General features: G+C 44.4%; 53 protein-coding genes (2 of these 53 cut by a window edge). 25 read left to right on the forward strand and 28 right to left on the reverse strand.

Annotated features, from left to right (window positions below; genetic code table 11):
• Window positions 1-646 carry the 5' portion of an alpha/beta fold hydrolase gene (locus tag MUY27_RS06490; protein ID WP_245129179.1) on the reverse strand. It extends 644 nt beyond the left edge of the window, so only the first 646 of its 1,290 coding nucleotides appear in the window; the start codon lies at window positions 644-646; its stop codon lies beyond the left edge, outside the window.
• Window positions 647-841: 195 nt separating this feature from the next.
• Between MUY27_RS06490 and MUY27_RS06495 the strand changes: the two genes are divergently transcribed.
• The gene (locus tag MUY27_RS06495; protein WP_245129180.1) at window positions 842-3,298 is read left to right on the forward strand and encodes a TonB-dependent receptor; all 2,457 of its coding nucleotides are present in this window, start codon (window positions 842-844) and stop codon (window positions 3,296-3,298) included.
• Here the strand turns inward: MUY27_RS06495 and MUY27_RS06500 are convergent, their stop codons facing one another.
• Together MUY27_RS06500 and MUY27_RS06505 are read right to left on the reverse strand one after the other, a co-directional pair.
• On the reverse strand, window positions 3,299-3,685 hold the full coding sequence (locus MUY27_RS06500) for a DUF1634 domain-containing protein (protein WP_245129181.1): 387 nt from the start codon (window positions 3,683-3,685) through the stop codon (window positions 3,299-3,301).
• A 4-nt stretch (window positions 3,686-3,689) separates the two neighbouring features.
• Window positions 3,690-4,529 carry a sulfite exporter TauE/SafE family protein gene (locus MUY27_RS06505; RefSeq protein ID WP_245129182.1) on the reverse strand — a complete coding sequence of 280 codons (840 nt, stop codon included), beginning with the start codon at window positions 4,527-4,529 and terminating at the stop codon, window positions 3,690-3,692.
• A gap of 125 nt (window positions 4,530-4,654) precedes the next feature.
• Here MUY27_RS06505 and MUY27_RS06510 point away from each other — a divergent pair, with 125 nt between their 5' ends.
• From MUY27_RS06510 to MUY27_RS06525, 4 genes are all read left to right on the forward strand, one after another.
• Entirely contained in the window at window positions 4,655-6,019 is a 1,365-nt protein-coding gene (locus MUY27_RS06510) for a M16 family metallopeptidase (protein WP_245129183.1), read from the forward strand.
• A 31-nt stretch (window positions 6,020-6,050) separates the two neighbouring features.
• The gene (locus tag MUY27_RS06515) at window positions 6,051-7,364 is read left to right on the forward strand and encodes a M16 family metallopeptidase (protein WP_245129184.1); all 1,314 of its coding nucleotides are present in this window, start codon (window positions 6,051-6,053) and stop codon (window positions 7,362-7,364) included.
• Window positions 7,365-7,541: 177 nt separating this feature from the next.
• A complete protein-coding gene (locus MUY27_RS06520; RefSeq protein WP_245129185.1) occupies window positions 7,542-8,600 on the forward strand; it encodes a class I fructose-bisphosphate aldolase in 1,059 nt (352 codons plus the stop codon).
• Window positions 8,600-9,535 (forward strand): 1-phosphofructokinase family hexose kinase, encoded by a 936-nt coding sequence (locus MUY27_RS06525; RefSeq protein WP_245129186.1) that lies wholly within the window; start codon window positions 8,600-8,602, stop codon window positions 9,533-9,535. Before MUY27_RS06520 ends, MUY27_RS06525 begins: the two co-directional genes overlap by 1 nt.
• Before the next feature lie 513 nt (window positions 9,536-10,048).
• On the opposite strand, the gene MUY27_RS06530 is transcribed toward MUY27_RS06525, so the two are convergent.
• The gene (locus MUY27_RS06530) at window positions 10,049-11,668 is read right to left on the reverse strand and encodes a M28 family metallopeptidase (RefSeq protein WP_245129187.1); all 1,620 of its coding nucleotides are present in this window, start codon (window positions 11,666-11,668) and stop codon (window positions 10,049-10,051) included.
• Between the two features lie 93 nt (window positions 11,669-11,761).
• Between MUY27_RS06530 and MUY27_RS06535 the strand changes: the two genes are divergently transcribed.
• Together MUY27_RS06535 and dapA are read left to right on the forward strand one after the other, a co-directional pair.
• Window positions 11,762-13,585 (forward strand): UbiD family decarboxylase, encoded by a 1,824-nt coding sequence (locus MUY27_RS06535; protein WP_245129188.1) that lies wholly within the window; start codon window positions 11,762-11,764, stop codon window positions 13,583-13,585.
• A gap of 81 nt (window positions 13,586-13,666) precedes the next feature.
• Entirely contained in the window at window positions 13,667-14,551 is an 885-nt protein-coding gene (gene dapA / locus MUY27_RS06540; RefSeq protein WP_245129189.1) for a 4-hydroxy-tetrahydrodipicolinate synthase, read from the forward strand.
• Between the two features lie 229 nt (window positions 14,552-14,780).
• On the opposite strand, the gene MUY27_RS06545 is transcribed toward dapA, so the two are convergent.
• A complete protein-coding gene (locus MUY27_RS06545) occupies window positions 14,781-14,966 on the reverse strand; it encodes a CsbD family protein (RefSeq protein WP_245129190.1) in 186 nt (61 codons plus the stop codon).
• A gap of 96 nt (window positions 14,967-15,062) precedes the next feature.
• On the opposite strand from MUY27_RS06545, the gene MUY27_RS06550 reads away from it, so the two are divergent.
• Window positions 15,063-15,320, forward strand: a complete 258-nt coding sequence (locus tag MUY27_RS06550) for a DUF433 domain-containing protein (RefSeq protein ID WP_245129191.1) — start codon at window positions 15,063-15,065, stop codon at window positions 15,318-15,320.
• Window positions 15,286-15,624: a DUF5615 family PIN-like protein gene (locus MUY27_RS06555; RefSeq protein ID WP_245129192.1), complete on the forward strand. Its 339-nt coding sequence runs from the start codon at window positions 15,286-15,288 to the stop codon at window positions 15,622-15,624. Before MUY27_RS06550 ends, MUY27_RS06555 begins: the two co-directional genes overlap by 35 nt.
• 147 nt (window positions 15,625-15,771) lie before the next feature.
• On the opposite strand, the gene acs is transcribed toward MUY27_RS06555, so the two are convergent.
• Complete coding sequence (gene acs, locus MUY27_RS06560) at window positions 15,772-17,685, reverse strand: acetate--CoA ligase (protein ID WP_245129193.1); 1,914 nt, start codon at window positions 17,683-17,685, stop codon at window positions 15,772-15,774.
• A gap of 252 nt (window positions 17,686-17,937) precedes the next feature.
• Between acs and rpmB the strand changes: the two genes are divergently transcribed.
• The 7 genes from rpmB (at window position 17,938) to MUY27_RS06595 (ending at window position 24,153) form a co-directional block, all read left to right on the forward strand.
• On the forward strand, window positions 17,938-18,171 hold the full coding sequence (gene rpmB / locus MUY27_RS06565) for a 50S ribosomal protein L28 (protein WP_245129194.1): 234 nt from the start codon (window positions 17,938-17,940) through the stop codon (window positions 18,169-18,171).
• Between the two features lie 86 nt (window positions 18,172-18,257).
• A complete protein-coding gene (rpmG, locus tag MUY27_RS06570) occupies window positions 18,258-18,440 on the forward strand; it encodes a 50S ribosomal protein L33 (RefSeq protein ID WP_074490316.1) in 183 nt (60 codons plus the stop codon).
• A gap of 85 nt (window positions 18,441-18,525) precedes the next feature.
• The gene (locus MUY27_RS06575; protein ID WP_245129195.1) at window positions 18,526-18,687 is read left to right on the forward strand and encodes a DUF4295 domain-containing protein; all 162 of its coding nucleotides are present in this window, start codon (window positions 18,526-18,528) and stop codon (window positions 18,685-18,687) included.
• 193 nt (window positions 18,688-18,880) lie between these two features.
• A complete protein-coding gene (gene ftsY, locus MUY27_RS06580) occupies window positions 18,881-19,846 on the forward strand; it encodes a signal recognition particle-docking protein FtsY (RefSeq protein ID WP_245129196.1) in 966 nt (321 codons plus the stop codon).
• Window positions 19,847-19,941: 95 nt separating this feature from the next.
• Window positions 19,942-21,276: a 30S ribosomal protein S12 methylthiotransferase RimO gene (rimO, locus tag MUY27_RS06585; protein ID WP_245129197.1), complete on the forward strand. Its 1,335-nt coding sequence runs from the start codon at window positions 19,942-19,944 to the stop codon at window positions 21,274-21,276.
• A gap of 114 nt (window positions 21,277-21,390) precedes the next feature.
• The gene (gene bshC / locus MUY27_RS06590; protein WP_245129198.1) at window positions 21,391-22,989 is read left to right on the forward strand and encodes a bacillithiol biosynthesis cysteine-adding enzyme BshC; all 1,599 of its coding nucleotides are present in this window, start codon (window positions 21,391-21,393) and stop codon (window positions 22,987-22,989) included.
• 81 nt (window positions 22,990-23,070) lie between these two features.
• Window positions 23,071-24,153, forward strand: a complete 1,083-nt coding sequence (locus tag MUY27_RS06595) for an Ldh family oxidoreductase (RefSeq protein WP_245129199.1) — start codon at window positions 23,071-23,073, stop codon at window positions 24,151-24,153.
• A gap of 532 nt (window positions 24,154-24,685) precedes the next feature.
• Here MUY27_RS06595 and MUY27_RS06600 read toward each other — a convergent pair.
• Both MUY27_RS06600 and MUY27_RS06605 read right to left on the reverse strand, forming a co-directional pair.
• Window positions 24,686-26,341, reverse strand: coding sequence for a M1 family metallopeptidase (locus tag MUY27_RS06600; protein WP_245129200.1), 1,656 nt, complete (start codon window positions 26,339-26,341; stop codon window positions 24,686-24,688).
• A gap of 84 nt (window positions 26,342-26,425) precedes the next feature.
• A complete protein-coding gene (locus tag MUY27_RS06605; protein ID WP_245129201.1) occupies window positions 26,426-28,291 on the reverse strand; it encodes a CocE/NonD family hydrolase in 1,866 nt (621 codons plus the stop codon).
• 158 nt (window positions 28,292-28,449) lie between these two features.
• On the opposite strand from MUY27_RS06605, the gene lpdA reads away from it, so the two are divergent.
• The 4 genes from lpdA to MUY27_RS06625 all read left to right on the forward strand — a co-directional run bounded on the left by lpdA (window position 28,450) and on the right by MUY27_RS06625 (window position 32,720).
• Complete coding sequence (gene lpdA / locus MUY27_RS06610; protein ID WP_245129202.1) at window positions 28,450-29,853, forward strand: dihydrolipoyl dehydrogenase; 1,404 nt, start codon at window positions 28,450-28,452, stop codon at window positions 29,851-29,853.
• A 209-nt stretch (window positions 29,854-30,062) separates the two neighbouring features.
• Window positions 30,063-30,503 carry a sterol desaturase family protein gene (locus tag MUY27_RS06615; RefSeq protein WP_245129203.1) on the forward strand — a complete coding sequence of 147 codons (441 nt, stop codon included), beginning with the start codon at window positions 30,063-30,065 and terminating at the stop codon, window positions 30,501-30,503.
• 374 nt (window positions 30,504-30,877) lie between these two features.
• Window positions 30,878-31,894 carry a UDP-N-acetylmuramate dehydrogenase gene (gene murB / locus MUY27_RS06620; RefSeq protein WP_245129318.1) on the forward strand — a complete coding sequence of 339 codons (1,017 nt, stop codon included), beginning with the start codon at window positions 30,878-30,880 and terminating at the stop codon, window positions 31,892-31,894.
• A 286-nt stretch (window positions 31,895-32,180) separates the two neighbouring features.
• Entirely contained in the window at window positions 32,181-32,720 is a 540-nt protein-coding gene (locus tag MUY27_RS06625) for an RNA polymerase sigma factor (RefSeq protein ID WP_245129204.1), read from the forward strand.
• A gap of 72 nt (window positions 32,721-32,792) precedes the next feature.
• On the opposite strand, the gene MUY27_RS06630 is transcribed toward MUY27_RS06625, so the two are convergent.
• Complete coding sequence (locus tag MUY27_RS06630) at window positions 32,793-34,280, reverse strand: phytoene desaturase family protein (protein ID WP_245129205.1); 1,488 nt, start codon at window positions 34,278-34,280, stop codon at window positions 32,793-32,795.
• 155 nt (window positions 34,281-34,435) lie between these two features.
• Here MUY27_RS06630 and MUY27_RS06635 point away from each other — a divergent pair, with 155 nt between their 5' ends.
• The 3 genes from MUY27_RS06635 to MUY27_RS06645 are packed head-to-tail and all read left to right on the forward strand — an operon-like array spanning window position 34,436 to window position 35,860.
• Window positions 34,436-34,948, forward strand: coding sequence for a hypothetical protein (locus MUY27_RS06635; RefSeq protein WP_245129206.1), 513 nt, complete (start codon window positions 34,436-34,438; stop codon window positions 34,946-34,948).
• Entirely contained in the window at window positions 34,945-35,631 is a 687-nt protein-coding gene (locus tag MUY27_RS06640) for a lycopene cyclase domain-containing protein (RefSeq protein ID WP_245129207.1), read from the forward strand. The genes MUY27_RS06635 and MUY27_RS06640 overlap by 4 nt, the downstream gene beginning before the upstream one ends.
• Window positions 35,624-35,860: a cytochrome b5 domain-containing protein gene (locus MUY27_RS06645; RefSeq protein WP_245129208.1), complete on the forward strand. Its 237-nt coding sequence runs from the start codon at window positions 35,624-35,626 to the stop codon at window positions 35,858-35,860. The genes MUY27_RS06640 and MUY27_RS06645 overlap by 8 nt, the downstream gene beginning before the upstream one ends.
• Window positions 35,861-35,935: 75 nt before the next feature.
• Here MUY27_RS06645 and MUY27_RS06650 read toward each other — a convergent pair whose 3' ends face one another.
• Window positions 35,936-36,115 carry a histone H1 gene (locus MUY27_RS06650; RefSeq protein ID WP_245129209.1) on the reverse strand — a complete coding sequence of 60 codons (180 nt, stop codon included), beginning with the start codon at window positions 36,113-36,115 and terminating at the stop codon, window positions 35,936-35,938.
• A gap of 325 nt (window positions 36,116-36,440) precedes the next feature.
• Window positions 36,441-37,685: an aminotransferase class I/II-fold pyridoxal phosphate-dependent enzyme gene (locus MUY27_RS06655; RefSeq protein WP_245129210.1), complete on the reverse strand. Its 1,245-nt coding sequence runs from the start codon at window positions 37,683-37,685 to the stop codon at window positions 36,441-36,443.
• A 273-nt stretch (window positions 37,686-37,958) separates the two neighbouring features.
• Here MUY27_RS06655 and MUY27_RS06660 point away from each other — a divergent pair, with 273 nt between their 5' ends.
• Window positions 37,959-38,138, forward strand: coding sequence for a hypothetical protein (locus MUY27_RS06660; RefSeq protein ID WP_245129211.1), 180 nt, complete (start codon window positions 37,959-37,961; stop codon window positions 38,136-38,138).
• Between the two features lie 470 nt (window positions 38,139-38,608).
• Here the strand turns inward: MUY27_RS06660 and MUY27_RS06665 are convergent, their stop codons facing one another.
• The 5 genes from MUY27_RS06665 to MUY27_RS06685 all read right to left on the reverse strand — a co-directional run bounded on the left by MUY27_RS06665 (window position 38,609) and on the right by MUY27_RS06685 (window position 41,208).
• Window positions 38,609-38,767 carry a hypothetical protein gene (locus MUY27_RS06665; RefSeq protein WP_245129212.1) on the reverse strand — a complete coding sequence of 53 codons (159 nt, stop codon included), beginning with the start codon at window positions 38,765-38,767 and terminating at the stop codon, window positions 38,609-38,611.
• Window positions 38,748-39,686, reverse strand: a complete 939-nt coding sequence (locus MUY27_RS06670) for an IS1595 family transposase (protein ID WP_245129213.1) — start codon at window positions 39,684-39,686, stop codon at window positions 38,748-38,750. The genes MUY27_RS06665 and MUY27_RS06670 overlap by 20 nt, the downstream gene beginning before the upstream one ends.
• A 43-nt stretch (window positions 39,687-39,729) precedes the next feature.
• On the reverse strand, window positions 39,730-39,912 hold the full coding sequence (locus MUY27_RS06675) for a hypothetical protein (RefSeq protein WP_245129214.1): 183 nt from the start codon (window positions 39,910-39,912) through the stop codon (window positions 39,730-39,732).
• A gap of 600 nt (window positions 39,913-40,512) precedes the next feature.
• Entirely contained in the window at window positions 40,513-40,692 is a 180-nt protein-coding gene (locus MUY27_RS06680) for a hypothetical protein (RefSeq protein ID WP_245129215.1), read from the reverse strand.
• Between the two features lie 108 nt (window positions 40,693-40,800).
• Window positions 40,801-41,208 carry a hypothetical protein gene (locus MUY27_RS06685; protein WP_245129216.1) on the reverse strand — a complete coding sequence of 136 codons (408 nt, stop codon included), beginning with the start codon at window positions 41,206-41,208 and terminating at the stop codon, window positions 40,801-40,803.
• Window positions 41,209-41,444: 236 nt separating this feature from the next.
• Here MUY27_RS06685 and MUY27_RS06690 point away from each other — a divergent pair, with 236 nt between their 5' ends.
• A complete protein-coding gene (locus MUY27_RS06690) occupies window positions 41,445-42,056 on the forward strand; it encodes a hypothetical protein (protein WP_245129217.1) in 612 nt (203 codons plus the stop codon).
• 217 nt (window positions 42,057-42,273) lie between these two features.
• Here the strand turns inward: MUY27_RS06690 and ftsZ are convergent, their stop codons facing one another.
• The 12 genes from ftsZ to rsmH form a co-directional block, all read right to left on the reverse strand.
• Window positions 42,274-43,887 (reverse strand): cell division protein FtsZ, encoded by a 1,614-nt coding sequence (gene ftsZ / locus MUY27_RS06695; protein WP_245129218.1) that lies wholly within the window; start codon window positions 43,885-43,887, stop codon window positions 42,274-42,276.
• A gap of 730 nt (window positions 43,888-44,617) precedes the next feature.
• On the reverse strand, window positions 44,618-45,967 hold the full coding sequence (ftsA, locus tag MUY27_RS06700; RefSeq protein WP_245129219.1) for a cell division protein FtsA: 1,350 nt from the start codon (window positions 45,965-45,967) through the stop codon (window positions 44,618-44,620).
• A gap of 2 nt (window positions 45,968-45,969) precedes the next feature.
• Window positions 45,970-46,839, reverse strand: a complete 870-nt coding sequence (locus tag MUY27_RS06705; protein ID WP_245129220.1) for a cell division protein FtsQ/DivIB — start codon at window positions 46,837-46,839, stop codon at window positions 45,970-45,972.
• On the reverse strand, window positions 46,832-48,187 hold the full coding sequence (murC, locus tag MUY27_RS06710; protein ID WP_245129221.1) for a UDP-N-acetylmuramate--L-alanine ligase: 1,356 nt from the start codon (window positions 48,185-48,187) through the stop codon (window positions 46,832-46,834). The genes MUY27_RS06705 and murC overlap by 8 nt, the downstream gene beginning before the upstream one ends.
• Window positions 48,184-49,341 carry an undecaprenyldiphospho-muramoylpentapeptide beta-N-acetylglucosaminyltransferase gene (gene murG, locus MUY27_RS06715; RefSeq protein WP_245129222.1) on the reverse strand — a complete coding sequence of 386 codons (1,158 nt, stop codon included), beginning with the start codon at window positions 49,339-49,341 and terminating at the stop codon, window positions 48,184-48,186. The genes murC and murG overlap by 4 nt, the downstream gene beginning before the upstream one ends.
• A 41-nt stretch (window positions 49,342-49,382) precedes the next feature.
• The gene (locus MUY27_RS06720; RefSeq protein WP_245129223.1) at window positions 49,383-50,585 is read right to left on the reverse strand and encodes an FtsW/RodA/SpoVE family cell cycle protein; all 1,203 of its coding nucleotides are present in this window, start codon (window positions 50,583-50,585) and stop codon (window positions 49,383-49,385) included.
• A 101-nt stretch (window positions 50,586-50,686) separates the two neighbouring features.
• A complete protein-coding gene (gene murD, locus MUY27_RS06725; RefSeq protein WP_245129224.1) occupies window positions 50,687-52,090 on the reverse strand; it encodes a UDP-N-acetylmuramoyl-L-alanine--D-glutamate ligase in 1,404 nt (467 codons plus the stop codon).
• A gap of 48 nt (window positions 52,091-52,138) precedes the next feature.
• On the reverse strand, window positions 52,139-53,380 hold the full coding sequence (gene mraY, locus MUY27_RS06730; protein ID WP_245129225.1) for a phospho-N-acetylmuramoyl-pentapeptide-transferase: 1,242 nt from the start codon (window positions 53,378-53,380) through the stop codon (window positions 52,139-52,141).
• 151 nt (window positions 53,381-53,531) lie between these two features.
• Window positions 53,532-54,986, reverse strand: a complete 1,455-nt coding sequence (locus MUY27_RS06735; RefSeq protein WP_245129226.1) for a UDP-N-acetylmuramoyl-L-alanyl-D-glutamate--2,6-diaminopimelate ligase — start codon at window positions 54,984-54,986, stop codon at window positions 53,532-53,534.
• The gene (locus MUY27_RS06740; RefSeq protein WP_245129227.1) at window positions 54,983-57,076 is read right to left on the reverse strand and encodes a penicillin-binding protein; all 2,094 of its coding nucleotides are present in this window, start codon (window positions 57,074-57,076) and stop codon (window positions 54,983-54,985) included. Before MUY27_RS06740 ends, MUY27_RS06735 begins: the two co-directional genes overlap by 4 nt.
• Entirely contained in the window at window positions 57,073-57,477 is a 405-nt protein-coding gene (locus MUY27_RS06745; RefSeq protein WP_245129228.1) for an FtsL-like putative cell division protein, read from the reverse strand. Before MUY27_RS06745 ends, MUY27_RS06740 begins: the two co-directional genes overlap by 4 nt.
• A protein-coding gene (gene rsmH / locus MUY27_RS06750; protein ID WP_245129229.1) for a 16S rRNA (cytosine(1402)-N(4))-methyltransferase RsmH crosses the window boundary here: on the reverse strand, window positions 57,474-57,671 show its 3' end. The gene runs 708 nt beyond the window's last position; 198 of the gene's 906 nt are visible here — the last part of the coding sequence; the start codon falls outside the window, past its right edge; it ends in the stop codon at window positions 57,474-57,476. Before rsmH ends, MUY27_RS06745 begins: the two co-directional genes overlap by 4 nt.

The following is a 57,671-nucleotide window of genomic DNA, read 5'->3' on the forward strand; positions in this document are numbered from 1 at the left end:
TTTCGCCCACCAAACGCTTGTCATATCTTAAACTGGCAATACCGCTTTTGCTGAGCGCGGCGGCCAGCATTTTATAACTATTGGCATTTAAACCCATCTTGGGGCTATTACCGTTACGGTCTGTCGGCCCGGAGCCGGGGATAATCAAAACAACAGGCACCTTACCAGTGGCATTAGCAGGCATGGTCAGGGTACCAGAAATGGTAGCGCCCATTCCTTTATAGGTAAATGCAGATTCGCCTGGTTCCAACTGGCCGGGTTGCGCAACTACCGCCTGCGCAGGATCTTTGTAATTGTCAAAAAGCAACCCGGCAAACTGGTTGGCCTGGTTAATATTCACTTTCATGGCCAATACAGATTTATTGAACGTGGCCTTATAGGTAGCAATGCCTTTATCCATTGCGATAAATGAAACCTGGTCTAACTTGCCTAACTGCGTTTGCAACTGGCTGATCATCTGCCGGTTTTTATCTGCTGGTAGTAAAGCCTTTACTTCCGGCGCCATCAAGCTAAAAATACTATCAGCCTGATTTTTATTATAATAATGCTGAAAACGCGCGACAGCTTTCTTGTATGCAGCCGGTTCTGACTGGGCAAAAGCCGCAGTTAAACTCAATAAAAGGATAATTAAAAATGGTGCTCTCATTACCTACGGTGATTATCGGTGCTAAAAATACTAATAGCATTCAAGTATTATAAAATCTTGATAATTTTGTTAACTATTAACAAAAAACAATCACAATATTTAAATATATTGCAACCGTAATAATATTATTACGTACTAAGCCTATCACCGGCGCTATAACTAATTGACAAATAGAAAGGCCCCTGCTGCTGTTTAATGAAAAAACTGTCTACCTGCATTTTTTTATTTTTTCTAACAGGATATGCACTTTACTCGCATGCGCAATCAGGCCAGTCTACGTTGTCAGGTAAAATTGTGGACGAAACCGGTATTGCGGCAGAAGCGGTAACGGTTGCCTTACTAACCGTAAAAGACTCGGCCCTGGTAAAGGCCGCCAGCACAACCAAAAGCGGTTTGTTTTCTTTTTCCGGCCTCGGTGCAGGGCGTTACTTGCTGTTAATCAGCCGCATCAGTAATCGAAAAACTTATTTTGGACCATACACCGTCCTGTCTTCAACCAAAACATCCATCCCTGACATCAGGTTAGAACCCGATATTACGTCGCTGGCTACGGTAACCATCACCGGTGTAAAAAAACTGGTGGAAGTACGGCGCGATAAAATAATCCTCAACGTCGAACGAAACCCCTATGCACAGGGCGCTTCATTTACCGATCTGCTGCGGACAGCCCCGGGAGTGAAAGTAAGTGGTGACGGACAAATAGCGATGCATGCGGGGCAACAACCTTCCGTCATGATCAACGGGAAGTTATTGCAGCTTTCCGGTGCAGACCTTACCGAATACCTGCGATCGCTGCCTTCATCCGGCATTGAGCAAATTGAACTGATCCCGAATCCGCCTGCCAAGTATGATGCTGCCGGTAACGGAGGACTGATCAATATCATCTTAAAAAAAGGCAAAAACACCGGGCTGAATAATATCCTGACCACATCTGCCGGTTATGGAAACTTTGGCAAAGCGGGTATTAATTTAAATACAAATTATCGTACGGGTAAGATCAACATTTTTGGGAATGCGGGCTACCGCTATGATAAAACAGACCATACGATTAATACCGATCGTAATGTGCATGGCACTGCACTCTCTAACTTTAGCACAAGGTATTACAATACGCAACGTACACCGCGGTTCGATTACCGGATTGGCACTGATTATTCAATAGATTCTGACCATACAGTTGGTTTCCTGGTATATGGCAATACCGGCACCAGCCGTTTTAACAAAAGGACCACTACCCTGATGCAGGTTAACGGGCAGCCGGATTCTATGCTGTACACCACTTCTTACCCCGAAAGAAGTGTCAGCAATGTAAACTATAACCTCAACTACAGCGGCAAAATCGGGCATACAAAACAAACCCTCAGTGCCGATGCAGATTATTCGGTGTACCGCAGAACTACCGATGAAATTTTATACAGCAAAGCAACAAGGCTTCGCCCAATTAATCAGCCCACTTTGGCGATCATCCAACCGGCTTTTTCCAATGACACGTTGCGTAACTATGCCCCTACACGGTATGATAATAAGTCTTTTAAAATAGATTATGTCAACCCTGTTTCCGCATCCGCAAGGCTTGAGGCCGGGGTAAAAGTAAGCGACGTAAAATCAGATAACCAACAGGAATTCGACGTGGTAAGAAAAGGGATTTATAAACCCTACGCCCCTTTCACTTCAACGTTTATGTATGCAGAAAAAATAGCAGCTGCATACGTAAATTATGCTAAAACATCAGGAAGGTTTAACTATACCGCAGGCTTAAGGGCAGAACGCCGGGCAACGGAAGCAGAATCATCCTCGATGGGATTAGATGTAGACAGGAAATACATCAGCTACTACCCAAGCTTACTGGTTAATTACAATTTAAAAAATCAGTCGTCGCTGACTTTAGATTTTTCGCGCCGGATTGACCCGCCTGCTTATGAAAACCTTAATCCGATCGTTTACTTCCAGGACAATTACAATTTCCGCTCGGGCAATGCCTTCTTAAAACCCGCGTATAAAAATGAACTGGCTTTAAAGTACAGCAATAGTAAGGACTGGCTGATTACGCTTAATGCCTCCCGGATCACTGATTTCTGGAGCTTTACTTACTTTATCCAGGACGATAAAACAAAGACGTTCAAAACCACCAAGGTTAATTTCAAAGCAGAAGATGTATTAGGTTTAACTTATAGTATCCCTTTTAAGTTAACCAGTTGGTGGCGTGCTTCTGTTTATGGCGAAGCTACTCTGATGCGTTTTACAGATACAACCGGGTACAGCAAAAATGCACACGACCTGAACGTGCTGCTTCAGCAGAATTTTAACATCGCTAAAAACCTGACGGCCAGCATTGACGGCTATTACGATATTCCCACTTACTTCGGAATACTGAACTATAAAAAGGTTTATTATTCGAACGCGTCTGTAATCAAACAATTTGCCTCACGAAAAATAACGCTCACTTTTGCCGTGACTGATATTTTTAATACCCGACGCGACAGAACCTACAGCAATTATAAAAACCTTGATTTTAACCTGTATGATAAACCCGAAACCAGGGTGTTCAGGCTCAGTGTTTCCTACCGCTTTGGTAAGTCGGGCGTAAAAGCTTCGCGCCGCCGCAATGTGGGTAATGATGAAGAACAGAAACGAATGAGTGGTTCGAACTGATCAGCCACCGCGCCCGGTTAGCATACCGATGATGATCACCAACAGTACAAACAGGGTGATCGCCGTGTACAGGTAATCTTTCTCTAAAATAAACCCGATAGCAGAAAAAATGACCCGTACCACTGGTGTGGCTATCAGCAGGATAATACCGGCCTGGATAATGGCCCTTCCACGTAAGTTCAGGATGCCGTTGATGATCCCTCCAATGCTTTGAACGAATGCCGGTACACCCTGGAACTGGCGATAGCTGACGGTAGAACTGCCATGCCGGTACAGATAAATTACGCCGCCGATAAAAACCACGGCCATGGATACAATTACCCCTCCGCGAAGTACCCAGCCAATGACATCCTGTATGTTTTTATCTTTAAAATTACTGCCCGCCATTACTTTAAATTTTACCCGTAATACCGTTATAGATCATCTGCACGGCCAGTATCGTCACGATGACGGCGAACACCCACCGCAGCCAGCCGGAAGATTTGGCATGTACCAATATCTTTGAACCGGTTAAAGCCCCCAGCAGCACACCCAATACAACAGGCATAGACAAACCTGGATCGATATAACCGCGCTGCAGGTAAACTACGGCACTGGCAGCTGCGGTAACCCCGATCATGAAGTTGCTGGTAGTCGTAGAAACTTTAAAGGGTATGCGCATAATACTGTCCATCGCCACCACCTTTAACGATCCTGAGCCGATTCCCAATAAGCCGGAAATAATACCGGCAAACAGCATCATAAAAAAGCCGCCGCCAACTTTACGCACACCGTACTTTACTACCTGCCCGTCTGGCGTGGGGTAACTTCCGTTCAGTTTTAACTTTTCTGCCCAAACGCTTTCTGTCTGCGAGATATTCTCCACTTTCTTCTTTAGCGACATGAGCGCCGAAAAGATCAGGATGACACCAAAAAGCACGGCTATGATGGGCGTATGGATATATAAAGACAAGGTAGCGCCGACAAGCGCACCAACCGTTGTGGCAATCTCCAGGAACATGCCGATGCGGATATTCGTGATCCCTTCGCGAACGTACGCCGCTGCCGAACCGGACGAAGTAGCGATAACCGAGATGAGCGATGCACCGATGGCGTAATGGATATCTACATGCAGCAGCACTGTCAGCAAAGGGATAATAACCACGCCGCCGCCTAAGCCGGTTAAAGAACCTAAAAGACCGGCAAAGTAAGAACCTGCAAGAATAATAATAGTTAAGAGATATACAGACATTGCGGGGCTTGTGCTGTTTCGTTTGCTAAAGTAGTAATACTTTTCAAAGCCAGGCGGTTTGGCGTAACAGCATTTTTAATTAATTTTTAAAAGATAATAACTACTTTAATCGTTTTAATGTCGCTATGAGAATTAAACTGCTTATTCTTTTTTGTCTGTTCGCCCTGGGTGCTGTCGCGCAAAGCAAGCTCCCGTCGAACATGTTTTTTAAAACGCTTCCAAACGGGCTTGATGTACTGGTGATTGAAGATAACAGCGTGCCGCTGGCTACTGTAATGATTACTTGTAAGAATGGCTCTTTTACAGAACCACCGCAGTTTAACGGGCTGAGCCACCTTTACGAACACATGTTTTTTAAGGCAAACAAAGATTACCCTACCCAGGAAGACCTGATGAATCGCATCAGCGAGTTGGGGATCGAGTTTAATGGCTCTACCACATTCGAAAATGTGAACTACTACTTCACCCTGCCCAGCGCAAACCTGAAACCCGGCCTCGAACTGATGAACTCTGCCATCCGCTACCCTTTATTTACCCCGGAGGAAATGGCAAAAGAAAATATTGTAGTAGACGATGAATTTCAGCGGCACGAATCCAGCCCGGCATTTGCGCTGCTGCAAACCATGGACCATCACATGTGGGGCGATTTGTATAGCCGTAAGAACCCTACAGGCGACCACCAGGTGATCCGCTCGGCAACGCCTGCCATGATGGATTCTATCAAAAACAAGTACTACTATCCTAACAACTCATTACTGACGATAGCCGGAGACGTAGCCCATGACGCCGTATTTGCCCAGGTAGAGCAGCTTTTTGGCAGCTGGAAGCATTCTTCTTTCGACCCTTTTCAGAAATGGCCGATACCCGAATTTAAGCCGCTAACCAAAAACGATTATTTCGTGGTGAAATCGAACCTTACCAATGTTCCTATTATCCAGATGAACTGGTTCGGACCGGACACCCGGAATGACATCCCGGCAACTTACGCCGCAGACGTTTTCTCTTACATTCTGGATCAAAACTCGTCTAAACTCAGTAAAGCGCTCATCCAATCCGGCCTGGCCTTGCAGGTAGACTTTGGTTACCTTACCTTACGCTATACCGGCCCCATTACCCTAACAGTGATCCCTAACCCCAATAAAGTACAGGAGTGCCTGGCCGAAATTAAACGGCAAATTGCCATGTGGGACAGCCCCGATTACGTAACTGACGAACAACTGGAAACCGCTAAGCGGAAACTGGAAATTAAGCAGATCCGCGAAGCAGAGGTCACTTCAGATTTTACGCAGGTGCTTTCGTTCTGGTGGGCATCGGCTTCTATTGATTACTTCAACACGTATAACGATAACCTGAAGAAAATGACCAAAGCAGATCTGCAGAACTACGTGCGCAAATACATTAAAGACAAACCTCATTGCGCGGGCTTGCTGATCAACCCGTATATGGAGCAGCAGATCATGCCCGAAAAATTCTTTACCGCCAGCAACTAAATCTTAACATACAGCAGGTATTCCTTCCATCATGAAAAGAACATTCATCCTTATATTCTCTTTAATTTTATCAGCATCCGCAACTTTTGCCCAACCCAGCACCCGTACCACCACTTCTTTTATGGTGAACGGCCTGAAGGTAATTTTCAAACCCACGGTTAAAGAAGTGATCAGCGTGCGCATGTATTACCGCGGCGGTGTTTACAATTACCCAAAATCGCAGGCGGGCATAGAAAACTTTGCGCTGAAAGCCGCTACAGAGTGCGGCACCAAAAAATATTCTGCAAATGCTTTTCGCGATATGACCGACGAGTTTGGCATTTCCATCGGCGGTTCATCATCACTTGATTATGGCAACATTGCCATGGAGTGTATTTCTAAATACTTCGACCAGGGATGGAGCTTATTCGCCGAAGCGATTATGCACCCAGCTTTCGAACCTAATGAAGTTGAATTACTGAAAAGCAAGGTGATTACAAGGGCAAATACCCAGCAATCAGACCCGGACCAGCATATTGAAGACATGGTGACTGCCAACGCTTTTGCCGGCAGCCCTTATGCAACAGACCCTGAAGGAACGGAACAAAGTATTCTGCCGCTAAAAGCCCAAGCGTTAAAATTATACTACACCAAACTGCTGAATAAAAACCGCATGTTCCTGGTAGTGGCCGGTAAAATTAGCCGACAGCAATTGGAGCAGAAGATCCGCAGCGCCTTTGCCGCACTGCCGGCAAAACCGTATTCGCCGCCGGTGCAAAGCATCCCGGTTTGGACAGACAATAACCTGAATACAGAAAGCCGTGCTTTGGCTACCAACTACATCAGCGCAGCTTTTAACGCACCGGCACCTACCAGCCCCGACTATCTCCCCTTCCGGATGGGTATCTCGGCACTGAGTGGTTCTATCTTCGCAGAATTACGTACACGCAGAAATTTATCGTATGATCCCGGCGCTTACCTGGTAAGTAATAAAATCTCTTACGGGATACTTCATGTAAGCACGAATGATCCGCAAGAGGCTGTTTCGGCAATGGTAACAGTAGTGAACCGGATACGTGCAGCAGGCATTTCAGACGAGGGCCTGGAATATCTGAAGAATAGCTTCATCACCTCTAACTACAGCAAGCAACAGGGTTCGGGTGCCATCTCCTCTAACCTGGGAGCAGCTGAAATTAACGGTGGCTGGCAGTATGCAGAAAATTTACCGCAGATGCTGAGTAAAGTTACCGTGGCACAAATTAACCGCAGCCTCAACAAATATATCTCTGGCCTGCGGTGGAGCTATCTGGGCGATACCAACCTGGCTAAACAGGCGGTTGATGCTTTCTCGATGACGGTGCACTAATAAGATTTGCAGTGCTGAAACGCTGATAAAGATCACAAACAACGGGAGACCAGATCACTTATTTACCTGCGACGTGCTGATATCTTTGACCAGAACCGCCTGATGGTTTTGCAATGCCTTTTTGCAACAATAGCATAAAGGCGCTGTTATCCTTCAGACGGACAAAAAAGTATCACCATGGCTTACCAAAAAATTCTTGATCTGTTGGGCGACAGTGCGCCTTACTTGTTGCAGCATCAAAGCAAAACCTTTTCGAAAGACTTACTGCATGCGCCTTCGCCAGACTTCCTGGATAAAGTATTTGTAGAAAGCAACCGCAACCCGCAGGTATTGCGAAGCCTTGCCGCTATCAGAAATCATGGCAGGCTTTCCGGAACGGGTTATCTGTCTATCCTGCCTGTCGATCAGGGCATAGAGCATACGGCCGGTGCTTCATTCGCCAAAAATCCACTTTATTTCGACCCTGAAAATATTGTCAGGCTGGCTATAGAAGGCGGATCAAACGCCGTGGCTACTACCTTTGGCAACCTGGGGATGGTAGCCAGGAAGTACGCACATAAAATTCCGTTCATCGTAAAGATCAACCATAATGAATTGCTGACTTACCCTACCAAGTACAACCAGATCATGTTTGGCTCAGTAAAAGAGGCCTGGAACCTTGGCGCAGCGGCAATTGGGGCAACCATCTATTTTGGTTCCGAAGAATCCGGCCGACAGCTCATAGAAGTAGCCGAAGCCTTTGAAGAGGCGCATCAGTTGGGTATGGCTACCATCCTCTGGTGCTACACGCGTAATAACGCCTTCAAAAAAGACGGTGTGAACTACGAAACCGCGGCGGATATTACCGGGCAGGCCAATCATTTAGGGGTCACCATCCAGGCGGATATTATTAAACAAAAAATGCCCGAATCTAATGGTGGGTTTACCACGCTTAACTTCTCTAAAAGCGATCCTTTAATGTACAGTCAGTTGTCTTCCGATCACCCGATAGACCTTTGCCGTTACCAGGTGGCTAATTGTTACATGGGTCGCGCCGGGCTGATTAATTCGGGCGGCGAATCAAAAGGCACGGGCGACCTGGCGAATTCTGTCAGAAATGCGGTGATCAATAAACGGGCAGGCGGCTCTGGTTTAATACTTGGTCGCCGGGCATTTCAGCGTCCCTTTGCCGAAGGTGTTGAGTTCTTGCAAACCATCCAGGATGTTTATTTAGCTAAAGAAATTGATCTGGCCTGATGAAACAGATAGTTACCTTAACGCTGGCCCCTACTATTGATAAAAGCAGCAGCGTAGAAGAAATAATCCCGGAACATAAACTACAGTGTTCGGAACCGAAGTTTGAGCCGGGCGGCGGGGGAATTAATGTATCCAGAGGTTTGAAACGCCTGGGGCTGGACTCCGTTGCGATATACCCCTCCGGTGGTTTAACAGGGCAGCGGCTACATCAATTACTACAGCAGGAAGGCCTGGAGCAACACCCCATTGCTACGCGAAACCTCACCCGGGAAAATTTCATTGTGGTAAGCCGCAAAACCAACGAGCAGTTTAGATTTGGGATGCCCTGCCCCGAGTTGTTGGAGAGTGAGGAAGAAGAAATCCTGACCACCATTCGCCATATGCAGCCAAAACCAGAGTACATAGTGGTAAGCGGAAGGATGCCGCCTGGAATTAAGGATGATTTCATCGCAGAGATTGCCAGAATAGCCAAAGAAGACCGGGCAAAACTGATTGTAGATACCTCTGGCGAAGCATTAAGGTATGCTGTAGAAGAAGGGGTGTACTTATTAAAGCCAAACCAGAATGAATTGAGTAAGCTGACCGGCAAAAACATCAGCACGATTGAAGATGTAAAGAAAGCAGCCGAAGCTATTATTAATAAAGGCAAATGCGAGGTGATTGTCGTCTCGTTAGGTGGGGATGGCGCCCTGCTGGCCACCAGGGGTTTTACAGAGCACATTAAAGCCCCACCCGTAGAAAAACGCAGTACCGTAGGTGCCGGCGACAGTATGGTGGCCGGTATGGTTTATGGCTGCGAAAAAAAGATGGACGTAAGGCACATGGTACGCATGGGCATCGCTTGTGGCAGTGCCGCTACCATGAACCCCGGTACAGAACTGTTCAAAAAAGAAAATGCAGAAAGGCTTTATCTACAAATGATTGCAGAACTGTAAATATGTCTTACGGTTTTATCATTAAGTTAATTTGCTATGAACCTCGTTCTATTTTTAGAAGATTCTTCACGAAACTTGTTTGGGAAGAATCTGTAAAATTGGCAATGATGGTGTCACGCTGAGGAATGTCACCCTGAGCTTGTCGAAGGGCACTCGAAGCATGCACATTGGGTGGAGGTTGTTGGTGACAACACCAACAACGTGCTAAGATGTTGTGATAGTTAATGTAGACTATTTTCTAAAAAATTCAATATTTAACAATAGATTTTTGTCATTCTGAACGCAGTGAAGAATCTGCACATAGTTCTCTTTTACAGATTCTTCTCGCGAGTTGGCAGATCAGAATGATATGGTTGGGCATGACAAAAAAAGGTCATCGCTGCATAACTAAGCGATCCTGAACATGCCACTCTGAGCTTGTCGAAGGGTTGTTTCAGGATCGCTTATTATGTTTTTATAGCGCGGAATCACGGTTAAAAATCAGTCTTGATTCTTGTTTCTTGGTTCTATCCGCTATTTCCTCAGCTTTTTAAACTCAGACCCTTGTTTCCATTGCGGCCATTCGCTGCCGTAAGCTAAGCGCTTACCCACATTCAGTATCAACTGAAGGTCTTGCAACGTGCCACTTACATCCCAATCTTCGCTGTACTGATCGCTTGGTTTGTGATAGGTGTTGGCCGTAAAGTTGTCATGCATTTGTTTGCCGACTACTTTGCCTTTAGCTACCAGGTCGACACCTGTTTCAATGTACAACGCCGGGATACCCACTTTGGCAAAATTGAAATGGTCAGACCGGAAGTACATCCCTTTTGCCGGGTCAGATTCCGGCTCGATATACCTGCCCTGCTTTTTAGCTTCGGTCAATAAATAATCCTCCAATTGCGATTGCCCGTAACCTACTACAGAAATATCTTTTGTTTTACCGAACGGGTACAACATATCAATATTAATATCGGCGACAGTTTTAGCCGTCGCAAAAACAGGGTGTTCTGCATAATAGGCCGAACCCCACAAGCCTTGCTCTTCCGCAGTTACCAGTAGAAACACAATGCTTCTTGCGGGTTTAGTTTTCATACTTTTAAAACCCTTTGCCAGTTCCAATACGGCGGCTGCACCACTTCCATCATCTAATGCGCCGTTATAAATCGAATCGCCTTTAGCATCAGCTTTACCGATACCAAAATGATCCCAATGGGCAGAATAGATAATGGCTTCATCCGGCTTTTTGCTGCCGGTTATTTTGGCAATCACGTTGTGTGATTGGTTATACTTTACCGTCGTGCTCAGCCCTGTCGATAATTTTAACGGCAATGTCTCTGCCTTGAATCCAGGCTGCAAAGCTTTGTTCAACAATGTTTTGTAATCCGTACCGGAAGCTGCCAGTAACTTTTCTGCTGTAGGCAATGTCAGCCAGCCTTCTATGGCGCACTTGAACGTTTCGTGCCCACGCTGGTCCAGGTATAATTTACTTGCCTTCCAGCTATTTTGTACCACCCCAAAGCCATAAGCAGCAGGGCCGGTATCGTGGATGATCAAGCAACCTTTAGCACCATGCCGGGCTGCTTCATCGTATTTATAAGTCCACCGGCCGTAGTAGGTCATGGTGTGGCCTTTAAACTGTTTAGCATCATAATAACCCGGATCATTCACCAACACTACCACAATCTTACCCTTCACATCCAGCCCGGCATAATCGTCGTGCTTAAACTCCGGGGCAGATATCCCAAATCCCGCGAAGACTAACTCATCATTTTGAATGTCAATCCGTGGCTCAGTCCTGCGTGTCCATAATACATAATCCTTAAACCCTTCAAGTTCTATGGTTGAATTAGGGCTGATTACTTTCATGGATGCATCGGGCGTGGTAGAAATTGCAACCATGGGTACCGGCTGCAAATAGCTACCTTTATTCCCTGGCTCCAACCCCAACGCTTTAAACTGCTTTTCCAGGTAGCTAATGGCTCTGGTTTCGCCTTGGGTAAAAGGCAATCGTCCCTGCATTTCATCGGCAGAAATTTCCTTTGCATATTTCCGGTAGCTTTCTTCGGTCATCCCACTAATCTGGGCGAAAACTGAAAGACCGGACACGATGGATAACCCCGTTGCTAATAATTTGGCTCGATTAAAATTCATGCTGCTTAAATTATTTCTAAAGCGGCAAAATACAAATCTTCTTACCTAAAACTGATACTATTTACTCTTCCGAGTTATTACTTTTGGTGCCACATGGGTTACAAAAGCTTACAAGACTGCATCACCGATCTCGAAAAAAACGGCCACCTCATTCGGATCAAAGAAGAGGTAGACCCCTATTTGGAAATGGCGGCTATCCATCTGCGCGTTTTTGAACAGCAGGGGCCTGCTATTTTATTCGAAAAAGTAAAAGGCAGCAAGTTCCCGGCAGTTTCTAACCTGTTTGGTACGCTTCATCGTTCCGAGTTTATTTTCCGCGATACGCTGGAAAAGATCAAGACGCTGGTTGAACTAAAGAATGATCCTGTAAAAGCTATTAAAAAACCTTTTCAATACGCCAACGTCGGGCTGACGGCAATTTCAGCGCTGCCTAAAAAGATCAGCAGCAGTAACATTCGCCATTTTGAAAAAACCACCATCGACGCTTTACCACAAATTGTGAACTGGCCGATGGACGGCGGACCATTTGTGACCATGCCGCAGGTTTATACGGAAGACATCGACAAGCCCGGCATTATGAATGCTAACCTGGGCATGTACCGCATTCAGTTGAATGGTAACGATTATATCACTAACCAGGAAATTGGGCTGCATTATCAGTTGCACCGCGGTATTGGTGTTCACCAAACTAAAGCTAACGCGAAAGGCCAGCCACTAAAGGTGAGTATTTTTGTGGGAGGGCCGCCTTCGCACCCGGTTGCTGCGGTAATGCCGCTGCCCGAAGGTCTGTCAGAAATGACTTTTGCCGGGGCGTTGGGTAAACGCAGGTTCCGCTACTTCTATGATGCTGAAGGTTTTTGCATTTCTGCCGATGCCGATTTTGTAATTACCGGCACAGTTGCCCCTCACGAAAATAAGCCCGAAGGCCCTTTTGGCGACCATTTAGGTTATTACAGCCTGAAACATCCCTTCCCGCTAATGAAGGTGCATAACGTTTATCATAAAAAGAACGCCATATGGTCTTTCACGGTAGTAGGTCGGCCACCGCAGGAAGATACCAGCTTTGGCGCCCTGATCCACGAGATTACCGGTTCTGCCCTGCCCAATGAAATTCCCGGGCTGCATGCCGTTAACGCAGTCGATGCAGCGGGTGTCCACCCATTGCTATTTGCGATAGGTAGTGAGCGCTACACACCATACTTAAGAGAACGCAAACCGCAGGAGATCCTGACGATTGCCAATCATATCCTCGGGAAAAACCAGTTGAGCCTGGCGAAGTATCTTTTTATTGCGGCAAAAGAAGATGATCCGAAACTGGATATTAACAATATCGAAGATTTTCTGAAACATATCCTGGAGCGGATTGACCTGACCCGCGACTTGCACTTCTACACCAAAACCACCATTGACACACTCGATTACAGTGGCAGCGGGCTGAACTCGGGCAGTAAGGTCGCCGTAACGGTAGCCGGGCCGGTGATTAGGGAATTATGGCGCGAACTTCCATCGTCGTTCACTCTTCCGGATAACTTTTCTAACTATAAAATAGCCATGCCGGGTGTTTTGGCAATCACTGCTCCGAAGTACCGCGATGAACTAACAACGAACCAGGAAATCAGCCAATTGAACGAACACTTGAAGAATGCCGATCTAAAAGGGCTTCCGTTAATAGTGCTTTGCGACGATGCTGATTTTACCGCCGCTAATATCAATAACCTGGTATGGATCACCTTTACACGGAGTAACCCCTCGCACGACATCTGGGGCATTAACAGTTTTACCGAGCATAAGCACTGGGGCTGCCACGGGCCGGTGATCATCGATGCCCGCATTAAGCCGCACCATGCCCCACCGTTGATAAAAGACCCTGAAGTAGAAAGGCGGGTGGATGCTTTAATGGCGAACTTGAAATTTTAAGTGATTAACTTCTTTATACCACTAATTTAGGCACGGGCATATTGCTAAAATCATTAAATTAGCACCCCTTATATTATTGTGATGAATAAATTTTATGGCACAGGGGTAGCAATGGTCACCCCTTTTGGCGCCGGCGGCGAGGTAGATTACCCAGCCCTGGAGAAACTGATCAACCACCTGTTGGATGGTGGTGTGGAGTATTTAGTATCGTTAGGTACAACCGGCGAAAGTGCCACATTAAATAAGGACGAAAAGAAGAAGGTTTGGGAATTTACGGCAAAGGTAACCAATGGCCGCGCACCACTAATTGCAGGCATTGGCGGTAATGACACGCGCGAGGTTGTAGAAGCTGTAAAAAGCTTCGACGTTGCCGGTTACGATGCCATTCTCTCGGCCAGCCCGTATTACAACAAACCTAATCAGCGCGGTATTTACGAACATTACAAGGCCATCGCAGAAACATCGGCATTGCCTGTAATTTTATATAACGTACCTGGCCGTACAGGCAGCAACGTCAGCGCTGAAACAACCTGCAAACTGGCAACTGATTTTAAAAACATCATTGGTATTAAAGAGGCATCAGGCAACTTTGACCAGTTTAACCAGATCATGCGCGATAAACCCGAAGGCTTTCTGTTCATTTCCGGAGACGACCCGGTTACCCTGCCCATGATGGCTTTAGGTGCTGTTGGCGTGATCTCTGTTGTGGGCAATGCTTTCCCTCGCCAATTCTCGGACATGGTACGGTTGTGCCTGCAAGGCAAATTTGCAGAAGCACAAAAAGGTCACCTCGACCTGATAGAGGTTACCCGGCTGTTCTTTGCAGATGGCAGCCCGGCAGGTGTAAAAGCGGCTTTAAAAGAATTGGGGGTTTGCGGCGATGCCGTTCGGTTACCATTGGTAAATGTGAATGATGCGATTGCGGAGAAAATCATCGCGGAAACGAAGCGAATCACTTCGCTTTAGAAGCAGGAATCAAGAGACAAGAATCAAGATTTTTTGATAGCGTTGAAAATAAATATGTCACCTCAAACATTAGTGAGAGATCTTCTATAACAGACTTAGCAACCACAAAAGATTTCTCCCGCACGTTGCGGTTCGAGATGACAAGTGGTATTTATAATCACAAAGCCTGCAATTGCGGGCTTTGTGATTTCATATTATAGACAATAGTCTCATTTTTGAAGAATTGTCATTACAGACTTTTAATCCAGGTCACCAGCTCATCGCGGGTTTTACCTGTCTTCTGCTGAAGTTTACCTAAAAACTCATCGTCTTTACCTTCTTCGTGTGTTAGATCATCGTCGGTAAGGTCGCCGTAGGCTTGTTTGATTTTGCCTTTCAGTTCGTTCCAGCCACCTTTTATTTCTAATTTATCCATGGTAGTTTCAATTTATATACTTGTAACAATTAGTGCCGTGTATGGTTTTAACTGTGAGATTAAATAGATACAGTTAAGATTTAATTATATTTGATTATGGATTACGCCGCATATATTGAAATAAAGCCGGAAAAAAGATTTGGCAAGCCTTGTGTTATCGGAACCCGTATTTCTGTATATGACGTATTAAGCTGGCTGTCAGAAGGAATGACCGTTGCTGAAATTATTGACGATTTCCCCGAATTAAATGAAATGCAGATAAAAGCCTGCCTTGCTTATGCAGCAGATAGGGAACACAAGTTAAATACTGACAGCCTAAATGAAGCTTCTGCTCGACCAAAACATTTCCTATAAAGTTGCAAGGCTTTTAGAAGATACTTTCCCTGAAACAAAGCATCTAAAAACCCTTGGTTTGGTTGACGCTCCTGATGCGGAAATTTGGCAATATCCAAAAGCGAAAGGATACACAATAGTTACTTTCGATAGTGATTTTATCGATCTTTCTGTCCTCAGATCATCATTACCCAAGGTAGTTTGGCTTAGATTCGGCAATTCAACAAATCTTAAAATTGCCAATAAATTAATTAGCAATAGAGGAGCGATTATAGAATTTATCAAAGACAGCAATAATGAAATATTCTTTCTTGAAATTGATTAAATCGATAAAGTTGTAAAATATTAGCTATCTCTTAATTCCCTTTAAGGTCTGGATACCAAATTTTTAGACCGCTTTTTATTCTAAATACCAAAAAGAACGGCCACCTTGTTTAACTAGGCAGCCGTCAAAAATAATCTCATTTATAGCTTATAACGCTCCCGCCTTGATTTCGTCAACCACTGCCGGATCCAGTAAGGTACTGGTATCGCCTAGGTTGGAGGTTTCACCCTCGGCTATTTTGCGCAGGATACGGCGCATAATTTTGCCTGAACGGGTTTTAGGCAGTCCGCTCACGAATTGGATCTTGTCCGGTTTTGCAATCGGGCCGATGATACGCGATACCGTCATGATGATATCTTTACGTGTCAGGTTATCATCGTTATCGTGCTTGTTAGGGCAAACCACAAAAGCGTATACACCCTGTCCTTTAATATCATGCGGATAACCTACCACTGCCGATTCAACCACGCTGCTGTGCATGTTAATGGCGTTCTCTACTTCTGCGGTACCGATACGGTGGCCGGATACGTTCAGCACGTCATCCACGCGGCCGGTAATGCGGTAATAACCGTCCTCATCGCGTAAGCAGCCATCGCCGGTGAAGTACATATTCTCGTATGTCGCAAAATAAGTTTGACGGCAGCGTTCATGGTCGCCGTAGGTAGTACGCAGCATGCCGGGCCAAGGAAATTTAATGCAAAGGTTCCCGCTTACGCCATTACCTTCAATTTCCTTTCCGTTTTCATCTACCAATACAGGTTGTACGCCTGGCAGTGGCAAGGTGGCAAAACTTGGCTTCAGCGGAGTAACGTTGGCGACAGGCGAGATCATGAAACCGCCCGTTTCTGTTTGCCACCAGGTATCCACAATCGGGCATTTATTATGGCCGATGTTATCATCAAACCAGTGCCATGCTTCCTCATTAATCGGCTCACCTACAGAACCCAGCTTCGTTAGTGAACTCAGGTCTTTATTCTTCACCACATCCAAACCAAAGCCCATCAGTGAGCGGATAGCAGTTGGTGCAGTATACAGGATGTTTACCTTATACTTTTCTACAATATCCCACAATCTGCCGGCATCAGGCCAGGTAGGTATGCCCTCGAACAATACGCTGGTAGCACCTTGCGTAAGCGGGCCATAAACAATGTAAGAGTGACCGGTAATCCAGCCAATATCAGCGGTACAGAAATAAACCTCATTCGGGTCATACTGGAAGGCCGTTGCAAAGGTATAGCCTGTGTAAACCATGTAACCACCGCAGGTATGCACCACACCTTTTGGCTTACCGGTTGAACCGGATGTGTACAGGATGAACAGCATATCTTCTGCGTCCATTTCCTCTACCGGACAATCCGGGTTACCCATGGTTTCCACTTTCTTAATTTCGTCTTCCCACCACACATCGCGGCCCTTGATCATGGAAACCGGGGTATGGCTGCGTGTCAATACAATTACCTTTTTAACGGTAGGGCATTGTACCAGCGCATCATCAATTACGTTTTTCAGGGGCAGGTCCTTCGGTCCGCGGAAACCACCATCGGCAGTAATTACCAGGTTACAGGTGGCATCGTTAATGCGATCTGCGATAGATTGCGCCGAAAAACCACCAAATACTACGGAGTGTATCGCACCGATACGCGCACAGGCTAAAACAGCGATAGCCAGTTCCGGCAGCATGGGCATATAAATACAAACACGGTCACCTTTCTTAATACCGTTGTTCTTTAATACGTTACCGAACTGGCAAACTTTATCGTGCAGTTGTTTATAGGTAAGAATGCGGTGATCTTCAGACGGATCATTCGGCTCCCAGATAATCGCAGGTTTATCACCGATGGTATCCAGGTGTCTGTCCAGGCAATTTTCAGTGATATTCAACCTGGCGCCTTCGAACCATTTAATACTGGGCTCCTTGAAGTTCCAGTTCAACACGCTGTCCCATTTCTTGCGCCATTTAAAGGTTTCGGCAATGCCGCCCCAGAAGGCTTCGGGTTGTTCAACGCTTTGCTGATATACTTTTTTATACTCGTCGAAACTCGAGATTTTGAAGTTGCTCATAGTGGTAATAATGGTGGGCGTAAATTAGTAATTTTACCGAAAAGGTTGTAGGGTTAATATAAAGCAGTTTTTAAACCGTTTTGCACGACAGACTAAAGGCCGCGGCTGAAAGTTTTGCACGCTATTAAACTGTTGAAAGACAATGTGGAAATCTTTTTGAATATTTTTACAGACACTCTTGAATAATTAAATGAAAACATCGATATTTGCAAACTCTTTTTAAGAGGAAGTACAGCATTAATACGAATTGTCATGTCAAGAATTTGTGATTTAACAGGAAAAAGCCCAATGAACGGCCATAACGTTTCTAACTCAAACGTTAAGACCAAGCGCAAGTTTTATCCTAACTTAAAAATCAAGAAGTTTTATATACCGGAAGAAGATAAATGGATCACTTTAAAAGTATCTACTTCAGCTGTTAAAACCATTAGCAAAAACGGTATCAGCGCGGTTATCAGTAAATACGTTAAAAAAGGATACATATAGTAGTTACTTGGTTAATTAGTTGATTGAGTGAATTGTTATTCATTTAATAACCTAATAACTAAATAACTCCATAACTAAATAAAGAAATGGCAAAGAAAGGTAACAGAGTTCAGGTAATTTTAGAATGCACAGAGCATAAAGAGAGCGGTATGCCAGGCATGTCTCGTTATATTACCACCAAGAACAAGAAAAATACAACTGAGCGTTTAGAGTTGAAAAAATTCAACCCTGTATTACGTAAAGTAACCGTTCACAAAGAGATTAAGTAATTTGAGTTGTAAGTTGCGAGTTGTAAGTTGCGAGTATTCTCAAGACAGTCAACCTTCAACATACAACCTTTAACAAAATAAAGAGATGGCAAAGAAAGTAGTTGCAACCCTGAAAACCGGCAAAGGTAAAGAGTACTCTAAAGTAATTACCATGGTGAAATCACCAAAAACCGGTGCTTACTCATTCAAAGAACAAATCGTACATAACGATCACGTTAAAGATGCGATTGCTGAAGCTAAAGCGTAATTTAGTTTTCTGCTAAAAATATAAAAGCCGTCTTGCAATATGCCAGAGGGCTTTTTTTATTGTGCCTTACCCCATCCCCTATAATAATAACCAGATAGTCAAAATGACTGTACTGCTACAGAGGATTAAGTAAAGGTGCTTATTTTTGTATCATCCGCACTTTTGCATATTTTCAAATCTGCACAGCTGAAACATGGGTTTATTCGATTTTTTTAAGAAAAAGGAAAGCACGCCTCAGGAACAACAGGCGCTGGATACCGGGTTGGAAAAAACCAAAGACAACTTCTTTTCCAAAATATCTAAAGCCATAGCCGGTAAGTCGACCGTTGATGACGATGTACTGGACGAACTGGAAGAGATCCTGGTTACTTCTGATGTAGGCGTAAGCACCACCTTAAAGATCATCGAGCGTATACAGGCCCGTGTTGCAAAGGATAAATATGTCAGCACTTCTGAGCTTAACTCGCTCCTGCGCGATGAAATTCAGCAGTTGCTGGCCGAAAATAACAGCAACGATTTCCACAACTTCGAGTACGGCAACCACAAACCTTACGTAATTATGGTAGTTGGCGTTAATGGGGTTGGTAAAACAACTACCATTGGCAAACTGGCCCACCAGTTGAAAATGGCCGGGAATAAGGTGGTTTTAGGCGCTGCAGATACCTTCCGTGCGGCAGCGGTAGACCAGATCCTGCTTTGGGGCGAACGGGTGGGCGTGCGTGTAGTGGCACAAGCCATGGGGTCAGACCCGGCTTCTGTCGCATTTGACACCCTGCAATCTGCCGTTGCCAATGGCGAAGATGTGGCTATTATTGACACTGCCGGTCGTTTGCATAACAAGGTGGGCTTAATGAACGAGCTGACCAAAATTAAGAATGTGATGCAAAAGGTGATCCCCGGCGCGCCGCATGAGATCCTGCTGGTTCTGGATGCTTCTACCGGGCAGAACGCCATAGAACAATGCAAGCAATTTACAGAAGCTACTGCCGTTAATGCTTTAGCGCTGACCAAGTTAGACGGTACCGCAAAAGGCGGCGTCGTGATCGGCATATCAGACCAGTTTAAGATACCGGTTAAATACATCGGTGTCGGCGAAGGCATGAACGATTTGCAGTTATTCGACCGCAAAGGATTTGTGGATAGTTTATTTAAAAAGTAATTGAGTTACCCCTTCCAACCCTCCCCGGGAGGGAGGGCTCTAAATACAAATGGATAAAGTCTCCCCTTGGGGGAGATTTAGAGGGGTTAATTAGCATGAAGACTAAGTCAATAGGTAGAAATGTAATAATTGAGAAACCACGTGTTAACGTAGTGACATTGGGTTGCTCTAAGAATATATACGACTCGGAAGTATTGATGGGCCAGTTGAAGGGTAACCATTTCGATGTGGTGCATGAGGCAGATAAAGTGGGCAAGAACGACATCGTGGTGATCAATACCTGCGGTTTTATCGATAACGCCAAACAAGAGTCTATCGATACCATCCTTCAATTCAGCGAGTTGAAACAACAGGGCAAAGTAGGTAAGGTAATTGTCACCGGATGTTTATCTGAACGTTACAAACCAGAACTGGAGGCTGAAATTCCTGACGTTGATGCCTACTTCGGCACCAACGACCTGACCGGTGTTTTAGAATCAATCGGCGCTAACTATAAGTACGAGTTGTTGGGCGAGCGTATGCTAACCACTCCTTCTCATTTTGCCTACTTCAAAATTGCCGAAGGTTGTAACCGCCCTTGCTCTTTTTGTGCCATTCCGCTGATGCGCGGCAAGCACTTGTCTACCCCGATGGAGCAGCTGGTGCAAAATGCTACTTCACTGGCTAAACAAGGGACTAAAGAGCTAATCCTGATTGCACAGGACTTGACCTATTATGGATTAGACTTGTACGGCAAACGTAATCTGGATGAATTACTGCGCCGCCTTTCTGACGTGCAGGGTATAGAATGGATCCGTTTGCAATATGCCTACCCTTCCGGCTTCCCGATGGAAATCCTGGACGTGATGAACGAACGCGAAAACATCTGTAAGTACCTGGATATGCCGTTGCAGCATATCACTGATAACATGCTGAAATCGATGCGCCGCGGTATCACCAAGCAAAAGACCATTGACCTGGTGAACAGCATCCGCGACCGTGTGCCGGAAATTGCATTGCGTACTACGCTGATCACCGGTTACCCTGGCGAAACCGAACAGGATTTTGAAGAAATGGCCGCTTGGGTGGAAGAAACGCGTTTTGACCGTTTAGGTTGCTTCACTTATTCGCACGAAGAAAAAACGCATGCCCATACCTTGGAAGACGATGTTCCGGACGAGGTAAAACAGGAACGTGCCGATGCCATCATGGAAATTCAACAGGGTATTTCTTACGAAAAAAACCAGGAGAAGATCGGCAAGACTTACAAAGTATTGATCGACAAGATGGAAGGCGGATACTTTGCGGGCCGTACCGAATATGACTCACCTGAAGTTGATAACGAAGTTTTAATAAATGCAAGCACGCAATATGCTACGCCCGGTAGTTTTGTTAACGTAAAGATCGATAGCGCGGAAGACTTCGACTTGTATGGACAGATTGTAAAATAAGCGGTTTTTGCCAGCGGCAGTCTGATTTATAAGATATAAACTCTAATTTCGAACCTTGTAGGTTACTACAATGTTCAATTCGAAATTGCACATTCAAAATTCGAAATTCAGAATATGGATGCTACCTGTATCAGCTACCAGGAAACCGGTTATTTTTCCAAAACGGTCATTGATTATTTAAATGACCAGCCAGACCTTCGTTCATTTTATAGCTTTCGCCCGGACCTTGATGGTTTTGCGAAACTGTTTAACGAAGAAAAAGTGACCGCAGACCGGGCTACCCTGGTAAGCATTCTTCAGGAGCAGTACGCCCGTATCAGCGCTGCCGATGCAGGCATTGCTATCCCCAATGAAAACATAGCTGCACTCGCAGATTCGAATACCTTCACGGTTACTACCGGCCACCAGTTGAATATCTTTGCCGGTCCGCTTTATTTTATCTATAAAATCGTGACAGCAATTAAGCTGGCCGCGCAATTAAAGGAAGCTTTCCCGGATAAGAACTTCGTCCCCGTTTACTGGATGGCGAGTGAAGACCATGATTTTGCCGAGATTAACTATACCAATATCGGTGGTAAGAAGATACATTGGTGGTACGAAGCGCAGGGTGCAACCGGCCGCATCAACCCCGAAAGTATGCGCCAGGCACTAAACCAGTACAAAGGCGTTTTGGGCATGGCGCATCATGGCCAGGAGCTAGCCCAAATTGTCGAGAAAGCCTATACCACTTTCGATAAACTCGCCGATGCAACCCGTTACATGGTCAACGCCTTATTCGGACAATATGGGCTGGTGATTGTGGATGCAGACCATCATTTACTTAAGCAGCAGTTTGCTGAAGTAATGAAGCAGGATATCATACACCAGCATAGCTATAAGCACATCACCGAAACCAATAAACTATTGGAGCAACTGGATGTTCATATCCAGGTTAACCCGCGTGAAATTAATTTCTTTTACCTGCTCGATGGCCTTCGCGAGCGCCTTGTCTTTGAAGATAACCAATACAAAGTTTTAAATACCGAGATCAGCTTTTCTGAAGATGAACTAAAAGCGGAGATAGATAATCACCCTGAACGTTTCAGCCCTAATGTAACCATGCGTCCGCTTTACCAGGAATACATCCTGCCGAATGTAGCCTATATTGGCGGCGGTGCGGAACTGGTCTATTGGCTGGAATTGAAATCAAACTTCGACCATTACGGGGTTACCTTCCCGGTACTGATCCTGAGAAATTCGGGATTGGTCATGCGAAAAGAAACAGCTGCGAAAATTGCCAAAATGGAGTTGTCGCCTTCAGAGATTTTTGGCCCGGTGGATGAGATCAAAAATAACTGGATCAAAAGCCATAGCCAGCACGAACTTTCTTTAGCTGACGAATGGCGTGAGCTGCACTGCATTTTTGAACGGATCAAACTTCGTTCGGGCAAGATAGATGAAACCTTGTCTGTATCAGCAGAGGCAGTGGAAGCCCGTTTAAAACATGCAATGAATAACCTGGAGAAGAAACTGATCCGTGCCGAAAAGCGCAATTACAGTACCCGGCTGGAACAGATCGACCAGATTAAAACAGAACTTTTCCCCAATGGCAGTTTACAAGAGCGCAGCGAAAACTTTGGCTTGTTTTACGTACGCTGGGGACAAACTTTCATCGATGAACTGATTAATCATTTTCAACCGCTCGATTTTAAGTTTACCTTGATTACCGGATAAGATCATCAGGTTGTGCCGAATAGGTCACCCTGAGCTTGTCGAAGGGCTGTTTGGCATGCCATCATAATAATCAGTTAGCCCATGCTCATTCCTGAAAACGCCCTCCGTCAATTCGCCCAACAAGTTTTTCTTGCCATCGGCTGCAGCCCAGAACATGCTACGCTCGCAGCAGACGTGTTACTAAAGGCAGATCTTCGCGGCATAGATTCTCATGGTGTCGCCAGACTGAGCGGCTATGTAAGATTATGGGAGAAGCAGCGGATCAATGCCACGCCTGATATACAGATCGCTCATGAAACACCCACTACCGCAACAGTAGACGGCGATGCCGGCCTGGGACTGGTCACAGCCCCTTTCGCTATGGAAATAGCCATAAAAAAGGCGGAGCAGTTCGGTTCTGGCTGGGTGGCGGTCCGCAATTCAAATCATTTCGGCATAGCAGGCTACCACGCCATGATGGCCGCAGAAAAGGACATGATTGGGTTTGCGGTGACCAATGCCAGTCCGCTGGTAGCGCCGACATTCTCCAATGAACGTATGTTGGGCACCAACCCTATCTGTTATGTTTTCCCGGCAGGCGAGTTTCCACCTGTGGTGGTAGATATGGCTACTTCGGCTGCTGCAAATGGTAAGCTGGAGATTGCACAACGCAAGGGTTCGGATGTTCCCGAAGGTTGGCTACAGGATCAGCAAGGAAACGCTGTTACCGATCCGCATGCGTTAAAATCGGGTGGCTCTTTACTTCCCCTTGGGAGCGACCGCGAACATGGCAGTCATAAAGGTTTTGGGTTGAGCAGTGTGGTAGATATTCTTTCCGGCGTACTTTCCGGCGCTGGGTATGGGCCATGGGTGCCGCCGTTCGTGGCATTTCTGGATCCGCTTCCTAATCCTCCTGGCCAGGGTATCGGTCATTTTGTAGGTGCAATGCGCGTCGACGGCTTCCGGCCTGTAGCAGATTTTAAAGCTAACATGGATAACTGGATCCGTCGTTTTAAGTTGGCAAATCCGATAGACCGTGCTCAAAAAGTGATTATTCCCGGCGAACCGGAGTTAGAAGCAGAACTTGACAGAAAAGCCAATGGTATTCCGTTGGTTGATGCTGTAGTAGAAGATCTGAATACTTTGGCAGAAAAGTTTGGGTTAGAGCGAATGGGTAACTTTTAATGCTTAATTGTCATCCAGCTCGAAAGTGACCTGTTTATCCCATTGTTGATTTTGTCACTTACAATGTGGAGCTACCCAGCCCTCATGCTTCGAGGACCTCAGCATGACACCCTCCCTGTTGTATCGTAGAGCTTCTTCCCAAAACAAGTTCGGCACAGGTCGCTTCGCTCTAAATGACAAACTTGTTTATCCCATTGTTGGTGTTGTCTCTATAATTACGAACTACCCTACGCTCATGCTTCGAGGGCATCAGCACGACACCCTTATTGTCATAGCATACAGATTCCAAGCTTCGCTCTGAATGATAAACCTGAATTAGCCCGTTGTTGGTGTTGTCACCAACAACCTCAAACTACCCAACGCTCATGCTTCGAGGGCCTCAGCATGACACCCTAATTGTCATATCATACAGATTCCAAGCTTCGCTCTGAATAAACCTGAATTAGCCCGTTGTTGGTGTTGTCAACAACACTTACCCAACTTGTATTTCGAAGAAGATTCCTCGTTACACTCGGACTGACAAACATGCTAATTACTCTACCAATACTCCGATATAAAAATTAAACGTGTCCACTTGCAGGTTTTCTTTGGTTAAGCCTTCTACTTTAATTTCCCTAGAAGTAGTCGTCGGCTTAATTATCTGATATTCTCCACCTTTTACTCGCACTCGCACGGGCATATCAAAATCATCCACATCGGCTATCCAGCGGGCATACATTTTACCTGCTTGCTCCCGAAATTCCAGTGTCGGGATATTCTTGTAATGCAGGTACTGATCGAAAACTTTAAGCAATGGCACTCCAGCTTGCTTGTTGATGTACCCTACCACCTGCTCTGTTGTAACCGTTTGATGGTAGAACTCCTTATTCAGCCCGCGTAAGATGCTTCGCCACTTTTCATCATCATTGATAATTGTGCGTACCATGTTTAACAGGTTAGCCCCTTTATCGTACACATCGCCTGTAGGGTCTTCATTTACATTATAATGGGAGATGATCGGTGCGTCGTTACGAATAATCCGTCGCTGCCCGTGCACATACTCCTGCCCTGCCTGCTTTCCCCATCGGCTTTCTGTAAACAACGACTCTGAATAAGTAGTAAAGCCTTCATGGATCCAGGTATCGGCAATATCTTTCGAGGTGATATTATTACCGAACCACTCATGCCCGCTTTCGTGGATGATGATAAAATCCCACTTCAGTCCCCAGCCGGTCTGCGAACGGTCTGTCCCCAGGTAACCGTTCTGGAATTTATTCCCGTAAGCCACGGCGCTTTGATGCTCCATCCCCAAATGCGGCGACTCCACTAATTTATACCCGTCCTCATAAAACGGATAGGGGCCAAACCAATGTTCAAAGGCCTGTAGCATAGGCTTCACGTTCTCGCCAAATTGCTTTTTCGCTTTCTCCAGATGTTCGGGTAACACCCAATAATCCAGGGTCAGCTTACCCTTTTCGCCATTATAGCTATCGCCGAAATGAACATAATTGCCAATGTTAGCTGCCACATCATAATTATTGATCGGGTTGCTCACAAACCAATCGTAACGGGTATAACCATCCTTTAACTTTGTTACTTTCCTTAACCTGCCGTTAGAAATATCCTTCAGGCCAGAAGGTACGCTGATGCTGATGAGCATGCTATCCGGTTCGTCCGACTGGTGATCTTTATTCGGCCACCACACGCTTGCCCCTAAACCCTGGCAGGCGGTAGCTACCCACGGTTTCCCTAACGAGTCTGTTGTATAAACTACGCCACCATCCCACGGGGCTTTCTTTGCAACGCGGGGATTACCGGAATAATAAACTTTAATCTCGTCAATCGAACCTTTTTTCACCGTCTGTGGGAAGTTGACGAACACGGCATTAAACTCGCGCTGATAAGGCAGTTCTTTCCCTTTATAGATGATCCGTTCGATCTTCAGGTTATCAAACAGATCAAACTGTAAACGGGTAAAATCGCTCATTGCCTTAAACCGGATCAGGTTACTTCCGCTGATCGATTTATCCGCAATATTAAACTTCACGTCCAGGTGATAATAGCCAACATCATAGCAGGTCCGCAAAGGGGTTAGCATGCCCCGCAGCGTATCGGCACGAGTAAATTTAGCCGGGGTTTGGGCGTAAGTACTTAGTGAATTAAAGGACAGCAGGGCAAAAGTACCAAGTAGCAGATTTTTAAATTTCATTGGGGCGAAAGCTTCTAAACGCAAATAAACAAAAAAAGAGACGCAAGGTAATCGCGTCTCTTCTGTAATAAATAACTATTGCTGTTATTTAAGTATTTCTACATCTACATAGCTATCGTTAAATACCGTTTCGGTAGCTTTTACATAATCGCTTTCATCTGCCTTGTATGGGTTGGCTACAAACTTTTGCGGATTGCGTGCGAACAACGGGAAGCAGGTACTTTGTACCTGGATCATGATGCGGTGTCCTTTCCTGAACGTATGCAACACATCCTGCAAACGGACTTTTACATCTGTTTTTTGGTTCGGCACCATGGCTTCGGGTTTCTCAAAACTGTTTCGGAAACGTGCGGGCATAATTTCAGAACGTACCATCTGCCAGTAGTTGCTCAGAATGATATTCTTGTTCGGCATGTAGGCATTATTCTTTTCATCCGGCGGGTAAACGTCTATCAGTTTCACAATATAATCGGCATCGGTGCCGGTGTTGGCTACTTTTAAGTGCGTCATGATCTCGCCTCCAAGCGTCACATCATCTGTAAGTACGTCAGACTGAAATACCAGAACATCCGGGCGACGGCCTGCAAAACGTTGGTCTTCGCTCATGTAATTATGCGGGGTGAAGCCCATGGTGGTGGTATTATCCTCTGTGTATGGAACAGGTTTTAAAGGATCGCTGATGTACGAAACAAAACCAGCGGTTGAAGCCTGCGACATGGTTAATTTACCGTCGGCACCTAAATAAAGCTTTTGGTGTGCAGTATTGGCAACCGGCCACTGCTCAAACTGCTGCCATTCTTTTTTACCGGTGTTGTACATATACGCTTTTGGCAAACCGCTGCTTTTGCTGCCATCGCCTTTCAGGAAATGGTCAAAGAATTTGGCTTCAATATCGCGCTGATAAAACGTTGCGATGCTATCGCCGAAGTAAATATTGCTATGCATGGTGTGCCCGGTCTCGCGCGACCAGCGGCCGTGGCCGAACGGCCCCATCACAATGGTATTATAAGCCGAAGGGTCGGTTTTATTTACGCGCTTGAACATATCCAGCGGGCCGCTTAAATCTTCGGCATCGTACCAGCCGCCTACCCACATCACCGCAGGGCTTACCTTACCAAAGTGGCGCGGCAGGCTACGCGATTGCCAGAACTCGTCGTAATTAGGGTGGTTAACCGTTTCCTGCCAATAGAAGTTATCATGGTAATACTTGTCGGCATTCTTCAGCGGTCCCATATCCAGCAGAAACTGGTAACCATCACGGGTACCAGCTTGGATCATCTGGCTTTCATACCAGGCTTTAGAAGTAGTATCTTTCTTCTGTACACCGAAAACCGGATAGGTAAAGAAGTAACTTTCTAACAGCGCACCGTTGTGATGAAAATCATCAAACCAAAAATCGGAAATTGGTGCCTGCGGTGAAGAAGCTTTTAAAGCCGGGTGATTAGATAAAATACCCGCAGCAGTATAAAAGCCCGGATAAGAGATACCCCATTGCCCTACTCTACCGTTATTAAAGGCAACGTTCTTCACCAGCCAGTCGATGGTGTCATAAGTATCGGTACCTTCGTCCACATCCTTCTTGGTTTTGTGTTCCACAACGGGAGTCATGTTCGTCCAGGTGCCCTGGCTTTTCCAGCGGCCGCGAACGTCCTGGTAAACTACAATGTAGCCTTGCTTCATCATCGTTTCAGAAGGACCTAAACGCGCAGGGATCTTATCTTCTCCATAGGGCGCAACGCTATAACAGGTCCGCTGCATCACCATCGGATACTTCTTACTTTTCGACGCATCTTTAGGTGTATAGATAGCCGTAAATAATTTAATGCCATCGCGCATGGTGATGTACACTTCCTTTTTAGTGTAGTGCTCTTTAGCATAATCGCCCGGGGTTTGGGCATTTAAGATACCCGAACAGCAGAAAGCCACAAGTACCAATACTAATTTTTTCATTTTAGTTAGTTAAAAGTTGATGCTGCAAATTAAGAAGTATTCGCTGCATCTGCGGTATCTGAATAATACTGTTACATAACCGCGCTTTTAAACTTTACCAAAAAATTATCCTTATCCTTAAAGAGAATATTACCTTTGCGTCACCTTAAAACATTACTATGCAATACGATGTAATTGTTATCGGCTCGGGTCCGGGCGGCTATGTTGCTGCTATCCGTTGTGCCCAGCTTGGCTTAAAAACTGCCTGTATCGAAAAATATCCAACTTATGGTGGCACCTGTTTAAATGTAGGGTGTATCCCGTCTAAAGCATTATTAGACTCATCTGAGCATTATTACAATGCGGCGCACACATTTAAAACCCATGGTATTAACCTGGATAATTTAAGCGTGAACTTCGAGCAAATGATTGCCCGCAAAAGCCAGGTTGTTGCCGAAAATACCAGCGGTATTGCCTACCTGTTTAAAAAGAACAAAATTGATGGCATACAAGGCGTTGGTTCTTTTGTAGATAAGAACACTATTAAGGTTAAAAAAGAAGACGGCAGCGAGCAAACCATTACCGGTAAAAATATCATTATCGCCACCGGTTCTAAACCATCCAGCTTGCCTTTCCTCAAGATAGACAAAAAACGCATTATTACATCTACTGAAGCATTAACGCTGAAGGAAGTACCTAAGCACCTGATCCTGATCGGTGGCGGTGTTATCGGCTTAGAGCTGGGTTCTGTTTATGCGCGCCTGGGTGCAAAAGTTTCAGTGATTGAATACATGGATTCCATCATCCCGACGATGGATAAAGGCTTAGGCCGCGAACTGCTGAAGGTATTAAAGAAGCTGGGCATGGAATTTTACCTGGGCCATAAAGTAACCGGTGCTACTGCCGAAGGCGATGAAGTAACCGTTACGTTTGATAGCCCTAAAGGCGAAAAAATGGAGCTGAAAGGCGATTACTGCCTGGTAGCCGTTGGCCGTGTGGCTTATACCGACAATTTAGGTTTAGAGAATATTGGCCTTACCGTTGAAGAACGCGGACGTAAAATTACCGTTGACGAACACCTGGAAACTTCCGTTAAAGGCGTCTATGCAATTGGCGACGTAGTACGTGGCGCCATGCTGGCCCACAAAGCTGAAGACGAAGGTACTTTTGTGGCTGAGACCATTGCCGGACAAAAACCGCATATCAACTATAACCTGATCCCTGGTGTGGTTTATACCTGGCCTGAAGTGGCAAGCGTAGGCTTTACCGAAGAGCAACTGAAAGAAAAAGGTGTAAAATACAAAACCGGGCAGTTTCCGTTCAAAGCAAGCGGCCGTGCCCGTGCAAGTATGGATACAGACGGTTTTGTGAAAGTATTAGCTGATGCCACTACCGACGAAATTTTAGGCGTGCATATGATCGGCCCGCGTGCGGCTGACATGATCGCTGAGGCTGTTATCGCGATGGAATTCCGTGCAAGTGCAGAGGACGTAACCCGTGCCAGCCACGCACACCCGACGTATACTGAGGCCATGCGTGAAGCTTGTTTAGCAGCGACAGAGAACAGGCCGATACATATTTAAATAAAAGTTATTAAGTTGATTTAGTTATCGGTTGACTAACAATAGAAAGGCTGCGAGAACATATCTTGCAGCCTTTTGTATTCATATAACAATCTGATCTTGTCATCCTGAGCACAGCGACTTGTCCCGAACTAGTTTCGGGAAGTATCTGCCTGGTAGTTTAAGTACAGATTCTTCACTACGTTCAGAATGACAAACTTGAGGTAAAAATGGTCTGGCTATTCAATATACTTATCATCTTACTTACCATTGCGGGTATGGAGCTACTTTCATGGGCGATGCATAAATACCTGTTTCATGGTCCGCTTTGGTTTATCCATAAAACGCACCACGAGCAACGGAATGGCTGGTTCGAGTTGAATGACGTGTTCAGTATTTTATTTGCCGGGTTATCTTTATGGTTGATGTGGGAAGGGCATTTCGAGCAGGATTACCGCCTCTTTATCGGGATAGGCATCAGCATTTATGGTACCATTTACTTTATCTTCCACGACTGGTTTATCCATAACCGCTTTAAGCCTTTTAAAACCAACAACCGCTACTTGCTGAACATCCGGCGGGCGCATAAGATGCACCACAAATCTACTGAGAAATGGCCATCTGAAGAGTTTGGGTTATTGGTAGCCAGTAAGAAGTATTTGAAGAAATAATCTGAATCATCCGTTCCGTCATGCCGAACTTGTTTCGTCATGCCGAACATGTCACCCAGAGCGCGTCGAAGGGTTGTTTCGGCATCTACAAACGATCCTTTTATTAACTCATGGAGAGATTTTTGAAATCATATTCCTTTTGTCATGCTGAGCTTGTCGAAGCATCTGTAGGTAATGCAACTAAGGTAGCTGCTCGCCTAGTGAGTATCAAAATAACACCATTTTGAACTTCAAGATTAACGAACATATTCTTCCCGAAACTAGTTTGGGACAGGTCGCTTTGCTCTTAATGATAAATTTAAAGTCTGTCCTGAACTTGTTTCGTCATCTCTTTAAATATGAGTAAACTCCGATTAAATTCCGAAATTCGCCCCATGCTGCAAATTGAACAAAACGTCTCCCTGAAAAACTTCAATACATTTGGTATCGATGCTAAAGCCCGATATTTCACCGAAATCAATAGAGAGGAAGACCTTCAGGAACTTTTTCTGGACGATCAGTGGAAGCAGCTCCCACGACTTGTTTTAGGTGGCGGCAGCAATATGCTGTTTGTAAAAGACTTTGAGGGCTTAGTCATAAGAATGAACATCCGCGGTATTGAACACCGCATCAATCACGAGGAAGTAACCGTTGAAGCAGGCGCTGGCGAAGTTTGGAACGAATTGGTAACCTATTGTGTAGACCATGGCTTTGCAGGCATGGAAAACCTGAGCCTGATCCCCGGTTCCGTAGGGGCCTCCCCAATTCAGAATATTGGTGCTTATGGTATCGAGTTGAAAGATGTTTTCCATAGCTGCCACGCATTTGAAATTGCAAGCGGAACTTTCAGAACCTTTACTAAAGAAGAATGTGGTTTTGGTTACCGGGAAAGTGTTTTTAAATCTGAATTGAAAGGGCAATATATCATCACCCGCGTAAAGTTTCAGCTTTCCCTTCAACCCAACCTTAGCTTACACTACGGCGCGATACAGCAGGAGTTAGAAAAAAGGGGTATCGAGCAGCCCACTATTAAAGATGTTTCGCAAGTGGTTTCGCATATCCGCGTTTCAAAACTTCCTGATCCTTCGACCATTGGCAACGCAGGGAGTTTTTTCAAGAACCCGGTAATCAGCAAGGAACAGTTTGAAACTTTAGTGTCTGAATTTCCGGACGTTGTACATTACCCTGCATCCGATGGTGTAAAACTGGCCGCCGGATGGCTGATAGAACAATGCGGCTGGAAGGGAAAAACCGTTGGGAATACCGGTACATGGAAGAACCAGGCCCTGGTGCTGGTTAACCATGGTAATGCTACGGGACAAGAAGTTTATACACTATCGTCGCAAATTATAGACAGTGTGTACACTAAGTTTGGCGTCAGCTTAGAACGAGAAGTGAATATTATCAATTAATGTTTTCTCTTTTTTAAAAAAATTGACCCCCTCAAATTTGTCTCATTCTTGTTACAAAACATTTGATTTAGTAATTGCGTTGATTGGTCAAATCGTTTAAAATCTACCAAAAATCAAGTAAACGTATTTCATTATCAATACCTTACAATTACAACAGCAGCAATAAGTAAACCAAACTCAACTGGGTAAAAGCTACTGAAAGCAGAATGTTAACATAAAGGTCACACAGGTTTTGACGAAAACGGTATCATGTTTGTCAATAACGTTATACACTAACGCTAACAAAATGACAAAGATTGAGTTTAACACCATGGTGCTTCGTCAAGCCAGTTCACTACGTTCATACGCATTGCACTTTACGCATGATGCAGATGATGCTAACGATCTTGTACAGGATACAATGTTGAAGGCGATAACTTATTATAATAAGTTTAAAGAAGGCACCAATTTAAAAGGATGGTTATACACCATCATGAAAAATACCTTCATAAACAACTATCGTCGTTTTGTGAAGATGAGCACGTTCGTAACCAAGTCAGAAGAGATTTCTTCAGCAAACCTGGTATTCAGTTCAACCAAAAACCAGGGCGAATCTAAATTTGTGATGGATGATATCCGCCGCGCTTTAGACCGGTTACCAGAAGATTACTATGTGCCTTTTACCATGTACTTTGAAGGTCACAAGTATCACGAAATTGCCGATCACCTGGCCATTCCAATCGGTACTGTTAAAACACGTATCCACGTGGCACGTAAGCTGTTAAAGAAAAACCTTAAAGCTTATGATAGCGGTATCAAAAAACCGGTTTACGCCGATGAAGATTAATTTGTAAACTCAAACCATTATAACATAGAGAAGGTCTGTTTCAGCTAACAGACCTTTTTTATTGGCCGATAATTATTCCTTAAAATACTTTGCCGCCTCTTCTGCAGCTACCTGGCCGGATATTAACGCCGGTGGCACACCTGGCCCCGGTACCGTCAGTTGCCCGGTGAATAACAGGTTCTTCACTTTCTTGGCGCGCATAGCCGGTTTAAAAAAGGCAGTCTGCGAAAGCGTATTTGCCAAGCCATAGGCATTGCCCTTATAAGAATGATAATCGGCAGTGAAATCATCCATCGCATAGCTTCGTTTCACTACAATATGTTGGCGTATGTCTTTGTTGCCTGTCAGCTTTTCAAACCTGTCCAGCATGATGTTAAAGTACTTCTCGCGCAATTGCTCATCATCCTTTAACCCCGGCGCCAGCGGCATCAGAAAGAATAGGTTTTCCCCCTCAGGCGGCGCTACCGAAGCATCTGTTTTAGACGAACAGCATACATAGAACAAAGGCTTCTCGGGCCATTTGGGATGAGTATAGATCTCGTCGGCGTGCTTTTCAAAATCCTCGTCAAAGAAAAGATTATGATGCTGGATGTTATCGATCTTGCAATCTGTGCCGATATAAAATAATAGGCTGGATGGTGACATTACCCGCTTATCCCAGTATTCTGGGGTGTAATTGCGCTTTTGCTTGGGTAACAACTGCTGGTCAACATGCTCATAATCTGCACCGGCCACTACAAAATCTGCCTCAAAGTCGCCGCTTACGGTTCTGATCTTAGAAACCTGTTGATCAGCGATATCTATCGCCGTTACCTCTGTATTTAATTTAATCTCGACACCCAACTCTTCGGCTACCTTTACCATGCCTTGCACTATTTCGTTCATGCCCCCGAACGGGTACCAGGTGCCTAGCACCAGATCGGCATAGTTCATCATGCTATATAGTGCAGGGGTGTTCTGCGGTGTGGCCCCTAAGAACAGCACCGGAAACTCTAGCAGTTTCACCAGTTTCGGATTTTTGAAATACTTAGCCACATGCTTACGCATGTTTGTCAGCAATTGCATATTCAGGCTTTTACGGATCAGGTTCAGATCAATAAATTCCGTGACAGAATGCGACGGGCGGAAGACGTATTCGTTCATCCCTACCTTATACTTGTATCCTGCCTGATCTAAAAACTGCTTCAACCCAGCACTGCTTCCCGGTTCAAGCCGATCGAACAGTTCATCTAACTGCCCGCGATCAGCCGGTACATCAATGTAATCATGCGCGCCATAATAAACCCGGTAACCCGGATCCAGCCGCTTTAGTTGATAAAAGTCTTTAGGATGATGGTTGAACAGCGAAAAATAATTTTCAAATACATCGGGCATCCAATACCAGCTAGGCCCCATATCGAACTTGAAGCCATCTTTCTCCCACACACGGGCGCGGCCACCTGGCTGATCGTTCTTTTCAAGAATAGTAACCTTAAAGCCCTTTTTGGCAAGCACAGAGGCCGCCGCTAGCCCGGCAAAGCCGGCACCGATAACAATGATACGTTTGGGATGATTTTGCATACTTCCGGCACAAATTAACTAAATAGTTGTTGCTTTAGATAACAGCTATGTAATTACGTACATTTGGTTGATACCGTTTTAGAAAGATGCAGCGATTTTCGAGATACTTCAGCAATAAAGCAACTCTACCAAACCTACTTTTAACAACGGTATTAGTGTTTTGTCTTCTTTTCAGCAGTTTTAATTACAACGCAGAACCTGACTATGCCGTCATCCGGAAACAACTGTTAAATGCGCTGAACAGCAAGCAGACTACAGATTCACTTTATAATGTACTAACCGCCTCCAAGAACAAAACCCCGGTTATCGTAGGGTATATCGGCGCACTGGAAGCATTAAAAGCCAAGTATACCTGGAACCCCTACTTTAAACTAAAGTACCTGAACACGGCGGAAGATCATTTTGAAAAAGCGGTAGCACAGGACCCAGATAATATAGAAATTCGCTTTATGCGGTTTTCTGTTGAGCACCATGTACCCAGCTTTCTGGGTTATAATAAAAACCTGCAGGCGGATAAACATGTGATCATTAACCAGATCGAAAGAAATAACTACCATGCCGCAGACAAAGCGCTGGTAGTTACCGTAATGAAATTTTTGATTGACTCTGACCGATGTACCGCCGGTGAAAAAGAGCTTTTAAATAAACACCTAAGCGCCTTAAAGTGAAATACAGTTACCTGCTGATTAACTTCCTGACTATCTTTTTCCCCATTGTCCTTTCGTTTGATAAGCGCGTTCAGTTTTATAAAACCTGGCGTTTTATCTGGCCGGGTATGCTCATCACCGGTTTGGTATTTCTGTTCTGGGATGTGTTGTTCACGCTAAAGGAAATCTGGTATTTTAACGACAACTATATCACAGGTATTAAATTATTGCAGCTGCCGTTAGAAGAGATCCTGTTCTTCCTGACGGTTCCTTTTGCCTGCATATTCATCTATGCCTGTTTGAACTATTACGTAAAATGGCAACTGCCAAAAACCATCAGTACTGCTATTTCTACAATGCAGATTACCCTAAGCCTGGTGTTACTATTCTTTTACCACGACCGATGGTATACACTCATCACGTTTTCATTGCTTGCCGTTATTTTAATCTGGTTAGAATTTGTTAAAAAAGCGCCCTGGTTGCCACGCTTTTACCTGACTTACCTGGTATCACTCATCCCCTTTTATGTGGTGAACGGCCTGCTTACCTCTATCCCTATTGTGCTATATAACAACTATCAGAACATAGGCATACGAGTGGGTACCATTCCCTTTGAAGACCATTTTTATTCGATGGCGCTGCTAGTGATGAACGTAGGCTTTTACGAGTATTTTAAAAAGAGAAGGAGTGTTGCCAATGGATGATTTACCTGTTTATACCCGTTCGCAACTGGCTTTAAGGAATGGACAGGACAAGCCACAAATATGGGTGGCCTACCGCGGCCTGATCTACGATGTTACCGAAAGCCGGTTATGGAGAAACGGCAAACATTACGAACACTGGGCCGGGCAAGACCTTACTGCCGAGCTTATGGATGCACCGCACACCGAAATGGTATTTGAACGGTTTAAAGCCATAGGGAAACTGCTTTAAATGATAAATCCCAACATTATCTGCCGGGATTTATTTAATGTACAGGCCTTTGCCTGCTGCTTATAAGTGAAATACTTATTTAGCAGTATTTTTAGAGTTTTGTACTTCCAGACGGATAGCTTGAGCAAGGTTTTTAAGGTCTTGCATGCCTTTACGAACGCGGGTACCAGCAGCGTTGTTACCTTTGTTGTAGAACTTGTCTGCGTCTGCTTCCAAAGAGGCAATAAGATTTTTTACTTCAGTAAATTTTTCCATTTTTTAGTTACTCCTTTAAATAGTTGAGGTTTATTGTTTTATATAGAGCTAATCTAAAGTGTTTTTTTATTAAAAAAAAATAATAACCCTCAAAATAAGCCCTTAAACGTGGTTTTTGACATTTTTTCGCGATTTCTCTATTGGACTCATAAATTCATCTTAACCAAAACAAATATTTAATTAACTTTTAGTATAAATTAATTAAAAATATGATTGTACGCATTATAGGAATGGAAAAAATATTAACATCTGCAGTCGGGTACAAAGCAAAAAAAAGCCCCGCGAAAGCGGAGCTCCATGAGTATTTTAGTGCGGCATTAACAAATTAAGCTACAGCCATTTTATCTTCTTTGTAAACGCCGGCCTTCAGTTTTTCGGATACTTCGCTGAAAGCGTCAAGCGTGCGCCGAACATCTTCAAGCGTATGTACCGCAGTAGGGATCAAACGCAGTTCGATCAAACCTTTTGGAATAACCGGGTACACCACAATCGAGCAGAAAATGCTATAGGTTTCGCGCAGATCACGTGTCAGGCTGGTTGCTTCAAACAAGTCGCCTTTCAGGAATACCGGGGTAACCATAGTATTGGTAATGCCAATATCAAAACCGCGTTCTTTCAAACCGTTTTGAAGGGCGCGGGCAATTGTCCACAAGTTCTCGCGCAGTTCCGGACGTGATTTCAACAGTTCGAAACGCTTTAACAAACCAATTACCATTGGCATTGGTAAAGCCTTGGCAAAGGTTTGCGAACGCATGTTATAACGCAGGTAACTCACAATCTGCTCGTCGGCAGCTACAAATGCCCCGATACCGGCCATAGATTTGGCGAATGTGCCAAAATAAACGTCGATACCCTCAATACAATCCTGCTCTTCGTGCGTTCCGGCACCAGTCGGGCCCATGGTACCAAAGCCATGTGCATCGTCAATCAGTAAACGGAAAGCATATTTCTTTTTAAGCTCGATAATCTCTTTCAGCTTGCCCTGCGCACCAGACATACCAAACACGCCTTCGGTGATCACCAGGATGCCACCGCCTGTCTGTTCTGTTAAACGGGTAGCACGCTCCAGTTGCTTTTCAAAGCTTTGAATATCATTATGCTGGTAAACAAAGCGCTTACCCATATGCAGGCGTACACCGTCTATAATACAAGCGTGCGATTCTGCGTCGTAAACGATTACATCATTACGGTCAACCAGTGTATCGATGATCGATACCATGCCCTGGTAACCATAATTTAATAAGAAAGCATCTTCTTTACCAACAAATTCGGCCAGGCCCTGCTCCAGTGCCTCGTGATATTTGGTGTTACCAGACATCATGCGGGCACCCATCGGGTAAGCCATACCGAAATCGGCAGCAGCCTGTGCATCGGCTTCGCGCACTTCGGGATGGTTAGCCAAACCAAGGTAGTTGTTCAGGCTCCAAACCAGGTGTTCTTTGCCGTTAAATAACATATGCGGCCCTATCTCTCCTTCCAGTTTGGGGAACGAAAAATATCCGTGCGACCACTTTTGGTGCTGGCCGATAGGCCCGCCCATATTCTTTGCTATCTTTTCAAATAAATCCAAAACTCTTTATTCTTTAGTAGTCAATTAATATACAAATATAACCCAAATAAACCCGCAGGCAATGGTTATAACTTTTTATAATAGTTTATAACGCGATTTTTACCCGATAGTTATAATGGTAAGTATATCCCAGTTTAACCCTGTCTATAAAAAGCCTTTTAAATAGACAAGTAAGGCGGTTTTTTAGGGTAAAAAATTGTCGAAAAATTGTAGTAAAAGAGGGCTGTTTTTGGTAGGTTTAATAATTGATTTAAACCTTAATTTATTGCAATTATGACTGATGTGCAATTCAGAGAGTTGATGGCTGCATTAAGACAGCATCAATCATTATTAAGCGACATTCAAACCGAATTAGCCTACTTAAACAAAAATGTTGATGAGGCCAAAATCAGTAAGAGCCTGAAAGAGATTAATGAGAATTTAGAAATAATAGGAGACAAAATATCAGAATAGGTGTTTTATTTCCATTTCTGTATTTCTAATGAGTGCGGAGATTTTTAAAACCTTAGTTGAACTGCTTAATGTAGTGTCAACTAAGGTTCTCTTTATTTCATCAAATAACTCACTCCTTTTATTCTCTATCAATACTTCAATTTTTTGTGATTCTTCCATATTGCAAAATACGGTAAAAAAGAAATTCTATTTTAAGGGAGCAAAATTGAAGTAAAAAATTAGGGTAGCATGAAGCTACCCTAAAAACACTCACTTGTTTTTGCAAGATTTGTGTTTGTGTGCTGAACGCATGTAATATTTGCTACCGTTCTTTAGATTGGAACGGTACACGCGTTCAAACTTTGCAGGTTTTTTAGATGTTTCGGCCATCTTATTAAACTTTTAAAGTCAATAAATTGAACGCACACCAAGCCCACGTTCTTAGGCGCCCTTTTTCACCTAATTACTGTGGGCTTTTTTACCTGCAAAATCTATCTGCTATTATCGCCTTTTTCAGGATTAGCAAGTATTTTCATTGCTTCTTCAAAGTCCATATACAAGTCGTTGGTTACATCGTCCTGTTTTGGTTCGACCTGCGTAGTTTCTGACTTACCCTTACTGCTTTTCTTTTTAGCTTGCTTTTTTGACATCCCTAATTAAGTCCGCATACTTAATGCGTTCTTTACTCAAAGATACCATTTTATTAAAACGCTCTGCCTCGGTAGTTTTTCTATTATTGAACCTGAATGCAAACTCCTCTAAATAGTTTTGCATGTGCTTTGCGCTTACTTGGTGGTAGATGCCGTAAATACCTCTCTTTAGCACACCCCAAAAGTTCTCTATAGTATTGGTATGTGATGAACCCTGTACATAAACGCCTTGTGAGTGATTAACCGTTAAGTGTTCAAATACTTTACCCATTCTGTTGTAAGCAGTCCATTCGTCCGTCATTAATACACTGTCTGTTTTGATGTTCTTTACAACAAAGGGTATTATATGCTCTATAGTGGCTTGTGGTACTACTTTCAATCTTACTTCGCCTTTACGCTCAATCGCTCCCAGTACGATTGTCTTGGTATCGAATGCGCTTTTCTTTTTATTAGCGTGCCTGTTTAAATCATTGCCGCCTACATAGGTTTCGTCAATCTCTACTACATTACCTATTTTTTCAGGGCTGTTAAATGATCTCATTTTTAAAGCATGGCGAACACGTTGCAACATAAACCATGCTGTTTTTTGAGTGACATTTACATCCTTAGCAAGCTGAACGCTTGAAATGCCTTTTTTATGAGAAGTGATTAGGTAAATAGCAACAAACCATTTTTGCAAAGGGATAACGCTATTTTCAAAAATAGTGCCTTTGGTTACGCTGAAATGTTTACGGCACTTAGCACACTTGTAACGCTTGTTAGCTCCCTGTAAATGATAAACCTTGTCATGGCTACAAAACGGACACGTTGCACCATTAGGCCAACGCAGTTTGATAAGATAATCTAAACAGGTTTGTTTGTCATTAAAGTGGTTTGCTACTTCAATTAGGTTTTTGAAAGGTAAGATTTTGTTTTGCATGGTTAGTAGTTTATAACTGTAAACTATTGTGATAAAAAAAATATTACTTACTGTTTCTAATGGTAGGATATTTAACCGCATCAATAAAAATCACTCCGTCAATTGTAACGGCTTCTAACTTACTTGCTTTAATCAGTTTGTAGATATAGGCAGTGGTAACACTATTGCTTGCAGCATAGTTTTTAACTGTCTTTAATCCTGTTATATCTACTTTGGCTAATTGCATGTACAAATATAGTATTTAGTTTACAACTATCAACTATATTATTAACAAAGTGTGAATAAATAGCGAATAGTATAATCGAGCATGAGGTTTAAATTTGTGAGTATTAAAAATTAAGTATTTAAGAGATATTTTTATTATTTCTTTAATATTTATTAAATTTGACGTGCTTAGAATCAACAGTTATTCGTCTTAAGAAGTCCTTCTAACCTTTTTATCACTATCAATAGAGCCGTGAAGTTGGACTAAGATGAAAACATTGCCTCGGCCCTTGATAAGCCGAGGCTTTTTTAAGACCAAAAATATCAAGTAATCCTTTGCCCTGCTTTTAGGAGAAATAAAAAAAAGGGGTAACTGTGCCAAAGGACGCAGTATAGTTCTTAAGAATGAATAATTCTAATGATTCTAAGCAAATCAAAGAAGAAGGTAACTTCATTTTCAGAATGACTATTACCGTAAAAGGTAAGAAAATTCGTAGGTCAAATGGACGCCCCTTTAAGATTCCGGTAAAATAACTCCCCCCGAGTAAAAAACCGTAATCAAACTAAGGTCGATAGTTGGTCACTGTCGGCCTTTTTCTTTTATAACTACAATATAAGAACGTTATAGTTTTTGGATTATTTCAATTTTAAACGCTTCGTTATTTGTAAAGGTTACATCAATCCATACAAATAATTCAATCAGTTTTTGATTAATCCAACTTGTACCCTCAATATCCCCTGTGTTATCATTATAATAACACTCAAATCCGTAAATCTTAGCAAGATGTGTAAAATCGCTCATATTTTGGGACTGCAAAAGTAAGCCTAATTGTTGAATATTTAAATTAAAAAAAATTATTTCGTTTTTGCAATGATATTAAAAAATATAATACAGATTTAACTATCATTTTTAACTATCACATTTCAACTTATACAAATTGCGCCTGCCTTGTTTAACAGCCTCTATAACACCTTGTCTGAATAAACGAGAACATGTAACTGTTACTTTCTGATAAACCCTTCTATCGTTCTTAATTACCTTATCTATCATTAAAATGTAGTTACCTATATCTGTTGCGTCTCCTGCACCTATCTTTTCTAAGGCATGTAATACCTTTTGTTCTATGCTCATGTTATGGTGGTATTGTAATACACCTAAAGCAACGTGTTCATTAAGGTAATCTTCATCTACAGGTATCTTTCTTTTAGGAAGTTCTAAAGCATTGATTGCAAGCGTTACTTTCTCCAAGTCATTTATTAACTCTTTCCGTAATGCTTTCAGTTCTGATAAGGTGGTTTTCTCTAAGGTCTTTTTCATTGTAATAACAGCAATAATCAATAAAGCTATTACAACTATCATTAAATAAAAAACCCACTCGAAAGTGGGTTATAGTAAGATATAAGTGCCGTTATAATGGTAAGTATATACGAGTTTAACCCTGTCTATAAAAAGATATTTAAATGAACAAAGGGGGTGATTTTTGAGGGCAAAAAATTATTGGAAAAGATGTGATTTTTATTATGTTTAATAGATTGATTTAAACCTTAGAAACGATGGACAAACGAATTATTCTTTTAGAATTTCTTGAAAAATCTGGTTTTGGAGTTAGCGTAGAAATTTCAGATCTATTGATGGAATTATTCCCATTTGACGTCGACATGTTGCAATTCGACGAGAATAAGCGTGGTTTATTAAGATTGCTTAGCGAATTGATTGATGAAAAACTTATCCACTTTGACACCTCTATTCTTTTTATGTGCGGAGACTATAATCGGGGGTATACCAGGTGGTTTAATGGTATAAGATGCGTAGCTTATATTAAAGGTGCCGGCATTGCATTTTTAAACAACGAAAGATTAAGAGTTTCTCAGTCTACCCTAAATCAGTCGGTAATAGATACCAATAGTTCTGTTAGAGTTACGAATGATATTGTAAGTAAAAGTTCAAAAAAGCAGATACTCATTGCGGGGGCTACAGCCGTATTTGCATTGTTTAGCTTCTTTGTATCGCTACTGCAATATCAAAGAGATATTACAAAAGACCAAATACGACTGTACGCATTCAACAAGAAGCAGCTAGACTCATTACAAACAATGATAACATTGCTAAAGAGAGATACATCTCTTCTTAAAGCGGAAGTAAAAACTTTGACCAAAAAGAAGTGAGCTTTTTCATGATACAAAAGATGTTAAAAAATTATTTCTCTTTTGCAGTATCATTTTAGCTTTTTGTTAGGATTGGCAAGTATTCTCATTGCGTCCTTAAAGTCATCAAACAAAACGTAAACGAATATTTCTTTTGATTAGAGCGCAAATAATACAATACAAAAAAACCACTCTCACGAGTGGTTTTTTTGTATAATACCTTTAAATCAAGGTTTAACTAATCAACATTATCATGCAGGAAAGAGTTGTTTCTCCTGATCTCGGTCTGCCCATCGTTATCGCTTAAGGTAAAGCGCGATATCTGGCTTTCGTCTGAAGCGGGCGTTTGCTGTAAAGCAATTTCCTTGCGTTTATAGGCCGGTACGTTTTCCAGTTCCTGGATGTTACCGTTACGCAACTTCATGCTCAGATCCTTCAGGCGCATAATACGCTCGCGCGATTTACGCAATTGCTCTTCGATAGACTCGTCCGTTTTATTATCATCCGCACCAACCGGGGCTTGTGCCTGTGGCTGAGGTTCCGGTTCTGGCTGTGCAACAGGCTCCGGCCTTACCGGTTCAAAGTTCATTACAGACTCGGTCACTTTCAGTGTAAAGTCTATCGATGGTTCCTGTTCCTGAACCGGTGCAGGTTCTTCCTGGATCAGGCTGTGACGGATCACTGTCGGGCCACCAGCAGGTTTTGCCTGCGCTTCCTCGCCACCCTTAGCAAACAGGTCGAACAAACCGGTCTGCTGTACCTCTTTTTTCAGAAAAGGTTCGGTAGCTTCTTCGGTTTTAGGGGCAACAAACTCGTTCACCGGTTTAACCAAAGGCTGGTTATCGTCCAGCATAGAAACTATTTTCTTGTTGCTTTGCTCCTTCTCGCGTTCGTCTTTGGTTTGGAAACCGGTAGCGATGATAGTTACAGAAAGCTTATCGCCAAGTGCCTCGTCTTTACAGTTACCCCAGATCAGGTCGGCAGCTAAACCGGCTTCTTCCTGGATGTAATCGGTAATGATGCTCACCTCATCCATGGTTACCTCTTTATCGCCAGAACTGATGTTCAGCAAGATGTAACGTGCGCCTTCAATTTCATTATCTTTCAATAACGGAGATGCTAACGCACCTTCAACAGCGCGCAAAGCACGGCTTTCGCCTTCTGCAGAGCAGCTACCCATAATGGCCACGCCACTATCTTTCATCACGGTGCGCACATCTTTAAAGTCGACGTTGATATAGCCCGGCAGCGTAATGATCTCTGCAATACCCTTTGCTGCGGTCGTTAAAATATTATCGGCCTGTGCAAAAGCAGAACCTAAAGTAAGGTTACCAAAGATCTGACGAAGGCGGTCGTTAGAGATCACCAGGAAAGAATCTACGTTCTTTTTCAGTTCTTCCAGACCTTCTTCTGCCTGCATTCTTCTGCGTTTACCCTCAAAAGAGAAAGGCATGGTGACAATACCTACGGTAAGCACATCCATTTCGCGCGCAGCCTTTGCAATTATCGGGCTTGCACCTGTGCCAGTACCACCGCCCATACCTGCTGTGATGAACAGCATTTTGGTATTGGTACCCAGCATTTGTTTAATATCGTCAATATTCTCTATAGCCGAATTTTTACCAACCTCCGGAATAGATCCGGCTCCCATCCCCTCGGTAAGGCTTGCACCTAATTGTACTTTATTTGGTATCGGGCTAAGTTCTAAAGCCTGTGCATCTGTATTGCAAATGATGAAATCAACACCCGTAATACCTTGTTTGTACATGTGGTTTACTGCATTGCCGCCACCGCCGCCAACACCGATAACTTTGATGATGGAGGATTTTTCTTTTAACATTTCAAACTGCATGGTCTTGTTTTTCAGCTAAATGAGTATTGCCTTTTAGTTGATTTTACTACTTGTAAGTATATTACTTTTTCCACAATAGTTATTAACATTCGTTAATAATGTGGAAAACTTATCAATTGTTGATTTCTTTAAAAAACCTTCACTGGGCCTCGCCTAAATCCGCTATTCATTCCCTCCCCCTCGGGGAGGGTTAGGGAGGGGTCGTCAATTAATTACCACTTCCTTCACCTCGCCTAAATCCTCTCCAACAGGAGAGGACTTGATGACTTTAAAATTCCCCTACTTCATTCTTTCCTCTCGGGAAAGGTTTGGGAGGAGTCGTCAATTATCCCACTTCACCTCTCCTAAATCCTCTCCAAAGGAGAGGACTTAATGACTTTAAGTTCTTGCCACTTCATTCCCTCCCCCTCGGGGAGGGTCAGGGAGGGGTCGTCAGTTATTCACCCTTCCTTGAACTCTCCTAAATCCTCTCCAAAGGAGAGGACTTGATGACTTTAAGTTCTTGCCAATTCATTCCCCCCCCTCGGGGAGGGTTAGGGAGGGTCGTCAATTAATTACCACTTCCTTGACCTCTTTTAATCCTCTCCAACAGGAGAGGACTTGATGACTTTAAAATTCCCCTACTTCATTCTTTCCTCTCGGGAAAGGTCTGGGAGGAGTCGTCAATTATCCCACTTCACCTCTCCTAAATCCTCTCCAAAGGAGAGGACTTTCTCAACTGATTTAATTTTTACTTTAAAAAATCCTCGTCTTTAATGTCGTCTTTAATAAATTTCTTACCGGTTTCCAGCAGTTTACCAAACAGTCCGAATTTCTTTTCCTCACTGGTGTATTTCTGCTTTTCTGGTTTTGCCTGGGTAACGATTCCTTGCGGCGCATTGTCATACTCAGTCTTCTGAATGCCTTTGATCAGCAAGCCGATACCTGTTGCAAACGTAGGGCTTTGCAGCTCTTCGTAAACATTCTTAGGCAGCACCTCGTTCTTGGCCAAATGCTCGTTCGGGTAACCCACGCGGCAATCCAAACCTGTCACATATTCTACCAGTTGCGGCAGGTGCTTTAATTGGGCACCACCACCGGTGATGACGATACCGCCGATCAGCTTTTTCTCGTAGCCTGAAGATTTGATCTCGTAATAAATATGTTCGATGATCTCTTCCATCCGCGCCTGGATCACATAAGCCAGGTTTTTAACCGAAATCTCTTTCGACTCGCGGCCACGTAAACCAGGTACGCACACAATCTCATTTTCGCGGTTCTCGTCAGCCAGGGCCGAACCGAACCTGATCTTCAGTTGCTCCGCGATGTTACGCATTACCGAACAGCCTTCCCTGATATCTTCCGTTACACTGTTACCGCCAAAAGGAATCACCGCTGTATGGCGGATAATACCTTCGTGAAAGATGGCTACGTCTGTAGTACCACCACCGATATCTACCAGTACAATGCCTGCTTCTTTTTCCTCATCGCTCAACACCGATTCGGAAGAAGCCAGTGGCTCTAAAATTAGTTCCTGGCTATCTAAACCTGCTTTGTTAACGCATTTAACAATGTTTTTGATGGCCGTTACCTGACCCGAAATGATATGGAAGTTGGCTTCAAGACGTACGCCGGCCATACCTATCGGATCTTTAATACCTGGTTCGTTATCCACGGTAAACTCTTGCGGAAGCACGTGGATAATCTCTTCGCCCGGAGGCATCACCAGGTTATACATGTCTTCGATCAGCTTTTCAATATCCTTACGGCTAATCTCTGAATTCAGGTCGCGGCGGGTAATTAGGCCGCGGTGCTGCAAGCTTTTAATATGCTGACCGGCGATGCCCACGTTTACGACACGAATCTCTACGTTTGATTGCGAACCCGCTACCTCAACCGCTTGTAAAATGCCTTGTACCGTCTTATCTATATTTGAAACCATCCCACGGGTAACACCGGCCGACTCTGCCTTGCCGATACCCAATATTTCAATTTTTCCGTTCTTGCTGCGACGGCCGACAATAGCACAAATTTTGGTTGTACCAATATCCAGACCTACAATAATAGGTGAAGTTCTGTCTTGAGTTGAGATTTTGTCCATAATCAATGCGTTCTATGAGATGTGTCCTGAATGATATTATTTAAACTGTCCGGTCTGGCTGTAAAAGCCTTTTTTACCGAATCTGTTTTTGTTCCGTTTGTTCTTTTTATACCAACTACCTGGTTGGCATATTTAATATTAATGACTTCGTAAGCGTCCCAGCCTACGCGGGGAATGCCCTGTTTATAAAATGCCAGCAGGTTGCTAAACTTCGTTTGCAGCGAATCTGCATTGCCTAACAAAATACGATGATTACCCACACGCGGGATCAATTCCATTTCGTGCTGATCATTCACATAGATCTGCTCGATCTGCGCATTCCAAAGGCTGTCAGCAGTAATAAAGGCCGCAGCTTTATACAGGTCTTTCGCCACCGTTGTATGCAAGCTATCTACACGCCCACCAAAGGGCTCTTCGATGTTACCATTTGCGGCCAGCACCCTTGCGGTGAAGTTTGACGACAGCGGAATTTTCAACCCGTGCTGATCCACATAAAAATCCTGATCGAACCTGTTCATGATCCGCATCATTGGCTGGCGCTGCTCAATTTCCACCCGGATAACGCCATCCATATCGGCATAAACCTTTGCAAACTCTATAAATGGATTTGCCTTTAGTTTGTTTTCCAGCGCGTGCATGTTGATGTTCTCAATCTTACGGCCAATCAGCGTATGGCTGCTTACCTGCAAAATATTGTCCACCTCCTGCTTGTCTATAAAATACTGGCTGCCCGGTATATATACTTTTACATCTGTACATACCACCGAAGCTTCTTTCGTTTCAATAAAGCTCATGAGCACAATAATCCCACCCAACGATACCACCCAGGCCGTTGTGATCAGGATATTACGCCACAGCTTTTTCTTATTCATTACTTAAAATTTCCTTTAACGGTAAAACCAATGTGTCAATATCGCCTGCGCCAACCGTCAGCAATAGCTCAGGTTGTTCTTCTTTAACAACTGTTAAAGCTTCCGCCTTGCTTAGCAAACGCTTGTCAGTGGCCGTAACCCTGTCTAACAGCATTTGCGAAGTAACACCCGGAATAGGCAGTTCCCTGGCCGGATAAATTTCCAGCAGGACCAGTTCATCTGCCATACTTAATACCTCTGCAAACCCATCGGCAAAATCGCGGGTACGGGTAAACAAGTGCGGCTGGAACATCACGGTCAGCTTTTTATCCGGGTAAATTCTTTTCACTGATGAGATGCAAGCGCGCAACTCCTCCGGGTGATGGGCATAATCGTCGATATAAATATGCGCCGGCTTCTTTACAATATACTCGAACCGACGTTTTACACCACGGAACGCGGTTAACGCTGCCTTTACAGCTTCAGACGATACCCCTGCCAATAAAGCCGCTTGGGTAGCCGCGACAGCATTTTCGACATTGTGCATACCCGGGATACCCAGGTGAATATCTTTAATGACCACATCCTTATGATGGAAGTCGAAATAGAATTCACCGCCTTCTATCCTGATGTTGTCTGCATAAACATCTGCCTGCTCTTTAATGCTGTAGGTATAAGTATGGTCGATCTCTAACCCCTTTTTAGCAATTATGCTTCCATTGGCTTTCATCTGACCGACAAACAAGCGGAACGATTCCGTCAGGTGACTATGATCGCCGTAGATATCCAGGTGGTCCGCATCCATAGAAGTCACCACGGCAATATCCGGGTGCAGTGTCAGGAATGAGCGGTCATACTCATCAGCCTCTACTACCATGATGTTATTTTTGCCATATAACACGTTAGTGTTATAATTGGTAGAAATACCGCCTAAAAATGCTGAGCAATCTTTACCTGAATGTTTCAGGATATGGGCAACCATAGTAGAGGTAGTAGTTTTACCATGTGTGCCTGCTACCGCGATGCAGTACATCCCTTCGCTGATGATACCTAATACCTGCGAACGTTTGTATAGCGTGAACTGCTGATTGATAAAGAAATTCAGGATGGCTGAATCTTTAGGAATAGCAGGTGTAAAAATGATCAGCGTATGCTCATCAGGTGTATGAAATTCAGCAGGAACCAGCACTTCATTATCATCAAAAACGATATCAATGCCTTCGTGCGTTAATTCGGTGGTTAAAGGCGTAGAAGTACGATCATACCCGGCCACCCTGCAACCTAAATGTGCAAAGTAACGGGCAAGGCCGCTCATGCCAATACCGCCAATACCAACCAGGTAAACCCGCTGTATGTTACTTAATTTCATTTTCTATTATTAATCAGGTTAATCACCTCATTTGCAATATCCTCATCGGCATTGGGCAAAGCCAGTTTACCGATATTTGCGCCCAATTGTTGCTGTTTTTCTGCATTATTTAATAATTGCAGTACTTCATCAACCAAACCGGCTTCGGCATCCTTGTCTTTAACCAATACCGCCGCCTGTTCATTCACCAGCGCCTGCGCATTTTTTGTCTGGTGATCTTCGGCCACATTCGGCGAAGGCACCAATATCACTGGCTTTTTTACGATGCATAACTCTGCAATAGTACCGGCGCCTGCACGGGAGATGATCACATCTGCTGCTGCATAGGCCAGGTCCATGCGGTTTAAAAACTCCGTGATCACGATGTTCGGATGGTAATTCTCACCCAGTTCTTCGATCAACTTTTTATAATAAACCTTACCTGTCTGCCAGATCAACTGCACATCTGCATCAATGATCTTTTGCAAACCTGCCTTAATACTGTTATTTAACGTTCTGGCACCTAAACTTCCCCCGGTTACCAGGATAATCTTCTTAGCTTCAGAAAGTTTAAAATGCGCCAATGCTTCTGCCTTTTTCCCGGCTATCGCAACCGAATCTTTCCGAACCGGGTTACCGGTTTTGATAATCCTGTCTGCCGGAAAGAATTTATCCATCCCATCAAAAGCCACACAGATCTTCTTGGCACGTTTACCTAATGATTTATTGGTAATGCCTGCATAAGAATTCTGCTCCTGGATTAAAATAGGCACACCTTTTATCCATGCTGCGTACAGCAACGGACCGGAAGCATAGCCACCAACCCCTACCGCCACCTGAGGTTTAAATTCGTTAATGATCTGAATAGCCTTCAGCACACTGCCAATCATTTTAAAAGGCAGCAACAGGTTCTTCACAATCGAGCCCCGCTGGATACCCTGAATATTTAACCCAATAATTTTGTAACCCGCCGCCGGAACCTTTTCCATTTCCATTCGACCTTCGGCGCCAACAAATAAAATATCAGTTGCGGCATTGCGCTTCTTCAAAGCGTTGGCAATAGATACCGCCGGGAAGATATGCCCGCCTGTACCGCCGCCGCTGATGATGATACGCCCCCCATCCCCCTGAAGGGGGAGTTTAGTTTCAACTGATTTTTCTTGGTTATCTGTCATTACAAATCCTTTTATTCCCCCCTTCAGGGGGTTAGGGGGGCTTATGCTACTTCCAATATCTCGCCTACAACTACCTTTTTAGAACGGCGCTCATTAGCTGTATTTTCGCCTTGCTCTACCTTTGCCTGCTGCTCGTTTTCATCAATATGCCTGCTAACAGACAGGATGATGCCAAACGCCACGCTGGTAAACAAGATTGATGTACCACCCATACTTACCAGCGGCAGCGGCACACCACTCACGGGACCTAAACCCACGGCAATAGCCATATTGGCAAAAGCCTGAATGGTAAGGCTAAAGCTTAACCCGGCAGCTAACAAGGCCCCGAACGCCTTAGGTGCTTTGGTTACGATCTTCACACATCGGTACAGCAGGAACAAATAAATAGCCATTACCGACAACCCGCCTAACAGGCCGTATTCTTCAATAATAGTGGCATAAATAAAATCCGAATACGATTGCGGCAGGTAATTACGCTCTGTACTGTTACCCGGCCCCTTACCAAAAACGCCTCCGGTTGCAATGGCAATCTTGGCATGGTCTGCCTGGAAAGATTTATCCGGGTTAGCAAGTTCGGGGTGCATAAACGCGTTAATCCGTGAACGGTAGGTTGCGCGACGAGGGCCCAACAACACTACGCCTGCCAGTAACACCACACCTGCCAAACACACTACCGAGATCTGCTTTACACTAATACGGCCCATAATCAACAACAACACGCTAACGCCAAACAGCATTAATGCGGTAGAAAGGTTGGCCAATGCAATCAGGATAAACACTACGCAAACAGAACCCATAATCGGGATAAAAGATTGCTTTACATCCTTAATATTCTCCTGTTTACGGGAAAGCGTACGTGCCAGGTAAGTGATCAGCGCAAGTTTCGCCAAGTCGGAAGTCTGGAACGTTAACCCAGTACCAGGGATAGCCACCCAACGGCTGGCATCATTCACGTGGCTACCAAACAATAAGGTATACAACAACAACGGAATGGTAATTACCATCAGCACTTTGGAAATGCCCGAATAGTAGCGATAATCCAGCTTGTGCGAAATGTACATCAGCGCGATACCACCAAAGATCATGGCCATGTGCTTGATCAGATAAGACTCTGCACCTGTACCCTTCTGGTAAGCCAGCGTACCGGTAGAACTATACACGGCCATCATAGAAATGATAGACAGCATGATGACGATCAACCAGATCCACCTGTCGCCTTTTGTTCTTGCTAATAACTTATCCATGATCTATTATTTAGGATTCGGATGTTCAATTCGCCCTTCGACAAGCTCAGGGTGACAATAGTTTTTTAAATCTCCGGGCTCTTGATTCTTGATTCTTAAGCCTAAAGCTCCATTACTGCTTTCTTAAACTGGTCGCCGCGGTCTTCGTAGTTCTTAAACAAGTCGAAGCTTGCGCAAGCCGGCGATAGCAACACGGTATCGCCTTTATTAGCCAAATGATACGATACATATACCGCTTCTGGTGCCGACTTGGTATCGATAATTTCTGATACCATTCCGGCAAATGCCTCATGAATGCGGGTATTATCTTTACCCAGACACACGATGGCTTTAACCTTTTGCTTTACCAGATCATTCAGCATGGAGTAATCGTTGCCTTTATCAACACCGCCCAAAATCAGGATCACGCCTTTAGGCATGCTTTCCAATGCGTACCAGGTAGAGTTTACGTTGGTTGCTTTGGAATCGTTAATAAAGTTGATGCCCTGGATTTTGGCAACATGCTCCAGCCTGTGTTCTATATTCCTGAAATCGCCCATACTCTCGCGAATAGTTTGATTCCGTAACTCCAGCACTTTTGATACAATTCCAGAGGCCATAGAATTGTAAATGTTGTGCTTCCCCTGCAAAGCCAGATCGTTGATTGACATGTTAAATAGTTCTTGTTGTTGATTAGTAGTTATAATTATCGTATCGTTTTCCAGGTATGCGCCTGGTTGTACTTTTGTTGTTATTGAAAAAGGCAACAGCTGTGCACCAAAGGTGCGGCTCTCCATCCCTTTAACCGTTTCCGGGTCGTCTGCGCAGTAGATTAAATAATCTGCTGCTGTTTGATTTTGAGCGATGCGGAACTTCGAAGCCACATAGTTCTCCATCTTGTATTCGTAGCGGTCCAGGTGATCGGGCGTGATATTCAGCAACACAGCAATATCTGCCTTGAACTGATACATATCATCCAGCATAAAGCTGCTGATCTCTAACACATAGTAGTCGAACCGCTCGGTTGCTACCTGGTAGGCAAAGCTTTTACCGATGTTACCTGCCAGACCTACATTTAGTCCCGCTTTTTTCAGGATATGGTAGGTTAAACTGGTGGTAGTTGTTTTACCGTTCGAGCCGGTAATGCAGATCATTTTTGCATTGGTGTACCTGCCTGCAAATTCAATCTCGGATATTACCGGGATGCCTGCTTCGCGCAGTTTCTTAACCAGCGGTGCCTTCTCTGGTATACCCGGACTTTTTACTACTTCCGACGCATTCAAAATCAACTCCTCGGTATGCTGCTGCTCCTCAAAAGAGATATTCCACTGCTGTAATTGCTCTTTATATTTTGGTGCGATAGCACCCATATCTGAAACAAAAACATCAAAACCCTGCTGCTGCGCCAGGTAAGCTGCGCCAACGCCGCTTTCGCCTGCACCCAGGATAACAAGACGCAACCTCTCCCCAACCCTTTCCAGAGGAGCGGGAGCTTTTTCAGGTTCGATATTTTTGTTTTCGTTCATTTCTCTTTTCTATTTAAGCCTCCCCTTGGGGGAGGTTGGTGGGGCTGATTATCTCAATTTCAACGTAATCACCGTTACTATCGCCAGGATGATGCAGATGATCCAGAACCGCGTAACAATCTTCGCCTCGTGAAATCCCTTCTTCTGATAATGGTGATGCAATGGCGCCATCAGGAATACACGACGACCTTCCCCGTATTTCTTTTTGGTGAACTTAAACCAGCCCACCTGAATAATAACCGACAGGTTTTCTACAACGAAGATTCCGCACAACAAAGGCAACAGCAGCTCTTTACGGATCATGATCGCAAACACGGCAATGATCCCGCCGATTGCCAAACTGCCGGTATCCCCCATGAATACCTGCGCAGGGTATGAATTGTACCACAAAAAGCCTACACAAGCCCCCACAAAAGCACCGGCAAAAATTACCAGCTCGGCCGAGTTGGGGATGTACATGATGTTGAGGTAATCTGCAATCAATGTATTACCCGACACATAAGCCAGTATGGCAAGTGTAAGCCCGATAATTGCCGACGTCCCCGTCGCCAGACCGTCTATACCATCTGTGATGTTCGCCCCGTTGGATATAAACGTGATAATGAAAATCACGAAGGCCAGGAATACCACCAGGGTATAATGCTCGTAACCTTTTCCCAGAAACTTCAGCACCTTGCCGTAATCGAACTCGTTGTTCTTGTAGAACGGCATCGTGGTTTTGGTCGACTTAATATCCTGGGTGTAAACCGGTGTATTTCCCTTCATGTGGAAGCCAACCGGCACATCATACTTCACAGGCAGTTTTACTTCCTGGCGAATGATGATGTTGCTGTTGAAATACATGGTATAACCAACAATCAACGCCAAACCAACCTGCCCGGTGATCTTGAACTTACCCGCCAGACCTTCTTTGTTCTTCTTGAATACTTTGATATAATCGTCCAGAAAACCGATTGCGCCCAGCCAAACAGTGGTGATCAGCATCAGGATCACATAGATATTATCCAGCTTTGCAAAAAGCAGCGTGGGGATAAGGATACCCAGCAGAATAATGATACCACCCATTGTAGGGGTGCCTTGTTTCTGCATCTGCCCTTCCAGACCCAAATTTCTGATAGTTTCGCCTACCTGTTTAAACCGGATATAGTCGATCAGCCTGCGGCCCCATACCGTAGTCACAATAAGCGAAGTAATAACCGCCATTGCCATACGGAAGGTGATATACTGAAATACCCCGGCCCCCGGGATATTATAGTTTCGATCTAAATAGTTGAAAAGGTAGTATAACATATAGGTCCTATTTAGGATTTTTGCCCTTCGACAAGCTCAGGGTGACAATCCGTTTGTTTATCATTCTTTTATATCATTAACCTTTATATACCTGTTACTAAATCTCCTTTGTGTCATGCTGAGCTTGTCGAAGCATAACCATCTACCTCTCCTAAGCGCCAAAAGCCTTTGTCAACTCCTCTTTATCGTCGAAGTGGTTCTTCACTCCTTTTATGTCCTGGTATTTCTCGTGCCCTTTACCAGCCAGCAGAATAATATCGCCCGGCTTTGCCAGGTGTACGGCTGTTTTAATTGCCTCTCTGCGGTCTACAATACTGATGGTTTTGCGGGCGTTTGAAGCGTCAACTCCTGCTTCCATATCTTTAATGATCTGCGCAGGATCTTCCGAACGTGGATTATCTGATGTCAGGATCACCTTATCGCTCCAGTCGCAGGCTACCTTTGCCATTACGGGGCGCTTGGTTTTATCCCTGTCGCCACCGCAACCGATCACGGTGATCACCTGCTCATTTCCTTTGCGAATATCTTTAATGGTGCTCAGCACATTTTGAACCGCATCTGGCGTGTGGGCATAATCGACAATACCGATGATCTTATCCGGACCAACCACATAATCAAAGCGACCTTCAGCACCAGTCAATTTACTCAGGCTGGTTAAGGTTTTGGCCTTATCCTGATCGAGCAGCATCGCCGTAGCATAAACTGCTAACAGGTTATAAGCATTAAAGCTGCCTACCAGCTTAAACCATACCTCCTCACCGTCGATGTTCAATTGCAAACCATCAAACTGGTTTTCAATCATCTTCACCTTATAGTCGGCCATGCTTTTTAAACCGTAGGTCTTTTTATAAGCCTTGGTGTTTTGAAGCATTACCAGACCATTGCGGTCATCATTATTAGTCAGCGCGAAAGCATTTTTTGGCAAGCCATCAAAAAAGGCTTTTTTAGCTTTCAGGTAATTATCAAAAGTACCGTGGTAATCCAGGTGATCATGGGTGATGTTGGTGAATATCGCACCAGAAAACTGCAAACCTGCGATACGTTGCTGGGCAACCGCATGTGAGCTTACCTCCATAAAGCAATAATCGCAGCCACGTACCACCATCTCGTCCAGCAAGGCGTTTAAAGCCACCGGATCCGGCGTGGTATGCGTAGAAGGAATTACCTTTCCGTTGATCTTATTTTCTACTGTTGACAGCAAGCCTACTTTATAGCCTAAATCAATAAACAGCTTATATAATAAGGTAGCAACTGTTGTTTTACCGTTTGTGCCGGTTACGCCAACGAGTTTTAATTTACCTGATGGCTTATCGTAAAAATTAGAGGCCAGTTGACCGAGTGCACGGGCAGAATCTGCCACCATCAGAAAATCCGCTTCTGCCGCGGTATGGCCCGGCAGTTCTTCACAAACTACAGCTACAGCGCCTTGCTTTATTGCCTGCTCGATATAATCGTGCCCATCTACCTGTGTGCCTCTTACGGCAACAAATAACGTCCCCGGAACTACCTTACGCGAATCTGCCGTAATCAGCGAGATCTCTACATCTGCCGCACCCTGCAATTCGGTAAAGGCTACCCCCTCAATAATTTCGCTCAAGTTTCTCATTCCAGTTCAATTGTTATTTTAGAACCTTTAGGTATAATACTGCCACCTGTTACAGACTGCCTTTTAACCAGGCCACTTCCTCTTACCGCCACTTTATATCCTGCGTTACCCAATACAAACAGGGCATCGCTTAAACCCATGCCGGTTACAGATGGCACCAGCTCTGTTTTACGTTTTGCCAGCGTACCTCTTTTTTCGGTAGTATCGTTATCCTCGCCAACAGTGCTATCACTTGCCTGTACACCCCGTACACCCAATTTATTCATCACCTGGTGAAGCGCTTTTCCATTGCCCGATTTCGCAGCCGGTTGTAAAATACCAGCAAAGCGTACGGGCGACTGGTGATTGATCTCCAGGTCGTTAGAATAAACTTTATCTGCAATCTCCCTGAACACCGGCCCAGCCACTTCTGCTGCATAGTAACCATGTTTAGGATCATTAATCACTACAATCAGCGAATACTTCGGTTTATCTGCCGGGAAGTACCCGCAGAAAGATGCCTGGTATTGCCGTTTGGCTTTATAACCGTTTCTGCCATCTGCTACCTGCGCGGTACCTGTTTTACCGGCAACTTTATAAAGCGGGTTATAAATAATCCCCTTACCGGTACCTTCACTTACCACGCCTTCCAGCATTTCGTGCATCTTCTTCAGCGTTTCATCCGAACAGATCTTATCATTGATCACTTTGGCATGGAACTGTTCTATGGTATTACCAAGGCGTTTGATCTCGCGAACAAAGATTGGTGCAACGTACCTGCCATTATTTGCAATCGCATTATAGAACGACAGCATTTTCAGCGGCGTTAGCTGCATTTCATAACCGTAAGCCATTTGCGGCAAGGTCATGTTCTTATTCCAGCTGCGGTTCTTCGGGTTTTTCACCACCGGCTGCGCTTCGCCTGGGATTTGAAGACCCAATTTCTCGTTCAGCTTCCAGTCATATAAATGGTCTGTAAACTGCGATTGGTTTTCGTGATAAGCATTATTCACCAGGTAAGCTACCGCTGCGTTAGAAGAAGTTTCGAAGGCACGCTTTACCGATACCACACCAATACTTCCGTGCGAATCAACGATGGTTTTACCCGGAATATGGTAACTGCCGGTGTTTACGCGGGTGCTGGTATCTACCTTATGATCTTCCAGCAGGGCCATGTATGAAGCTACTTTAAAGGTTGAACCAGGATCCTGATTACCGGCGATGGCATAATTGAACTGCTCTTTATACTCTCCAGGTGCGACTTTCGTATAATTAGCAACCGCTCTTACCTCGCCGGTAGCGACTTCCATCAGGATCACGCAACCATGATCGGCTTCACTTTTTATCAATTGTTTTTCAAGTGCGTTCTGCGCCACATCCTGAAAATTAACATCTATCGTAGAAATAATATCTGCACCGTCTTTAGGTGAAATTTCTTCTTCTGTATTTACCGGCATCCACACACCGCCTGCGATGCGCTGCATCAGGCGTTGACCATTCTCGCCGTTGATATATTCTGCATAAGCCCCTTCCAGGCCTACCGGGTTTTTAATATTCTCGTTCTTGTAACCGATGGTACGGGCGGCCAACGCACGGAAAGGCAGAATGCGCTTGTTCTTCTGCACAATGATCAACCCGCCTTTGTACTTACCCATGTTAAAAATCGGGAACTGGCGGATCTTCTTTAGCTCCTGGTAAGTTACCTTCCGGCGGATCAATTGATAACGGTCTTTATCCCGGCGGGCATCGCGCAGTATGCGCGCATACTCCCTTTCAGACTTATCGCCAAAAAAAGCAGATAGCTTCATCGCCAGCGAATCCACCTTCGAGTAGAAGATCTTGTCATCAGCAATACCACCAGCCAGCATATCCATATGCAGTTCGTACTCGGGTACAGAGGTGGCCAACAAGCTACCATCTACAGAAAAAATATTGCCGCGGGCAGCCTCTACATTCATGTACCGTGTAGAAAGCGCTTTAGCCATAGAACGCCATTTTTGCCCCTGCGCAAACTGCACCCGGAACAACTGCACCACTACAAGCCCGGCAAACAGGATAATTAACCCGAAAGCCAGGTACACCCTTAACAATATGTTGGTCCTGATACTCATGGCTGCTCCTCCGCTTTTACCACAATTTTTTGTGGCGGTTCAACAGAAACATGTACGCCCAGGGTATCTGCACGTTTAGCCACTTCGGTCAACGTGCTTTTGAAAGCCAGTTCGGCCTTGGTGCTCTTGTAATCCCAGCCCAGCTCTTTTACCTCTTTGCTGATCTTATCGATATCGCGTAGGTTACGCTCTGCAAGGTGGCGGTTAGCAATATAGATCATGCCCAAAAAGGACAGGAATAAAATAAACGGCAACGCACGGGTAACATCGTCTGTGCTGACGAAACCCTTGCTTAAAAATGAAGTCAGGAAATTCTCAGGATCCCGTTTGCGCGGTTTTTCAACCACCTCAGGCTCCTGCACCAATTCCTCTTCCTCAATCTCTGTGATCAACCGGTTCATTTCTTAACTGCTATTCTTAGTTTGGCACTACGTGCCCTGTTATTCTCTTTAATTTCCTCTTCAGACGCAGTGATGGCCCCACGGCTAACTGCTTCTAATGGGCGGTTATCGTTACCATAAATATCTTTTTCTATCTCGCCGCTAAATTTTCCTTTAGCTATGAAGTTCTTCACCAGCCTATCCTCCAGCGAGTG

It is taken from the genome of Mucilaginibacter straminoryzae (assembly GCF_022953055.1).
Taxonomy (GTDB): Bacteria; Bacteroidota; Bacteroidia; order Sphingobacteriales; family Sphingobacteriaceae; genus Mucilaginibacter; species Mucilaginibacter straminoryzae.

Excerpts from the sequence above, each read along its gene's own strand:
- MUY27_RS06605 (WP_245129201.1), bottom strand. The coding sequence starts at position 28,291 with ATGAAAAAATTAGTATTGGTACTTGTGGCTTTCTGCTGTTCGGGTATC.
- rpmB (WP_245129194.1), top strand. The coding sequence starts at position 17,938 with ATGTCAAGAATTTGTGATTTAACAGGAAAAAGCCCAATGAACGGCCAT.
- acs (WP_245129193.1), bottom strand. The coding sequence starts at position 17,685 with ATGAGCAACTTCAAAATCTCGAGTTTCGACGAGTATAAAAAAGTATAT.
- ftsY (WP_245129196.1), top strand. The coding sequence starts at position 18,881 with ATGGGTTTATTCGATTTTTTTAAGAAAAAGGAAAGCACGCCTCAGGAA.
- ftsZ (WP_245129218.1), bottom strand. The coding sequence starts at position 43,887 with ATGCAGTTTGAAATGTTAAAAGAAAAATCCTCCATCATCAAAGTTATC.
- MUY27_RS06530 (WP_245129187.1), bottom strand. The coding sequence starts at position 11,668 with ATGAATTTTAATCGAGCCAAATTATTAGCAACGGGGTTATCCATCGTG.
- MUY27_RS06675 (WP_245129214.1), bottom strand. The coding sequence starts at position 39,912 with ATGCAATTAGCCAAAGTAGATATAACAGGATTAAAGACAGTTAAAAAC.
- MUY27_RS06505 (WP_245129182.1), bottom strand. The coding sequence starts at position 4,529 with ATGTCTGTATATCTCTTAACTATTATTATTCTTGCAGGTTCTTACTTT.
- MUY27_RS06680 (WP_245129215.1), bottom strand. The coding sequence starts at position 40,692 with ATGAGCGATTTTACACATCTTGCTAAGATTTACGGATTTGAGTGTTAT.
- MUY27_RS06690 (WP_245129217.1), top strand. The coding sequence starts at position 41,445 with ATGGACAAACGAATTATTCTTTTAGAATTTCTTGAAAAATCTGGTTTT.
- MUY27_RS06550 (WP_245129191.1), top strand. The coding sequence starts at position 15,063 with ATGGATTACGCCGCATATATTGAAATAAAGCCGGAAAAAAGATTTGGC.
- MUY27_RS06525 (WP_245129186.1), top strand. The coding sequence starts at position 8,600 with ATGAAACAGATAGTTACCTTAACGCTGGCCCCTACTATTGATAAAAGC.
- murG (WP_245129222.1), bottom strand. The coding sequence starts at position 49,341 with ATGACAGATAACCAAGAAAAATCAGTTGAAACTAAACTCCCCCTTCAG.
- MUY27_RS06685 (WP_245129216.1), bottom strand. The coding sequence starts at position 41,208 with ATGAAAAAGACCTTAGAGAAAACCACCTTATCAGAACTGAAAGCATTA.
- MUY27_RS06555 (WP_245129192.1), top strand. The coding sequence starts at position 15,286 with ATGAAGCTTCTGCTCGACCAAAACATTTCCTATAAAGTTGCAAGGCTT.
- MUY27_RS06600 (WP_245129200.1), bottom strand. The coding sequence starts at position 26,341 with ATGAAATTTAAAAATCTGCTACTTGGTACTTTTGCCCTGCTGTCCTTT.
- lpdA (WP_245129202.1), top strand. The coding sequence starts at position 28,450 with ATGCAATACGATGTAATTGTTATCGGCTCGGGTCCGGGCGGCTATGTT.
- MUY27_RS06745 (WP_245129228.1), bottom strand. The coding sequence starts at position 57,477 with ATGAACCGGTTGATCACAGAGATTGAGGAAGAGGAATTGGTGCAGGAG.
- murC (WP_245129221.1), bottom strand. The coding sequence starts at position 48,187 with ATGAAATTAAGTAACATACAGCGGGTTTACCTGGTTGGTATTGGCGGT.
- MUY27_RS06645 (WP_245129208.1), top strand. The coding sequence starts at position 35,624 with ATGGATGATTTACCTGTTTATACCCGTTCGCAACTGGCTTTAAGGAAT.
- MUY27_RS06735 (WP_245129226.1), bottom strand. The coding sequence starts at position 54,986 with ATGAGAAACTTGAGCGAAATTATTGAGGGGGTAGCCTTTACCGAATTG.
- bshC (WP_245129198.1), top strand. The coding sequence starts at position 21,391 with ATGGATGCTACCTGTATCAGCTACCAGGAAACCGGTTATTTTTCCAAA.
- MUY27_RS06670 (WP_245129213.1), bottom strand. The coding sequence starts at position 39,686 with ATGCAAAACAAAATCTTACCTTTCAAAAACCTAATTGAAGTAGCAAAC.
- MUY27_RS06705 (WP_245129220.1), bottom strand. The coding sequence starts at position 46,839 with ATGAATAAGAAAAAGCTGTGGCGTAATATCCTGATCACAACGGCCTGG.
- MUY27_RS06630 (WP_245129205.1), bottom strand. The coding sequence starts at position 34,280 with ATGCAAAATCATCCCAAACGTATCATTGTTATCGGTGCCGGCTTTGCC.
- MUY27_RS06665 (WP_245129212.1), bottom strand. The coding sequence starts at position 38,767 with ATGTCAAAAAAGCAAGCTAAAAAGAAAAGCAGTAAGGGTAAGTCAGAA.
- MUY27_RS06660 (WP_245129211.1), top strand. The coding sequence starts at position 37,959 with ATGACTGATGTGCAATTCAGAGAGTTGATGGCTGCATTAAGACAGCAT.
- MUY27_RS06545 (WP_245129190.1), bottom strand. The coding sequence starts at position 14,966 with ATGGATAAATTAGAAATAAAAGGTGGCTGGAACGAACTGAAAGGCAAA.
- MUY27_RS06520 (WP_245129185.1), top strand. The coding sequence starts at position 7,542 with ATGGCTTACCAAAAAATTCTTGATCTGTTGGGCGACAGTGCGCCTTAC.
- MUY27_RS06495 (WP_245129180.1), top strand. The coding sequence starts at position 842 with ATGAAAAAACTGTCTACCTGCATTTTTTTATTTTTTCTAACAGGATAT.
- MUY27_RS06650 (WP_245129209.1), bottom strand. The coding sequence starts at position 36,115 with ATGGAAAAATTTACTGAAGTAAAAAATCTTATTGCCTCTTTGGAAGCA.
- MUY27_RS06615 (WP_245129203.1), top strand. The coding sequence starts at position 30,063 with ATGGTCTGGCTATTCAATATACTTATCATCTTACTTACCATTGCGGGT.
- rimO (WP_245129197.1), top strand. The coding sequence starts at position 19,942 with ATGAAGACTAAGTCAATAGGTAGAAATGTAATAATTGAGAAACCACGT.
- dapA (WP_245129189.1), top strand. The coding sequence starts at position 13,667 with ATGAATAAATTTTATGGCACAGGGGTAGCAATGGTCACCCCTTTTGGC.
- mraY (WP_245129225.1), bottom strand. The coding sequence starts at position 53,380 with ATGTTATACTACCTTTTCAACTATTTAGATCGAAACTATAATATCCCG.
- MUY27_RS06535 (WP_245129188.1), top strand. The coding sequence starts at position 11,762 with ATGGGTTACAAAAGCTTACAAGACTGCATCACCGATCTCGAAAAAAAC.
- ftsA (WP_245129219.1), bottom strand. The coding sequence starts at position 45,967 with ATGGACAAAATCTCAACTCAAGACAGAACTTCACCTATTATTGTAGGT.
- murD (WP_245129224.1), bottom strand. The coding sequence starts at position 52,090 with ATGAACGAAAACAAAAATATCGAACCTGAAAAAGCTCCCGCTCCTCTG.
- MUY27_RS06500 (WP_245129181.1), bottom strand. The coding sequence starts at position 3,685 with ATGGCGGGCAGTAATTTTAAAGATAAAAACATACAGGATGTCATTGGC.
- rpmG (WP_074490316.1), top strand. The coding sequence starts at position 18,258 with ATGGCAAAGAAAGGTAACAGAGTTCAGGTAATTTTAGAATGCACAGAG.
- murB (WP_245129318.1), top strand. The coding sequence starts at position 30,878 with ATGCTGCAAATTGAACAAAACGTCTCCCTGAAAAACTTCAATACATTT.
- MUY27_RS06740 (WP_245129227.1), bottom strand. The coding sequence starts at position 57,076 with ATGAGTATCAGGACCAACATATTGTTAAGGGTGTACCTGGCTTTCGGG.
- MUY27_RS06515 (WP_245129184.1), top strand. The coding sequence starts at position 6,051 with ATGAAAAGAACATTCATCCTTATATTCTCTTTAATTTTATCAGCATCC.
- MUY27_RS06575 (WP_245129195.1), top strand. The coding sequence starts at position 18,526 with ATGGCAAAGAAAGTAGTTGCAACCCTGAAAACCGGCAAAGGTAAAGAG.
- MUY27_RS06595 (WP_245129199.1), top strand. The coding sequence starts at position 23,071 with ATGCTCATTCCTGAAAACGCCCTCCGTCAATTCGCCCAACAAGTTTTT.
- MUY27_RS06510 (WP_245129183.1), top strand. The coding sequence starts at position 4,655 with ATGAGAATTAAACTGCTTATTCTTTTTTGTCTGTTCGCCCTGGGTGCT.
- MUY27_RS06720 (WP_245129223.1), bottom strand. The coding sequence starts at position 50,585 with ATGGATAAGTTATTAGCAAGAACAAAAGGCGACAGGTGGATCTGGTTG.
- MUY27_RS06625 (WP_245129204.1), top strand. The coding sequence starts at position 32,181 with ATGACAAAGATTGAGTTTAACACCATGGTGCTTCGTCAAGCCAGTTCA.